Consider the following 41,629-nt stretch of genomic DNA (forward strand, 5'->3'; position numbering starts at 1 on the left):
CGACATCAAGTCGCAGGTCGGCGCCACCATCACCCACCGCGTCATGGCCAAGCTGTTCGAGGACCGCGGCGTCGCGCTGGACCGCACCTACCAGCTCAACGTCGGCGGCAACATGGACTTCAAGAACATGCTCGAGCGCGAGCGCCTGGAGTCCAAGAAGGTCAGCAAGACCCAGGCCGTCACCTCCAACCTGCACGGCTCGCTGGCGGGCAAGACCGACGACCGCAACGTCCACATCGGGCCCTCGGACTACGTCGCGTGGCTGGACGACCGCAAGTGGGCCTACGTGCGCCTGGAGGGCCGTGCGTTCGGCGACGTGCCGCTCAACCTGGAGTACAAGCTCGAGGTCTGGGACTCCCCCAACTCCGCCGGCATCATCATCGACGCCATCCGCGCCGCCAAGATCGCCCTCGACAGGGGGATCGGGGGACCGCTGCTGTCGCCGGCGGCCTACCTGATGAAGTCGCCGCCCGAGCAGCGTCCCGATGACGAGGGGCGGGAGAAGCTCGAGGCCTTCATCGCCGGGTCCGAGCCGCGCTGACGACAGGGCCCGCGTGGCGCTGCCGGAGAGATCGCGGAGACCTGGGCACCGAGGACGGTGCCCAGGTTTCCGCGATCACGGTGCCCAGGTTTCCGCAGCGTCCTGTGGCGGTGGTCTCGTTGACCGCGTGGCACCGGCGCGAGGGGTCGCGCGGGCGCCAGCTGGGGTCTACGGTCGAGCCATGCAGCTGGCCGAGGAACTCCTGCTCCTGCTCACCGACGACGAGACGGGCCGGATGAGCGTGCCCGAGCGCGTGCTGGACCTGGCCGTGGCCGGGGGCGCTCTCAGCGAGCTGGGGGCGATCGAGCGCGTGCGGGTCGTCGACGAGGACGAGCACGTGGTCGGGTCGCTGGGCGAGCCGATCCAGGCGGGCCGCCTCGTCATCGACGACGAGATGACCCACGACGCCGATCCCGTGCTGGACGGGGCGCTCGAGACCTTCCGCGGGATGCAGGGGCGCAAGCTCAGCAACGTCCTGCCGATCATGGGTCGCTCGCTCTATCCGGTGCTGCACCGTGACCTCGAGGCCAAGGGCGTGCTGCGGCGCGAGGCACCCACCCGGCAGTCGATGATCCCCAGCACGACCTGGGTGGCGGTCGACAGCAGCCACGAGGACTCCGTGCGCACGCACCTGGCGGACGTGCTGCTGCACGACGCCGAGCCCGACGACCGCGCGCGGCACCTCATCGGTCTGCTCCACGCGATCGGCGCCCTGACCGTGGCCATGCCCGAGCTCGAGGACGACCGCGAGCGCGCGCTGCAGACGGCGCTGGAGGTGCGGTCGCTGACGGACGTGCACGGGCCGTGCGGTCGCGTCCTCGCCGCTATCGACGAGCTGACGAAAGGGCGCGCGTGACGACGGAGTCGGCACGCGACCATGAGGAAGCTCGTCCACCAGCACAGCGCTGACACGAGAGGGCGCGCGTGACGACGGAGTCGGCACGCGACCATGAGGAAGCTCGTCCACACGCACAGCGCTGACACGAGAGGGCGCGCGCGACGACGGAGTCGGCACGCGACCTTGAGGGCGGAGCTAGTCGGACGAGCCTGACTCGGGCTGGGTGGCCCACCACTCCTTGAGGCGCATCGCCGCCTCCTCGCGCCCGATCATCCCCTCGTCGAGGCGGACGGCGAGCAGGTGCTTGTAGGCCCGTCCGAGCACGGGTCCGGGCCGGATCCTCAGCACCTCGGCGATCTCGTTGCCGTCGAGCTCGGGGCGGACAGCGGCGAGCTCCTCCTGCTCCTGCAGCCGCTCGATGCGCTGCTCGAGGCTGTCATAGCTGCGTCGCAGCCGGGCGGCCTTGCGGACGTTGCGCGTCGTGCAGTCGGCGCGCGTGAGCAGGTGCAGGCGCGAGAGCAGCGGCCCGGCGTCGGTGACATAGCGTCGCACCGCCGAGTCGGTCCACTCGCCGTCGCCGTACCCGTGGAAGCGCAGGTGCAGCTCGATCAGCCGTGACACGGCCTTGGTCGTGTCCTTGTCGAAGCGCAGTGCCTTGAGCCGCTTGGTCGCCATACGGGCGCCCACGAGCTCGTGGTGGTGGAAGGACACGCCCCCGTCCGGCTCGAACCGGCGCGTGGCGGGCTTGCCGATGTCGTGCAGCAGCGCTGCGAGTCGCAGGACCAGGTCGGGCCGTATGACGGGCCCGCCGTCGGCCGGGGCCGCCGACCCCGGCTGCTCCGACGTCTCGCTCGCCGACGCCTCGCTCGGCGACGACTCGTCCCCAGCCGACGGCAGCGGCCGCGAGGGGAGCTCGAGGTCGATGGCCTGCGCCAGCACGGTCAGCGAGTGCTCGTAGACGTCCTTGTGCCGGTTGTGCTCGTCGACCGTGAGCCGCATCCCGGACAGCTCGGGCAGCATCACGTCGGCGAGGCCGGTGTCGGTGAGCACCTCGAGACCGGGGCGGGGGTCGGGGGTGAGGATCAGCTTGACCAGCTCGTCCCGGATCCGCTCGGCCGAGATCATCTCGAGCGACCCGGCCCGCTCGCGCAGGGCGGCCTCGACCGCGGGGTCGAGGGTCAGGCCCAGCTGGGACACGAAGCGCGCCGACCGCATCATCCGCAGCGGGTCGTCGCCGAAGGACTCGGCCGGCGTTCCCGGCGTGCGCAGCAGGCCACGCGCGAGGTCGCCGAGGCCGTCGTGCGGGTCGACGAATGTCAGGTCGGGCAGCCGCAGCGCCATCGCGTTGACGGTGAAGTCGCGACGGACGAGGTCGTCCTCGAGCCGGTCGCCGTAGGACACCTCGGGCTTGCGGCTGGTGCGGTCGTAGGCGTCCTTGCGGTAGGTCGTGATCTCGACCTGCCAGCCGTCCTTGCGCGCCCCGATGGTGCCGAATGCCCGCCCGACGTCCCACAGCGCGTCGCCCCAGCCCCGGAGCAGCCGCTCGGTCTCCTCGGGGCGGGCGTCGGTCGTGAGGTCGAGGTCCACGGAGTCGCGGCCGAGGAGCGCGTCACGAACCGGGCCGCCGACGAGGGCCAGCTCGTGCCCGGCGCCCCCGAACCTCTCGCCCAGCTCGGTCAGGAGGCCGGTGACGGGCGCGAGCCGACGCGCCGCGGCGGCGAGCAGCTCGTCGGTGGTGGGGTGGGTGGTTCCAGGCACAGTTCCCCACCTTAGAAGACCGAGGGGGCCGACGTGGCACCGCGACCGACTGCAGCAGGTCTCGTTAGAGTGCTCAGGTGACCACTCCCCATCCGACCAGCCCGGCAGCGCGCTTCCCGCGTCGACTGCCTGCGGTGGAGGAGGTCTCGGCGGGTGGTGTGATCGTGCGGGTCGAGCGGGGTCTGGCGGAGCTGGCGATCATCGCGCGCCGCAACCGGGCCGGCCGCGTCGAGTGGTGCCTGCCCAAGGGCCACATCGAGGGCACCGAGACGCTCGAGGAGACCGCGGTCCGCGAGGTGGCGGAGGAGACCGGCATCGAGGGGCGGGTCATCGCCTCCCTGGGGTCCATCGACTACTGGTTCACCACCTCGGCCTCCCGCGTCCACAAGGTCGTCCACCACTACCTCCTCGAGGCGCTCGGTGGGCACCTGACGATCGAGAACGACCCCGACGCCGAGGCGATCGACGTCGCCTGGGTGCGCCTGGGCGACAACACGACCGAGCTGACCTTTCCCAACGAGAGGCGCATCGCCGCGGCAGCCTGGCAGCGCCTCGCGGGGGACCGGTGACCGGTCGGCTGGCTCGCGCCGGCGCGGCGGCTGTCGCCGCCTTCTCCCTGCTCGGCGGTATGCCGGGGGCGGCCGCCGCAACGCCGGATCGCTCCGTCGCCGCAGCCCCCGCACCCGCACCCGCAGCCCGCCCCGGCGCGGCGGTGCCCGGGCTCACGGTCCGGCTCGAGGAGCTCTCCCCGGCGGTCGTCCGCCCCGACCAGGACGTCACGGTCCGGGTGACGGTGACGTCCACGAGCTCTGGGGCGAGCGGGCCGCTGTCCGCCCGCGTGCTGCTGGGCGGCACGCCCTTCTCCCAACGACAGGCGCTGTCCGCGTGGCTGCACGACGCCCAGCCCCGCTCCCTGGCCACGCGCGAGGTGGTGAGCCAACCCATCGCCGCAGGGGTCCCCGCCCAGGGCACGACGTCGGTCACGCTGACCGTGCCCCGCGCAGCCCTGCGACGCGGCACGCCGTTCGGGACCTACCCGCTCGCCGTCGAGGTGCGCAGCGGCAGCGACCGCGTGGCCCTGGCCCGATCCGTGCTGCCCTGGGTCGGCGCCAACCAGGAGTACGAGCCCCTCCGCCTCGCCTGGATCGCTCCCCTCACCCTCCCGGCCCGGCGCGACCTGTTCGCCGGCAGCGTCGACGAGGTGGGGCAGGCCTGGTCGCAGACCGTCGGCACGGGTGGCCTCCTGCGGCAGCGCCTGGACGCCGCGGTCGGCACACCCGTGACCTGGATGGTCGACCCGGCCGTCCTGACGCCCCCGAGCGCCACCGGTGGCCCCGTGACCGCGACCCCGCAGACGCCTGCGGCCACGACCTCCCCGAGCACGTCCCCCACGGTCTCGGGCGCCGCGTCAGCAGCCACGACCCCTGCTACCACGACCCCTGCTGGGGGAGGCTCGACCTCCCCCGCGAGCCCGCCCACCGGCAGCTCCACGGCGTCGGCGGGGTCGTCGGCGTCGTCGGCATCACCGTCGTCCACGCCCGCGACCCCTTCCGCCCCCGCGCAGACGCCCACCTCGCCGAGCGATCCGTTGGCCGCCGCCAGGACCGACGCGGACGCGCTCACCGCCCGCCTCGAGGCGCTCGGGGACGACCAGCCCGTCTGGTCGCTGCCCGTCGGGGACCCCGACACCGCCGCGCTGCTCCGCGCCGGGCCCGATCCGTCGCTCAGTGCCGTCGTGTGGCCCGCGGGCACCAATCCCCTCACCAGGGCCGTCGGGCGCTCCGTCACCGACTCGATCGCCTGGCCGGCCGACGGCTCCTGGGCCGAGGGACGGACCACCGCGTGGACCCGCACCACCGGTGGCTCGGCCCCCACGGCCGCCGTGGTGTCCACCGACGCGGTGGCCCCGCAGCGTCAGACCACGCCGGGAGCCGCGCAGCGCAGCCCGGACGGCACGCCGCTGCTCGCCTACGACGAGCGCCTCAGCGAGGTCACCGCGGGCGACCCCTCGTCCTCGGACACCCAGATGGTGCAGGAGTTCCTCGGCCAGTCGCTCACGCTGCTCGGCGAGCTCCCCGGCACGCGCCGCACGGCGCTGGTGGCCGTCCCGCGCCGCACCGCCCTGTCCGGACCGGCGCTGCGGCGGCTCTGGTCGGCCACGGCCTCGGCGCCGTGGCTGCGGCAGGTCGACGTGAGCAGCATCCTGGGGCAGGGCGCTCAGGCCAGGCAGGGGATCCAGGGCAGCCAGAGTGTCGCCACGACCACCGAGCCCTCGCGCCCCGCCTCTCCGCTGGACGGCCCGGCGGTGGACGAGCTCGAGTCGGACCTCGCGACGGTCAACGGGTTGCGCCGCATCCTGCCGGCCGACGCCCCCGGCGCCCGGGCCTGGACCGCCGCGATCCAGCAGCTGACCTCGGCCCGGTGGCGGGGTGGTTCCCAGGCCTGGACGCAGCTGCGAGGGGCGGTCGACGGATCCATCGACGCCGCGGCCCACGGGGTGCAGGTGCGCCCGAGCACGATCAACTTCCTGGCGGACTCCGGCACCATCCAGATCACCGTCAACAACACCCTCCCGTATGCCGTCCACGACGTCCGTCTCGAGCTGGTCCCCGGCAGTCCCAAGCTGCGGGTCACGCAGAGCACCAAGACGCTCACCATCGCCGCGGGCAGCCGCACGACCATCCAGGTCGAGGTCACGGCGCTCGGCGCCGGCACCGTCCCCCTGGAGGCGCGCCTGTCCACACCGGACGGCGTGGCCCTGGGCTCGGCGACCACCGTGGACATGAACGTCCGCCCGACCAGCGTGTGGGTGTTCGCCCTCGTCGCCGGTATCGTCGGCCTGATCCTCGTGCTCGGCCTCGCCCGCTCCCTGCGTCGTGGCCCCACCCGCGCCGAGCGCGAGCTCGGCGACCACGAGGCGGTGGCCGACGCCGTGCTCGGCGCCACCCGCCCTGCCGGGGGCGACCGACCTGGCGGCGCTGACCGACCCGACAGCAGCGACAAGGACTCCTGATGAGCAGCACACGGCACGGCGCACCCCCACCCGGGGACGGCGTGGTCCAGGAGCAGAGCGTCCGTCGGGCCAGCGCCCTCATGGCCGCGGGCTCGATCGTCTCGCGCCCCCTCGGCCTCGTCCGGCAGCTCATGCTGGTGGCCTGCCTGGGCGTGACCGGCGCGACGGCCGACGCGTTCAACACCGCCAACCAGCTGCCCAACATCATCTACATGCTGCTGTCCGGCGGCCTGCTCACCGCGGTGCTCATCCCCCAGATCACCAAGGCGATGAAGCGGGAGGACGGCGGCCAGGAGGTCATCGACCGCCTGCTGACCATCTGCATCGGCGCCATCCTGGTCGTGACGGTGCTGGCGACGCTGCTCGCCTCCCCGCTCGTCACGATCTACCGCATCTCTCCCGCCACGCGCGAGCTCGCGACGGCGTTCGCGATCATCTGCCTGCCGCAGATCTTCTTCTACGGCCTGTATGCCGTCCTCGGCCAGGTCCTCAACGCGCGGGGGCGCTACGCGTCGTTCATGTGGACGCCCGTGCTCGCCAACCTCGTGCAGATCGCGGGCATGGCCGTCTTCCTCCAGCGCTACGCGCACGCGGCACCCCCGGACGCGTGGACCCCCGAGATGGTCTGGCTGCTGGCGGGCACGAGCACCGCCGGCATCGCGCTGCAGGCCCTCGCGCTGGTCCCCGACCTGCGCGCGAGCGGCTTCCGCTGGCGTCCCCGCTGGGGCTTCCGCGGCTACGGCTTCCGGTCGGCCTCCACGATGGCGGGCTGGGCGTTCGCCGCCCTCGTCGTGGCACAGCTGGGCGGCTACGCCTGCGCCGCCGTCATGAACACCGTCGCCGGCTGGGCCCAGCACGACGGCCGGCAGGTCGCGGGCATCACCGTCTACCAGCTCGCCTTCCTCGTCTTCATGCTCCCGCACGGGATCATCACCACGTCGATCCTGACGGCCATCTACCCGAGGATGTCGCGCGCGGCCCACGACAGTGCGACCGGCGACCTGCGCCGCCTGCTGACCCGTGGTCTGACCCTGCCGTCCGTGGCCCTCGTCCCCATCACGGCCGCGGCGATCCCGCTGGCGGTCCCGGGCATGGCGATGGTGCCCCGGGTCAGCGGGGACGCCCTCAGCGAGACGGCCCTCGTCTTCGCGATCATGATCCTGGGCCTGATCCCGTTCGGCTGGACCACCCTGCAGCAGCGCTTCTTCTTCGCCCTCGAGGACGGTCGCACCAACCTGCACCTCCAGATCCTGCTCACCTCGATCCAGATCACGCTCGCGCTGCTGGCGCTCGTCGGACCCCGTGACCACGTCGTCGCCCTGATCGCGGCCGGCCAGACCCTGGGCAACCTCGCGGCAGCGGTGGCCTTCGTGGTCATCGCCCAGCGCCGCGTCGGCGGCCTGCCCCTGCGGCACGTGCTGCGCCTGCACGTCCGACTGGTGCTCGTCTCCGCCCTCGCCGCCCTCGCGACGTGGGGTGCGGTGGTCGGGCTGTCCGAGCTGCTCGGCACCTCCCGCATCGACCACCTCGTGCAGCTGCTCGTCGGCGGCGGCCTGTTCGTCCTGGCCTTCCTCGGCCTCGCCCGCGTCTTTCACATCCGCGAGGTGGACGACCTGCTCGGACCGGTCGCCGCGCGGCTGCGTCGCCGGACCGGAGCCGCCCCCAGCGCCTAGGATGCGATGAGCACGACCGGCCAGCCCCAGGGGGACGCGATGCGGGTCACGCAGGACGACGAGAGGGAGTGACGGATGCCGGCAGTCGGACCGGGCACGTCGATCGGGGGGCGCTACCACCTGCGGCAGCGTCTCGAGCGCACGGACCGCGTGGAGCGGTGGGAGGCCGACGACACGACCTTCGGTCGCCGCGTCGTCGTGACCGTGCTCGACGCCGACGACCCAGCCGCCGAGGCCGCTCTGGACGCCGCCCGCCGCGCGTCCGCGCTCACCGACCCCCGCCTCCTGCCGATCCTCGACGCCGGTCGCGAGGGCGACCTGGTCCACGTCGTCGAGGCGGAGGTTGAGGGCAGCACCCTCACCGAGCTGCTGCGGGACGGCGGCCTCCCGGCCCCCGAGGCGCGTCGGATCGTGCTCGAGGTGGCCGAGGTCCTCGACCGGGCCCGCGGCCGGGGCCTGCACCACCTCGCCCTGACCCCCGACGACGTTCTCCGCGGCCGCGACGGCAGCGTCCGGCTGCGGGGGCTGGCCGTCCAGGCCGCGCTCCTCGGGCGCGACGGCGACAGCGACCAGGCCGCGTCCCGCACCGACGCGCTCGGCCTCGCGGCCCTCCTGCACGCGGCGACCACCGCCACCTGGCCCGGCAAGGACGCGACCTCGCTGCAGGCGACCCCCGTCGTGGCCGGCGCACCGGCCCCGCCGTCCGAGCTCGTCGCCGCCGTCCCGCACGACATCGAGGACCTGGTCCGGCGCGCCCTCGGCCGCGCTCGCGGGACTGACGGCCGGCCGCAGGACCCCGGTGCCGTCGCCGATGCGCTGCGCCCGGCCACGCTCCTCGCGCCGTCACCCGGCCCCACCGACACCTCCGACCGCTTTCCCGCGGATCCACCCACCTCGGACCCGTCCGCCGGCGACCGCTCCGGCCCGGTCACCGCAGCCACGAGCGACACCTCAGGCACCACGAGCCCCGCCGACGCCGCGAGCAGCTCAGGGGTCGCGAGCACGGCCGGGGTGATGGGCGGTGCTGGAGGCGCAGGGGCGGCAACCGGCAGCACGCCCCACCGCCTCGCGGACGACCTGCGCAAGGACGTCGAGCACGTGCCCTCCCGCGCCGAGGCCGCCGCGATCGCCGCCGCCGGGGCCACCGCGGCCGGGGCCAAGGCGGCTGCCCGGCGGGTCGGCGACCTGGTCGACGGCGCCTCCCGGCGGGCCGAGGACCGTCGCCGCGAGCGTGAGACGCGGCGCCTCGAGACCCAGCCCGCCCGCGTGCCCCTGTCGACGCTGGCGGACGAGCGCCCCCGCCGCGCCGAGCCCGTCGCCCCGATCTTCGTCAACGACGTGCCCACCGGCACCCCCTCGCGACGTCAGGCCAACTTCGTCCTGGCGCTGCTCGCCGCCCTCGTGGTGCTGGGCCTGGTGCTCGGCGTCGTCGGCGTCATGTCCATGGTCAACAACATCCAGCGCCAGCTCGACGCGCCTCCGGTCGGCCGCACCTACACCGTGACGGCGCCGGCGGTCACCATCACCCAGGGCGCCGACGGCACCGTGACGACCAAGCCGGCGGCCCCCACCCGAGCACCGGGAGCCCCGATCGCCGTGGTGGGCGTGACGGCATACGACCCCGAGGGCCAGGACCACGCGGAGAACAACGACACGGTCGGCAACGTCCACGACGGGGACACGGCGACCTACTGGCGCAGCCAGCGCTACAAGACCGACACGTTCGGCAACCTCAAGTCGGGGGTCGGCCTCGCCGTCTACCTCGGGGACGCCCACTCGGACGTGTCCCAGATCAAGCTCACGCTGCCCAACTCGGCCGGCGAGGACCTCACCGTCTACGGCAGCGACACCCCGACCAAGGACGGCGCAGCCGTGCTGGGCACCGCCAAGGGCGCCAAGGGCGAGGTCACGATCACGGTGCCGGCGGGCCAGGGCAAGCGCCCCTACATCGTCGTGTGGTTCACCAACAGCCCGAGGATGTTCGGCGGCAACTACGCCGCGCTCTCCGAGATCAGCCTGTCCTGAGATGAGCGCCGTCCTCGACCTCGCCGCGGCCGACGACCGCGCGCTCATGGCGGCGCACAACGACGGGGACCCCCACGCCTTCGGCGAGCTCTACCGCCGGCACCGCGACCGCATGTGGGCCGTGGCCATGCGCACCTGCTCCGACCGGGAGCTGGCAGCCGACGCCGTGCAGGACGCCTTCATCGCCGCGTTCCGTCGGTCGGCGTCCTACCGCGGCGAGGCCGCCGTCACCACCTGGCTGCACCGCATCGTGGTCAACGCCTGCCTCGACCGGCTGCGACGCGTCCGGCCGACCTCCGAGCTGCCGGAGTACGACCTCGCGGACGGCCGCGACGAGCATGCCTCGCTCGAGGTCCAGCTCGACGTCCGGCAGGCCCTCGCCAAGCTCCCCGAGGGACAACGACTGGCGCTGGTCCTGGTCGACATGCAGGGCCTCAGCGTCGCCGAGGCCGCCCAGGTCCTCGACGTCGCGGAGGGCACCATCAAGTCCCGGTGCGCCCGTGGCCGGGCCGCGATGGCCGAGATCCTCGGGCTGCGACGAGCGGGCACATGAGCGCCCCCACGTCAGCGGTCCGCCTCCGCGACCGCCGGGAACCAACGCCGCCCACGGCACGTCCTACACATGGTGCAGGTACGCCCAGGTTCCTGAGGGTCCACGCGTCCCTGCGCCCGCACCAGGTCGTGGCACCCGACGAGTCGGACCACGACGCAGCCCCCTCGACCGCCCCGGGAGGTGTCCGGAGATGACCGCGACCCGATCGTCGCACGCATCCGGTGACGGCGACCACGACCCCACGGGTGTGCGCGACCTGCTCGGCTCCCTGCCCGACCCCGGTCCCATGCCCGGCGACCTCGTGGCCCGCATCACCGCCTCGCTCGAGGCCGAGTCGCGCGCCCGTCTGACGGCCTCCGGGCACGACCCCGCTCCCATCCCGCGTGCCGACGAGCACGGCCCGATCGCGGTCGTCGTCCCGCTGCACCCGGCCACCCGGCGGCCCTCCGGCCGGCGGATGTTCGGCCTCGTCGCCTCTGCTGCCGCGGCCGTCACCGTGTTCGGGATCGCGGCGACCTCCTTCATCCAGGCCTCCGGGGGTGACCTGAGCACCGCCGTCGCCAACCTCGGCTCGGGGCCCAACAGCTCCGCCTCCAGCGCCGTGGGCAGCGCGAGCGCGGCGTCGTCCGCCCCCGGCCAGCAGGGCGAGCAGCAGGGGCAGCAGCAGAGCGGTCAGGGCACCGGTGACGTCACTGACCCGGACGTCCAGATCCGGCTCGCCGCCGGTCCCCTCGCGGTCGGTGGGGCCGGGCTGGCGGCATACGGCCAGGACCTCCTCCGGCAGCGCTGGAGCCCGGCCACCCCGCACACCGTCGAGCAGCCCACGGTCGGCCCCATCGGCACCCCCGCCGGGGTCCGCGAGTGCCTCGGCGCCCTCGGCGGCACCACCACCGGCCGGGTCGCGGCCGAGATCACCACGTATGACGGCCGCCCGGCCGTCGTGATCGCCGCCCAGCAGGGCGCTGACCGGCGTCAGGTCGGGGTCTACGTCGCGGCGATGCCCTGCGGCCCGACGGGCGCGACGCTCCTCACCCAGGCCATCACCCCCTGAGCGCCGCACGTTCCACGTGAAACGTCCACGTGACGGGCGGGTGGAATGAACACGCCGCCCGCACGGTTTCCGCCCGTGCGCCCTGCGATGGGACAGTGGGTCTCGCACCCACCGCGTCTCGTCGCCCGGGCGCCGAGTCGGCTCGGCCGACGTCCACACCACCCAGGGATGAAGGACCTCATGACCAGCGACGTCCGCAACGTCATCATCGTCGGCTCCGGCCCGGCGGGCTACACCGCCGCCGTCTACGCAGCCCGCGCCAACCTCGAGCCGCTCGTCTTCGAGGGCTCGGTCACCGCCGGCGGCGCCCTGATGAACACCACCGACGTCGAGAACTTCCCCGGGTTCCGCGACGGCATCATGGGCCCGGACCTCATGGACAACATGCGGGCGCAGGCCGAGCGCTTCGGCGCCGAGCTGGTCCGCGACGACGTCACCGCCGTGGACCTGACCGGCGACATCAAGGTCGTCACGGACGGCGAGGGCAACGAGCACCGCGCCCACGCCGTCATCCTGGCGATGGGATCGGCCTACCGCGAGCTGGGCCTCCCGGACGAGAAGCGGCTGTCCGGCCGCGGCGTCTCGTGGTGCGCCACCTGCGACGGCGCGTTCTTCCGCAACAAGCCGATCGTGGTCGTCGGTGGCGGCGACTCGGCCATCGAGGAGGCGACCTTCCTCACGCGGTTCGGCGAGAGCGTCACGATCGTGCACCGCCGCGACGAGCTGCGTGCCTCCAAGATCATGGCCGACCGCGCCATGGCCAACGACAAGATCAGCTTCGCCTGGAACTCCGGTGTCGCCTCCATCAACGGCGACACCAAGGTCGAGTCCGTGACCCTGCGCGACACCGTCACCGGCGAGGAGCGCGTGCTCGAGACCTCGGCCGTGTTCGTGGCGATCGGCCACGAGCCGCGCAACGAGCTCGTCAAGGGTGTCGTCGACCTGGACGACGAGGGCTATGTCCTCACCCAGGCGGGCACGGCCACCAACCTGCCCGGCGTCTTCGCCTGCGGCGACCTCGTCGACCACACCTACCGCCAGGCGATCACCGCCGCCGGCTCCGGGTGCGCCGCGGCCCTCGACGCCGAACGCTACCTCGCGGCCCGCGACGAGGCCGGCGCACCGGCGACCGACGCGTCGCTGACCGCCGAGCCGCAGGCCACCGCGATGGCCCGCTGACCCGCCTGCTCGTCTGCACACCTGCTCGTCTGCTTGCCTGCACCACCACCACCTCGACCATCCCGACCAAGGAGGAGCCCTCATGGGTGCCAACACCAAGGACACGACCGACGCGACGTTCGACCAGGACGTCCTGCAGAACCCCAAGCCCGTCCTCGTGGACTTCTGGGCGTCCTGGTGCGGTCCGTGCCGCCAGATCTCGCCGGTCCTCGACGAGATCGCCGGCACCTATGCCGACAAGATCGACGTCGTCAAGCTCAACGCCGACGAGAACCCCCAGACCACCGCGAAGTACGGCGTGACCGGTCTGCCGACCATCAACGTCTACGTCGGTGGCGAGGTCGTGAAGTCGATCGTCGGCGCGCAGCCGAAGCCCCGCATCCTCAAGGAGCTCGCGGACTACATCGGCTGAGCCGACACCCGCACGCCCGCTGGAGCCGCACGCCAGCCACCAGCACCCCCCGACGCCCGCCCGACCTCAGGTCGTGGCGGGCGTCGTCGTGCACGGCCGCCTCACGTCGCGGCCGGGGCCGTCGTGCACGGCCGCCTCACGTCGCGGCCGGGGCCGTGGCGCGGTCCGACAACCACGACCGCACTGCAGCGGTGACGTCCTCGCGGACCGTGGCTGCGGAGCGCAGGTCGAGGCGGAGCCGGGGGCACGTCGGGTGCTCGCGCACGACCGTGAAGCCCACACCGGTCAGCAGCGTGGTCGGCACCCGGCACACGTCCGGCGGCGGCCACGGCAGGTCGCTCCGGGTCACCGCCGCTGGTGACAGGCACCCCGGGACCACGGCGGGCCCGCCATACGCCTCGACGGCCCGGACCCGGCGCCGGAGGAGCTCCCGGCCGAGCGACTGGACGGCGACCTTGGTGAACGCTCGGCTGCTCGACGACAGGGACAGAAGGAGCACGGCGTCCTCCGAGACGGGGGCCGTCGCCGGCAGGGCCGCGCGCGGCACCAGCGACGGGGGCGCCACGACGACGTGCGCGACGGTGCGCCCGTCCTGGCGCACGAGCAGACCGGGCGGACCCCACTCACGGGTCACCGCCTCGGCCCACGACCGCAGCCTCGGGCCCGAGTGCCGCGGCGAGTCCTCGTGCGCCTCGACCGGGTCGCGCAGCCAGCGCACGCAGCCGCGACAGGACGGACGCAGCAGGTCCGTGGTCGCGGCCGTCAGCGGGACCACCTGACGACCGGTCATGGCACAGATCCTCCCTGCTCGGGGCCCGGCGCGCCCGGACACTACGACGCCGCCTCGGGTGGTCGTGCGAGGATGCAGACCTCACCCTGGTCCCAGGCTACGGGCCGATGCCGCTCGCCGTGCCCGGCCCACGACGAAGGAGCGCGCATGACCGACCAGCATCCCGTTGGCTCACGGCTGGATCCCTGGATCGAGTCCTATGCCGCACGCACCGCCGGGATGAAGGTCTCCGAGATCCGCGCCCTGTTCGCCGTCGCCTCCCGCCCGGAGGTGGTCTCCCTGGCCGGGGGTATGCCGAACATCGGCGCCCTGCCCATGGACCTGGTCGGGGACACGGTGCAGCGGCTGCTGCACGACCAGGGGCTCACGGCGCTGCAGTACTCCTCGGGCCAGGGCGACGAGCGGCTGCGCGACCAGCTGCTGGAGGTCATGGCGCTCGAGGGGATCGACGCCCACCCCGACGACATCGTCATGACGACCGGGTCCCAGCAGGCGCTCGACCTCGTGGCCCGCGTGTTCCTCGACCCGCGCGACGTCGTGATCGCCGAGTCCCCTTCCTACGTCGGCGCTCTCGGGGTCTTCGCGGCCTACGAGGCGGACGTGGTGCACGTGCCCTGCGACGCCGACGGTCTCGTCCCCGAGGCGCTCGAGGAGCACATCACCCGGCTCGAGACCGAGGGCCGCCGGATCAAGTTCCTCTACACCGTCCCGACCTTCCAGAACCCCGCCGGCACGGCGCTGTCCGACGAGCGTCGACCGCGGGTGCTCGAGATCTGTCGCCGTCACGGCATCCTCGTGGTCGAGGACAACCCCTACGGCCTGCTCGGGTTCGAGGGGCGGACCTACCCGGCGCTGAAGTCCATGGACGAGGACGGCGTGATCTATCTCGGGACCTTCTCCAAGATCTTTGCCGCGGGTCTGCGCGTCGGCTGGGCCGTGGCTCCGCACGCCGTCCGCGAGAAGCTCGTCCTCGCCAACGAGGCCGCGATCCTGTGCCCGAGCGCGTTCACCCAGGCGGTGGCGTCGCGCTACCTGTCCGAGATCGACTGGCAGGCCCAGACCGCGAGCTATCGCGCGCTCTACCAGGAGCGTCGCGACGCGATGGCGGACGCGCTGAGATCGCTGCTGCCGCAGGCCCGCTGGAACCTCCCCCGGGGCGGCCTCTTCTTCTGGATCGAGCTGCCCGAGGGCCTCGACACCAAGGCCATGCTGCCGCTGGCGGTCAAGGAGCTCGTCGCATACGCACCGGGGACCGGCTTCTACGCCGACGGGACGGGACGCCGCAACGCCCGCCTCAACTTCTCCTACCCCACCTCCGAGCGGATCCACGAGGGCGTGCGCCGCTTCGCGACCGTCGTCGAGCGCGAGCAGGAGCTGCTCGACACCTTCGGGCCGTATGACGATTCCACCCGCTCCGGGGCTCGCCGAGTCCTCCTCCCCTCACCGGATGTGTCATGACCTCTGTCCTCGTCCTCGCAGGTGGCCTCTCGCACGAGCGTGAGGTGTCCGTCCGATCGGGCCGCCGGCTCGCGGAAGCGTTGCGCTCCAAGGGTTTCCAGGTCACCATCGCCGATCTCGATCGAAACCTGCTGGGCACCATCGACTCTCTGCAGCCCGACCTCGTGTGGCCGACGCTCCACGGATCACCCGGTGAGAACGGGTCGTTGCGAGATGTGCTGCAGCACCTGGGTCTTGCCTTCGTCGGGCCGCGGGGTCCGTCCTCGCGCATGGCGTGGGACAAGCCCATCGCCAAGGGTCTGGTGGCGCGGGCCGGCGTCGCGACCCCCGCGCACGTGGCGGTCGCCCACAGCACCTTCCGCCAGATCGGCGCCGGGGCCGTCCTCGAGCGTCTCGCCCGCGACCTGGGCCTCCCGCTCGCGGTCAAGCCCGCTCGTGGTGGCTCGGCCCTCGGGTTCCACGTGGCCCGGACGGCGACGGACCTGGGCGCGGCCCTGGTGGACGCCTATGCCTATGACGACCTCGCGCTCGTCGAGCACGTCGTCGAGGGGACGGAGGTGTCGGTGACGGTCATCGAGCAGGCGGACGGCGAGCTGCGGGCCCTGCCGCCGGTCGAGATCTGCCCGGTCGACGGGGTCTTCGACTACGACCACATGTACAACGCGGGCGAGACGGAGTACTTCACCCCCGCGCGGCTCTCCCCGGAGGCCACCGAGGCGTCGCTGCAGGCGGCCCTCACCGCGCACCGGGTCCTCGACCACCGCCACCTGTCCCGCACCGACCTCATCGTCGACGCCGAGGGCACCCCGTGGTTCCTCGAGTGCAGCGTCTCTCCCGGCCTCACCGAGACCAGCCAGGTCCCGTTGGCCATCGCGGGAGCCGGCCTGGAGGCCGCCGACGTGTATGCCGACCTCGCGGAACGCGTCATCGCGGAGCATCGCGCGGCCCGCGACGACGCTTAGAATCGCTCTCACAGAATCCTAGACATGCATAGATCCGCCTAGCGCCTGCTAGCCCCGACTAGAGCGCCCGCCGTCTCGCACCTGGTGCGAGGCGGCGGGCGTTCGGCCTCCCCGCGCTCATGCGTCCCCTCGACGAGGCCGGGTGGCCGGGGTGGCTGCCGTCGGATCAGACCCCGGACGAGTCCAGGCCGCCTTCTTGACCCATCAGGGCGAGGATCCGCTGGAGGTCGTCGACCGACGCGAACTCGACCGTGAGCTTGCCCTTGCGGCGGCCCATGGTGACCTGGACCCGGGTGTCGAAGCGGTCGGACAGGGACGTGGCGACCTCGTCGAGCTCCGGCTGCGGCTCGTGGTTGCGTGGTGCCCGCGCCGTGGGCTCGGACGATCCGTCGCCGCCGAGCGAGACGATCTCCTCGACCGAGCGGACCGACAGCCCCTCGGCGACGATGCGCTGGGCCAGCCGCTCCATGGCAGCGGCGTCGTCGAGGCCCAGCAGCGCCCGTGCGTGACCGGCGCTGAGGACGCCCGCGGCGACACGGCGCGCGACCAGGGGCGGGAGCCGGAGCAGGCGGATCGTGTTGGAGATCTGGGGACGCGAACGCCCCAGCTTGCCCGCCAGCTCGTCGTGCGTGCAGCCGAAGTCCTCGAGCAGCTGCTGGTAGGCGGCGGCCTCCTCGAGGGGGTTGAGCTCGGAGCGGTGGAGGTTCTCCAACAGGGCGTGCCGGAGCATCTCGTCGTCGTCGGTGTTGCGAACGATCGCAGGCACGGTGGCGAGCCCCGCCCGCTGCGTCGCCCGCCAGCGACGCTCGCCCATGATCAGCTCGTACTCGGCCCGCGGGTGGTCGGCCGAGGGTGCCCCGCGCAGGGGACGCACGACGATGGGCTGCAGGACGCCCAGCTCGGTGACGCTGTACACCAGCTCGGCCATGTCGTCCTCGTCGAAGACGGTGCGCGGCTGCTTGGCGTTGGGTTGGATCGCGTCGACCGGCACCTCGGCGTAGGTCGCGCCGGGGACCTGCTGGAGCCCGCCCTCGGACGCCATCGCACCCTCGGAGGTGACCGAGGCGATGAGCCCCGCGTCGAGCGGTCGTCGACCGTAGCCGAGGCCGCGCAGGTCGTCGCCGAGGGGGCTGGGGGGCTGCTGCTCCGGCGTCACCGAGTCGGCGGTGGCCACGTCCGTGGCGGGCTTCGCCGGCTCGGCGTCCCGGAAGAAGACGTCGATCGGGCGGTCCCCGGCAGGAGCCTGCGGGATCAGCGCCCCGAGTCCGCGTCCGAGGCCGCGTCGCTTCTCACTCATCGGATACCTCCCTCGCCGGCACCCTGCCGTGCGATCTCGACCGCCGCGGCGGCATAGGACAGAGCACCACTGCTCGTCGGGTCGTAGGTCATGACGGTCTGCCCGTGGCTGGGTGCCTCCGAGATCCGCACCGAGCGCGGGACCGTCGACCGGATGACCTGCTGCCCGAAGTGGCGGCGCACCTCGTCGGCGACCTGCGCCGAGAGCCGGGTGCGCCCGTCATACATCGTCAGCAGGATCGTCGAGACGTGCAGCGACGGGTTGAGGTGCGCCTTGATCAGCTCGATGTTCTTGAGCAGCTGCGACAGCCCCTCGAGCGCGTAGTACTCGCACTGGATCGGGATGAAGACTTCCTCGGCCGCCACGAAGGCGTTGATCGTGAGGAGCCCGAGGCTGGGCGGGCAGTCGATGAGCACGTAGTCGATCCGCTCGTCGCGGTCCTCCTGGTCGCGCAGGTAGGCGGTCAGCGCACGACCCAGGCGCATCTCGCGCGCGACGAGGGAGACGAGCTCGATCTCGGCGCCGGCGAGGTCGATCGTGGCGGGAGCGCACAGCAGGTTGGGCACGTCGGGGCAGGACTGGACGACGTCGCGCATCGGCGCACCGTCGACGAGGACGTCGTAGACGCTGGGCACCTCGGCGTGGTGCGGGATACCGAGCGCGGTCGAGGCGTTGCCCTGGGGGTCCAGGTCCAGGACCAGCACGCGCAGGCCGGCCTTGGCGAGGGCTGCCGCGACGTTGACCGTGGTCGTCGTCTTGCCGACGCCACCCTTCTGGTTGGCCACCGTCATGACGCGGGTGCGCCGTGGTGCCGGGAGGGCCTCACCCTCGGTCTGCGCGCGGCCGGCGGGCGTTGTCGCCGCGGCCGGCGCGCTCGCCCGTGCGGAAGTGGTCTCGGGGTACGCGGTCGGCGGGGTAGTGACGGGTGCCGGTGCGGCGGCGGCTGCCGTCGTGGGCGTGGTCTGGAGGTCGGTCATGGCGTCCTGGTCCTTGTCTTCCTGCTGACGGAAGGTCTCCACGACGTCGACATCGCCGCTCTCGTTGCCCGTTCCACGTGAAACAGGGTCGTCGCTCGTGACAGCAGCAGCCACCTCGGCGAGCTCGTCCCGAGCAGCCTCAGCCGTGTTGCCGAACAGGGCAGCATCCGCCACCTGCCGGTTCGCCGGCTCCTCCCACGCGGATGCCAGGCGACTCTTGCGGTCGTCATGGGGGGCGGCCCCCAAGAAGCGGCTCTGCACGTCGGCGTTCGCGGCGGCCTCGGCGCCCCTCGCGCGGCTGGCGCGAAGGCGCTGCTCGGGCTGATAGTCCTTGCCCGGCAGGTCCTGGCTCCAGGACTGGGCGACCGACCCCAGTCCGTCACCCACCCCCTCACCGACCCCCTCACCAGCCACGGAGGTGGGGCTCGCGGCCACCGGTGCCGACGCCTGGGCCCGCTGCGCCCCAGGATCGACGGCCTCGGTCACGTCCACACCAGCCCCGGAGCACTCGACGCCTCGGGCGCGAGCATCCTCGGTGGCCTCCATCGCACCGAGCGCCTCCCCGGCATCCGTCGAGCGGTCAGAGCCAGCGGGTACGAGCGACGGCTCGACCAGAGCACCCTCAGCGGTGTCGTCGCGCTCAAGCCCATCGTCAACGCCATCGCCATCGCCAACGGCGTCGGGCCCGGCATCGGCGTCAGTTCCGGCAGCCGGATCTGCACCCTCGTTGCCCGGCCCCGAGGAGCACACTCCCTCGGTCGCCTCGCGCAGCTCGGCGCCGCTGACCTCAGCGCTGACGAGCTCACTACTGGCGGGCTCAGCACCGGCGGGCTCAGCGCTGACGAGCTCACTGTCGGCGAGCTCAGCACCGACGGCCTCAACACCGGCGGGCTCAGCATCGGGGACCCCAGAACCCAGGCCGTCAGCCGGGCCGTCATCAGACCCGGCTTCAGCCTCGGGGACCTCTCCGGCCGCGTTGATGTCTGTGACGTCGGTGCCGTCATCCCCCACCATGGCCATCTCGTGGATCTCGACGTTCGCGCGGCCGCGCGACTCGACGCGAGCCGTTTCACGTGAAACAGGTGACGGCCAACCCAACCCCGAACCACCACCTGCCAACAGGTGCAGGTCGGGCCAACCCAACCCGGTCGTGACGCTCACACCTACTCCTCGTGCCGCTCGATGATGCCAAGCGCCCACTCTAGACGCCCCGTCGGACGAGCCTCGTCACGTGTCGCCGCGCGGCGTCGGACGCTTTGTCCCGGATCGGTGAGGGACACGTTCCACGTGAAACAAGACTGCGAATCTCACCCAGTCCTCTATCGCTCCGTCAGCTCCCAGTCGACGTCCAAGCCCGTTCCCACGTGGCCGACATCTGTTTCACGTGAAACGTGCTCTGGGCCAGCCACCGACCCCACTGGATTCCAGCCTCGGCCTCACAGATGAATGGCCCGCCTGGTGTAGCAGTGACGCTCTGGGCCGCCATGCCCCGTCAGGGGCTGCAGCTCAAGACGGGGAACGAACAACGAGACCCGGACGGACGACGAGACCGGGCCCGGGACCGGACGACGAGTCCGGGGGGACGAACCACCCAGGTGCGAGGCCGGCGCCGACGCCGCGGCGGCCGTTCGTGACCGACGGACCGAGACCGGGCTAGGAGCTGGACGCCCGGCGGCGTCCCTTGCCGGCTCGCCCACGCCGGGGGCCGGAGCCCTCGGGCACGATCGCGATCCCCGGCACGTGGTCGTCCGCCAGGTAGAGGCGAGCGACGGTCGTGGGTGTCTCCAGGATCTCGGCACCGCAGCTCAAGACCTCGTGGTCGACCACGTGCGCCGCTCGCAGCGCCGCAGAGTCCTCCTCCAGCTCGGTGACCACGCTCGCGCCCTTCAGCGCCAGGAGGGTCCCTCCGGCAGACGTGAGTGGGGCGCACCACTGCGCCAGCTGGCCGATGCGCGTCACCGCGCGAGCCGTCGCAACCGGGGCGACGACGGTGCCGACCACGTCCTGGGCCCGACCCTGGTGGACGATGACGTTGTCGAGCCCGAGGGCGGAGGCGGTGGCCGTGAGCCAGTCAGTCGCCCGGCGCCGGGGCTCGACGAGGTGCACCTCGCTCGCCGGGCAGGCGATCGCCAGGGCGAGCCCCGGCAGTCCGGCACCCGACCCCACGTCGACGATCGCGGCGCCCCGGGGGACGAGCTCGGCCACGACAGCGCAGTTGAGCACGTGCCGCTCCCACAGGCGGGGGATCTCGCGGGGGCCGATGAGGCCGCGGGCCACACCGGTGGTGGCCAAGGCCTCGACGAACACCTGCGCCAGGGGGAGGCGGTCGCCGAAGACGACCTCGGCCGCGGCCGGCACACGCGGCAGCGCCGCCCCCAGGTCGGGAGCGGCGCCGTCGTGGTCAGTCTGGTCGTGCTGGTCGCGCTGGGGCGTCATCAGGCCGGGAGGACCACGACGTGACGCCGGGGCTCCGTGCCCTCGGACTCCGAGCTCAGCCCGGCCGCGAGGACCTCGTCGTGGACGACCTTGCGCTCGAACGCGGTCATCGGCTCCAGGGCCTTCTCCTCGCCGGACTCCTTGACCTCGCGCACGGCGTCACGGGCGAGCTCGACGAGCTCGTCACGACGCGAGGCGCGGTGCCCCGCCACGTCCAGCATGAGGCGGCTGCGCTCGCCCGTCTCGGCCTGCACCGCGAGGCGCGTGAGCTCCTGCAGTGCCTCGAGGACCTTGCCCTGGTCGCCGACCAGGCGGCGCGGGACACGGCCCTCGTCGGAGTCCACGATCGCCACGGACGCACGGTCGCCGTCCACGTCGACGTCGATGTCGCCGTCCAGGTCAGCGATGTCCAGCAGCGTCTCGAGGAAGTCGGCTGCGACCTCGCCCTCGCGCTCCAGCAGGGCCACCCGTCCCCCGGACCGGCGCCCAGGCTCGCGGCCCTGGTCCTCGGTCCGGTCCGCGTCCTGGTCCTGGTCCTCGGTCCGGTCCTGGTCCTGGTCCTGGCCATGCTCCTGGTCCTGGCCATGCTCCCGCTGCTCGGCCTGCGCGGCCTGCTCGATCCGGGTGTCAGAGACAGCCTGGGACGTCTGGTCAGGGGCGCCGTCCGTCTGCGGCTCGACGCCCTCGGTGGTGCTCGTGTTCATTGCGGTCAGCCTTTCTCGTCGTGGCCGGCGGTAGGACGAGGGTCGTCCCGGAGGCGCCGGTCGGTGCTGGTCGGTGCTGGTCGGTGCGCTGCTGGGGTCGGTGACCTCGCGGTCAGTCCGTGCCCTCCGAGGTGGCCCGGGAGGCTCCCCCCGCGGCCCCACCTGCAGGACCGGTGCCCTTGCGTCCCTTGCGCTTGGGCTGCACGCGCTGCCCGCTCGGTCGGGGAGAGGTGACCTCGCCGTCCACGGTGTCGGTGGCGGCGGCGCTGGTGCCTCGGGTCACGCTGCTGGCGCCCGGCATGGGCTTGCCCTGGGCCTTGCGCTTGGCCTCGAGACGCTCGTAGGCCGGGGAGCCGGGGGTCGGCATACGACCGATGGTGTAGAACTGCTGGCCCATCGACCACAGGTTGGTGACCAGCCAGTAGATGAGGACACCGATGGGGAAGTTGATGCCCGAGACGGCGAAGACGACCGGCATGACGTAGAGCAGGATCTTCTGCTGCTTGAACATCGGGTTGTCCATGGCGGACGCCGGCATGTTCTTGGTCATGGCCTGGTGCTGCGACGTGAACTGCGTGATCGACATCAGGACGATCAGGGCCACCGTGATGGCCTTGGCCGCCAGGTCCTCGCTGCCGATGAACTTGTCCGAGAGCTGCACCCCGGCGAAGGTCGACAGCTCGGCCTGCCTGGCGACGGCCGCCGTGATGGGTCCCACACCGTCACGAGCCCCGCTCGCGATCGACCCGAGACCGTTGAGCACGTTGAACAGCGCGAAGAAGATCGGCATCTGCAGCAGGATCGGCAGGCAGGACGAGAACGGGTTGGTGCCGGAGTCCTTGTAGAGGGCCATCGTCTCTTCCGTCATCTTCTGACGGGAGTCGGGGTCGGTCTTGCCCTTGTACTTCGCCTGGATCTTCTGCAGCTCCGGCTGGATCAGCGTCATCTTGCGCGAGGCGTGCAGCTGCTTGATGAACAGCGGCGTGATCAGGATCCGGATCACCACCACGAGACCGACGATGGACAGGCCCCAGGTGAGACCGCCCTCAGGGTCCATGCCGATGGTCGTGAACAGCTGGTGGAAGCCGTACATGATCCACGCGACGGCGATCTCGATCGGCCGCAGCAAGGTGCTGAAGAAGTCCATCTCGTCCTCTGTGCTCAGGCGGTCGTCCGCCATGGGTGGTGCAGGTCTGGGTCCAGTCTGCCCTGTCGTGGGCCGGCCGCGGTCACCCGCGAGGCGACGTCAGAGGGTCCGTGGAGGGGGGTCCTTCTCGGGAACGTGGTCGACCCCGCCGGGGTTCCACGGATGGCATCGCCCGAGACGACGCGCAGCGAGCCAGGTGCCCTTGACCGGCCCGAACCGCTGGACCGCGGTCATGGCGTAGGCGGAGCAGCTGGGATAGAACCGGCACGACGGCGGGGTCAGCGGCGAGATCCACAGCTGGTAGAAGCGGATCAGACCGAGGGCCAGGGCCTTGACCGGGCGCCGCCGCCACTCGGCGTGCCATGCCGGGGCCATCAGGGACGCACCTTGGTCAGGCAGCGGGTGAGAAGCCGGTCGAGCTCGGCGACCAGCCGAGCGTGGTCCGCCTCGGCAGCCGGGGGGTTGGCCCGGACGACCACGTCCAGGCCGCGGGGCAGGGTCTCCACCCGGTCACGCATCGCGTGCCGCAGCCGACGCTTGGTTCGGTTGCGCACGACCGCTCCACCGACGGCCTTAGACACGACGAGACCGACCCGCGGCGGCTGGGCCGCACGCGAGTCGGTCAGGTTGGTGTGCACCACGAGCAGCGGGCTGCCCGAGCGGACGGACGTCCGTCCGCCCACCGTCGAGGCGAAGTCCGCGCTGTCGCGCAGGCGGTGCTGCGCCGACAGCACGGGAGGTCGGCTCTCAGGCGGACAGCTCGGAGCGGCCCTTGCGACGGCGGGCGGCCAGGATGGCGCGGCCGGCGCGGGTGCGCATGCGGAGGCGGAAGCCGTGCGTCTTGGCGCGACGACGGTTGTTCGGCTGGAAGGTGCGCTTGCTCACGGGACAACTCCGTTGACGGTGTCGGGCGGTCCACTCGTGGTGGACCCGTTGGGCGGGTGGTCTGCACGCCTGACGGGTCGCGGCCCCGCGATGACGAGACGGACGAGCGGGTGCCAACCGGCATGCAAAACGGGTCGGCGCGAACCGACCGTCCTCCAAGGTACGTCAGCCGGTCGAGAGCGGTCAAACCGTCGCAGCTGCGCGGACGCCGTCTCCTGCGACATCGGGTCCGACGAGGGCACACGACGTCTCCAGCATCGGCGATGGCCTGGGGCGGGATCCGACGACACGCCGACCGGGGCGGTCGGCGTTCACCCGCCCGGCGCTCCGCTCCCTTTGTGACGAGACACGGGGGTTGTTAGCGTGGTGGCTTCCGGTCGGCGCGGCCCCGCCTGTTTATGCTCTTGTCCACAGCCTGTGGACAAAGGTGTGGACCACGGCGCCACCAGCGTCGATCCAGCGTCATCCACAGCCAGGACGCCCCGTCGTCCCCAGGTCGTGCCAGCAGGCACGCAGCCGAGCAGCAGACCGTGAAACGAGGCACTTCGTGACCGACGCGCAGGTGGACGTCCCCCGCGTATGGCGAGACACGCTGCGCGCCCTCGAGTCGGGCGGCATCTCTGCCCAGCACCGTGGTTTCCTGCGGCTCAGCCGGCTCGTCGGTCTGCTCGAGGGGACCGCGCTCATCGCCGTCCCCAACGACTACACCCGCGACATCGTCGAGAAGCGCATCCGCACCGAGCTGGTCGCGGCGCTGCAGGAGCAGCTCGGTCGCGACGTGCGCCTCGCGGTCACCGTCGACAGCTCGCTGGAGCTGTCCGAGGCGGAGGACCGCGACGACAGCACGCAGCGTCCCGGCTCGCCCGGCGAGGTCCCGCACGTCGTGACGTCCTCCGACGCGGTGCGCCACGACGGCGACCGCCGCCAGTCGGACCCGCGCTCGACCGACGGGCCCCGCCTCGTGCGCGACGAGCGCGTGCCGCGCCCCGTGTCCACCGACGCCTCGTTCGGAGGGGAGCGGCCGTATGCCGAGGCAGCCCGGCACGACGGCGGTCCTGGCCACGCCCCCGGCATACGGTGGGCTCAGGACGACGACGCGGACGACGACCGCGAGCTGCTCGCCGAGGGCGACGGGATCCGTGAGATGTTCCGCAAGCCGTTCGTGCCGGAGGACGGCCGCGACGCCAAGCTCAACCCCAAGTACACCTTCGACACCTTCGTCATCGGGTCCAGCAACCGGTTCGCCCACGCCGCCGCCATCGCGGTCGCCGAGGCGCCGGCCAAGGCCTACAACCCGCTGTTCATCTATGGCGGCTCGGGACTGGGCAAGACGCACCTGCTCCACGCGATCGGGCACTACGCCCAGCAGATCTATCCGAACGTCCGCGTGAAGTACGTGAACTCGGAGGAGTTCACCAACGACTTCATCAACTCGATCGGCGCCAACAAGGCCAGCGACTTCCAGCGGCGCTACCGCGACATCGACTTCCTGATGATCGACGACATCCAGTTCCTGCAGGGCAAGGTGCAGACGCAGGAGGAGTTCTTCCACACCTTCAACACGCTGCACAACGCCAACAAGCAGGTCGTGATCACCAGCGACGTGGCGCCCAAGCTGCTCTCCGGCTTCGAGGAGCGGATGCGCAGCAGGTTCGAGTGGGGCCTGCTGACCGACGTGCAGCCCCCGGACCTCGAGACCCGGATCGCGATCCTGCGCAAGAAGGCCGCCCAGGAGCGCATGACCGCGCCGGACGACGTGCTGGAGTTCATCGCGAGCAAGATCTCGACCAACATCCGCGAGCTCGAGGGCGCCCTGATCCGCGTCACCGCCTTCGCGAGCCTCAACCACCAGGGCGTCGACATGACCCTGGCCGAGGTCGTCCTCAAGGACCTGATCCCCGCGGACCAGACCAACCAGATCACGCCCGCGACGATCATGGCGCAGACCGCGTCCTACTTCGGTCTGACGGTCGACGACCTGTGCGGCACCTCCCGGTCGCGGGTGCTCGTGACCGCACGCCAGATCGCGATGTACCTCTGCCGCGAGCTGACCGACCTGTCGCTGCCCAAGATCGGCCAGCAGTTCGGTGGGCGCGACCACACGACCGTGATGCACGCCGACCGCAAGATCCGAGAGCTCATGAGCGAGCGTCGGGCGATCTACAACCAGGTCACCGAGCTGACCAACCGGATCAAGTCCAACCCCAGCTGACACGGGCGTCCCGCCCGACGCCCTCTGCCCGCGAGGATCCCGCGGAGCTGGCTGTCCACAGGGTTGTCCACAGACCTGTGCATCGTGACGCATATAGCGACAAGTGTTACTCAGCGTCAATCCCCCGGTCCCAGAAGATCACTCGCTCGGCCTATCCCCAGCTGTGGAAAACCCTGTGGATGATCGCTGGCCGTGTTGACCCGGGTGATGTCGGGCAGGTCCGGACGCCCTGTGGGCCGTCGGTGGATAACTCGGGCATAACCCCCCACTCCACCTGGGGACGAGCGGGCATCGTCGGTGGACGGGATGTGGACAACCCGCCGTCGTCCCCAGGCAACGTTGTGTGTCCACCGATCGCTCCACACGGAGTACACAGGCCCGTCCGGCCCCTGACGTGCGGAGACGAGAGTTGTCCACAACGTCCACAGGCCCTATGACAACGATGAGACCTATTCACCTGGATCGATCCGCCCCGCGTACATCTGGGGACGAGGGCATGAACGAGCCTCCACGGATCACGGACAACCCACGGGCCGGGACGGCACGAGAACGGCTGGGGAGAACTACACGTCGCGGCGGTCGTTGCACTACTGTCGTGCGGGACTGGACGCGTGTGCGGTCCGAGTGGAGAGCAGGAGCAAGCGATGAGGAGTGACCGACGGTGAAGTTCCGACTGGAGCGTGAGGTCCTCACCGAGGCGGTCACCTGGGTGGCCCGCGCGCTGCCCAACCGCCCGCCGACCCCGGTGCTCGCCGGCGTCCTGATCGAGGCCAAGGACGACGACACCGTCACGCTGTCGGCCTTCGACTACGAGATCTCCGCTCGGCTCACCATCGCCGCCGAGGTCACCGAGGCCGGGTCCGCGCTCGTCAACGGCCGCCTGCTCGCCGACATCTGCCGCAACCTGCCCGCCAAGCCGGCCGAGCTCGCCACCGACGGCTCCAAGGTCCAGCTCACCTGCGGGTCCAGCCGCTTCGCGCTGCTGCAGATGCCGGTCAGCGACTACCCCACGCTCCCCAGCAGCCCCGAGCCCAGCGGCTCCATCGACGGCACGACCTTCACCCAGGCCGTGGCCCAGGTGCACGTGGCGGCCGACCGCGGTGACACCCTCCCGATCCTCACCGGCGTCCGCGTCGAGATCGATGGCGACAAGATGACGCTGCTGGCCACGGACCGCTACCGCCTGGCGATGCGCGAGCTCACCTGGAGCCCCTCCGCACCCGGCACCGCCCACGTCGCGCTGATCCCGGCCCGCCTGCTCTCCGACACCGCGAAGTCGCTCGGTGCCTCCGGCTCGGTCGAGATCGCCCTGGGCGACGCGGCCGGCGGTAACGGCCTGGTCGGCTTCGAGGCGGGCACCCGCCGCACGACGACCCGCCTGCTCGACGGCGAGTACCCCAAGGTCACGTCGATCTTTCCGTCCTCGGTCGACAGCGAGGCCGTCGTCGAGACGGCGGCGCTGGTCGAGGCCGTCAAGCGCGTCGCCCTGGTCGCCGAGCGCAACACCCCGGTGCGGCTGCGCTTCACCGACGGACAGCTGGCCATCGAGGCCGGTGCCGGCGACGACGCGCAGGCCAGCGAGGCGGTGCCGTGCACGATGACCGGCCCGGAGCTCGAGATCGGCTTCAACCCGCACTTCCTGCTCGACGGCCTCGGCGCCCTCGGCACGTCGCACTGCCGCCTGCAGTTCACCCAGCCCAGCCGCCCGGCCGTGCTCGTCGGCCAGGCCGACGCCGACGCCGAGCCGGACATGAGTTATCGCTACGTCCTGATGCCGGTGCGCTTCCCCGCCTGACCCGCCACCGCTGCCCGACCACCACCGCACCCACCCCCCGGAACCCACTAGCCCCGACCTCCTCGTCGGCGCCCACCGCGCCAGGAAAGGTTCACCCATGCAGCTCGGACTCATCGGCCTCGGCAAGATGGGCGGCAACATGCGCGACCGCATCCGTGCGGCCGGGCACGAGGTCGTCGGCTACGACCGCAACCCCGACGTCAGCGACGCCACCTCCCTCGAGGACCTGGTGAGCAGGCTCGAGGCACCGCGCACCGTGTGGGTCATGGTCCCGGCCGGAGACCCCACCCGCGAGACGATCCAGCAGCTGTCCGAGGTCCTCGACGAGGGCGACCTCGTGATCGACGGCGGCAACAGCAAGTTCACCGACGACGCCGTCAACGCCGAGCTGCTGGCCGGCCAGGGCATCGGCTACCTCGACTGCGGCGTCTCCGGCGGCATCTGGGGCAAGGACAACGGCTACGGCCTGATGTGCGGCGGCGGCGACGAGCTCGTCGAGCGCGCGATGCCGATCTTCGACGCGCTGCGCCCCGAGGGTCCGCGCGAGGAGGGTTTCGTCCACGCGGGCAAGGTCGGCGCCGGCCACTACGCCAAGATGGTGCACAACGGCATCGAGTACGGCCTGATGCACGCGTACGCCGAGGGCTTCGAGCTGCTCATGGCCAAGGACATCGTCGAGGACGTCGAGGGCTGCTTCAAGGCGTGGACCCGCGGCACCGTCGTGCGGTCCTGGCTGCTCGACCTCATGGTCAAGGCGCTGGAGGAGACCCCCGACCTCGAGGGCATCAGCGAGTTCACGACGGACTCCGGCGAGGGTCGCTGGACCCTCGAGGAGGCCATCGAGCTCGCCGTCCCCATGCCGGTGCTCGCAGCCTCGCTGTTCGCGCGCTTCCAGTCGCGCCAGGAGAACTCCCCCGCCATGCAGGCCGTCGCCGCCCTGCGCGGCCAGTTCGGCGGCCACGCCGTGCAGATGCTCGAGGGCACGCCCAAGTCCGACGTCCACCGCGGCGCCGAGGAGAAGAGCGACGACACGGGCGCGAAGGCCGAGGGCCGTCAGGGTGGCGGGGACGAGTCCGGCACCCAGGACCTGCAGCAGCACTGAGGTGTACGTCCGGCACCTGTCCCTCGGCAGCTTCCGCAGCTACGAGACCGCGGAGCTGCCGCTGGGACCGGGTGTCACGACCTTCGAGGGCCTCAACGGCCAGGGCAAGACCAACCTGGTCGAGGCCATCGGCTACCTCGCGACGCTCGGCTCGCACCGGGTCGCGCAGGATGCGCCCCTCGTGCGTCATGGCGCCGAGCAGGCGATCGTGCGCGGCGTGGTCGTGCGGGACGGCCGCGAGACGCTGATCGAGCTCGAGATCACCCCCGGCCGGGCCAACCGGGCCAAGCTCAACCGCTCCCCCGTGACCCGCACCCGGGAGGTGCTGGGGTCGCTGCGGACGGTGCTCTTCGCCCCCGAGGACCTCGCCCTGGTCAAGGGGGACCCCTCCGAGCGCCGGCGCTTCCTCGACGACCTGCTCGTCCAGCGCCAACCCCGCTGGGCCGGGGTCCGCGCCGACTACGACAAGGTCGTCAAGCAGCGCAACGCCCTGCTCAAGTCCGCCGCACCGGTCCTGCGCAAGGGCTCGCGCCGGGGGTCGGCATACGACCAAGGACCGGTGGAGGACTCCCGGGCGAGCGCGCTGCACACCCTGGACGTGTGGGACCAGCACCTCGCGCAGGTCGGGTCGAGCCTGCTCTATGCCCGGCTGCGCCTGCTGCGCGACCTCGGCCCCTATCTGGCGCAGGCCTATGACGAGGTGAGCGCGGGACAGTCCGACGCACGGGTCACCTATCGCTCGTCCCTGCACGAGGAGGCGGCCGCTCGCCTCGCCGAGGGCGAGGTGCCCGAGATCCCCGAGCTCGCCGAGCTGATCGTGGACTCGCTGGCCCGGGTCCGGGACCAGGAGGTCGAGCGCGGGATCACGCTGGTCGGGCCGCACCGCGACGACCTCGTCCTGGGGCTCGGAGACCTGCCGGCCAAGGGCTACGCCTCCCACGGCGAGTCCTGGTCCTTCGCGCTCGGGCTGAGGCTCGCGGCCTTCCAGCTGCTCCGCACGGACCTGCGCGAGGACCCGGTCCTGATCCTCGACGACGTCTTCGCCGAGCTCGACGCCGGACGACGCTCGCGGCTCGCCGGTCTCGTGGCGGACTGCGAGCAGGTGCTCATCACGGCGGCAGTCGGTGACGACATCCCGTCCGAGCTCGGCGAGAGTGCGCGGTTCCACGTGAAACGCGGGGAGGTGAACCCCGTTGAGCAGCCAGCCTCCTGACCAGCCGTATGACGGGGCCCCGCCCGACGACGCCGCGGGCCGTGCGGCCGAGCGGGACGATCACGCCGACGAGCCGGACCCCCGCCTGGACCCGGACGCGGCCAGGACGGCAGCGTCCGCCGCGCTGCTGCGGGCCCGGACGGTGGCCAAGGGCAAGGGCCTGCGCCCCGGCTCGATGGCCAAGCGACGTCGCCGTCCGTCGGAGGTGATGCTGAGCGGCTCGGCCGCCGAGGTCGACGGACGAGACCCGCTCCTGCTCGGGGACACCCTCGAGCGCCTGGTGACCGGCCGGGGCTGGCAGTCGGACGTCAAGGTCGGGTCGGTGATGGGGCGCTGGCCGCAGGTCGTGGGGTCCGACGTGGCGGAGCACAGCGAGCCGGTGACCTTCGACGAGGGGGTGCTGACGGTGCGGGCGTCGTCGACGGCGTGGGCCACCCAGCTGCGGCTCATGGCGTCGACGATCCTCGGGCGGTTGTCGGCCGAGGTGGGCGAGGGGGTCGTGGAGGAGCTGCGGGTCGTCGGGCCGAGCGCCCCGCGGTGGGGGCACGGGCGCCGACGCGCCACGGACGGGCGCGGCCCGCGGGACACCTACGGCTGAGCCACTGACCTCAGGGGGCGGTCGAGTAGGTCGCGACGACGACGTCCATGACCTTCTTGACCGTGGCGGCGTCGGCCGCGCCGATCGCGATCACGTCCTGCTGGCCCTGGCTGGTGACCGCGAGCTGGGAGCCGTGCAGGACGGTGCCGTCGACGGTGGCGTGGTAGTCGCCGCGCACGCCCGGCCCCACCGCGGTCTGCGGCTTGCTCTGGGCGTCGAGGGTGCCGGTCTCGCCGCGGGTGCCGGAGGTGAGCTGGTCGCCGTCCTCGAAGGTTCCCCCGCCGATGGCGCGGATCAGCAGGTTGGGCGCCGTCTCCCCGGTGTTGGGCCCCACCGCGATCGCGAACGCCCCGGACGACACGAGACTCGTGAGCTCCGTCTCGGTGTAGCCGAGGTCCGCCGCGGCCTTGGCGTAGGCAGGCGTCCCCTTCTGGTCGCGCAGGGTGGCGACGTCCAGGGCCTTCCAGGTCGTGGGGATGGCGAGGCGGGTGCCGAGCGCGGGCACCGTCAACCACTGGTGACCCTTGGGGAGGGCGACGGCTGCGGCGGGGGTGCTGGCGGTGCTGGCGGTGCTCGTCGCGCCGCTCGACGTCCCTGACCCCGACGCCGAGGCGGATGCGGAACTGGGAGAGGCGGTGGTGGAGGCGGTGGTGGAGGTCGTCGCGGCGCCGGAGCCGCCCGAGCAGGCGGTCACCAGGGCGATCGAGGAGGCGAGGGCTGCGAGGGCGAGACGACGATCCATGCCTTCACGGTAGACGACCAGTCAGACGACAGGACAGACGACAGGGTGCGTCACCCGTGCTTGCGCACGTGCTCCGACCCCGCGACGAGCAGGCCCTGCAGCGGCAGCCGGCCGTAGGCGATGGCCTGCAGCTTGGCCGGCTTGCGCCGCCAGTTCCACGCCATCTGCACGTTGGCCGGGAACACCGCGACGAACAGCGCCGTCGCTGCCGCGCCACCCAGCCGGCGGGTCTGCGGCACCGCCAGCAGCGCCGCGGTGGCGAGCTCCGCCACGCCGGAGCCGTAGGTGTACCACCGAGCCGGCCCGGGCAGCGCCGGCGGCACGATCGAGTCGAAGGGGCGCGGCTTGCGGAAGTGCTGGACCCCCGCGACGGTCAGCAGGCCGACCAGGGCGAGCGTCGTGCGGGGGGCGTGGGAGGCGGCGTCGGGCGTCATACGGCAGACCCTAGGTCCTCGCCCGAGGTCTCAGGAGCCCTGGGCGGGGGCAAGTGACGAGAATGACCTTCCTCGACACTCTCGGCGTCACCGGCAGCGACCCCTCGGCCACGGACCGTCCCGGTGACGACGCCGGGCTGCGCGTCACGCCCACCGACGAGCACAGCAACGTCAACGGCGGCGTGCACGGCGGGCTGCTCGGCACCCTCCTCGACTCCGTCATGGGCGACGCCGTTCGCTCCGACCTGCCCGACGGCAAGAGCGCCGTGACCGTCTCGCTCACCGTGACCTTCCTCTCCGGGGCCAAGGTCGGCGAGGAGCTGCTCGCCAGCGCCGAGGTCCGCAAGCAGGGAGGATCGCTGGTCATGGTGGAGGGCGACGTGGTCCGCGCCGAGGACGACAAGGCCATCGCCCACGGCGTCGCCACGTTCTCGGTGATCGACGTGACCGACGGGGACTGACGCGCGGGATGATGGTGGCGATGAGCTCTCCCAGCCTGCGCCGCCACACGCGCACGATTCTGCGCCTCAACCCCTCACCGCCGCGATGGCCGGTCGCGGTCAAGGCCGCCGTGGCCATGGCGGTGCCCCTGTCCGTCGGGCAGCTGGCCGGGCACCTGTCCCTCGGTCTCGTGGCGAGCCTCGGGGTCTTCACCATCCTGTATGGCGCCACCGCGCCCGGCCGCTTCCGGGCCCGGGTCATGGCGCTGGCCGCCCTCGGCCTGACCGGGGCGGTGGCGCTGGGGGCGATGACGGCGGGCCACCCCGTCGTGACGGTCGCGGTGCTCGTGGTGGTGGCGATGGTCGCGGCGTTCGTGTGCGTGGCGCTCAAGGTCGGGCCACCCGGCTCCTACTTCTTCGTCCTGGTGCTGGGCGTGGGCAATCTCGCGGTCACCCACGGCGCGGCTCCCTGGAGCGTGGTGGCGCTGACCTTCGCCGGAGCGGTGTCGGCGTGGGTGATCGGCATGGCGGACCTGCTCGTGGCGCCGCACCGGGCCGAGCAGCGGGCGACCGAGGCGGCGGAGGGCGCCATACGGGCGTTTGCCGCCGGTGTCCCCCAGGACCCGACCCCAGAGCCTGGCAGGGACGACGACGGCGACCTCGAGGCGCTGCGAGCGAGCGCCTCGGGCGCGCTGCACCGGGCCTGGACCGCCGTCACCGACGGTGGTCGGCCCCCACGGCTGGTGGAGCGCCTGGAGCGCGCCCAGCTCACCTATGCCGCCGCGAGCGCACGCCTGGCCGGGGCCCGGCTGGGCGTCGAGCCCCGACCGTGGGGATCGGTGGACGACGAGGCCGCCGATCACGACGTCCGGGGCGGCGAGCAGGAGCCACTCGTCGATGCGGCCGTCGACGCCGAGCAGCTGCGCGACACCGCCCTCGGTCGACCCGGTGCGGGCTACCTGCTGCGGGAGGCGGCGCGATGGCCGTCAGAGGTGCTGCTCATGGTGCTGCGCGTGGGTCTGGCCACCACGTTCGCCGGTCTGGTCGCGCACGTCCTGCACCAGGGCCACGTCTACTGGGCCGTCTGCTTCGCCGCGCTGGTCCTGCACCAGGGCGGCACCCGCGAGGTCCAGACCGTCCGCGGCGTGCACCGCACCCTCGGGACGCTGGTCGGGCTCCTGATCTTTGCGGGGCTGCTGGCGCTGGACCCGCAGGGCTGGTGGCTGGTGGTCGTCGTGGCCGGCATGCAGCTGGTCGTGGAGCTGCTCGTCACGCGCAACTACGCGCTCGCCGTGGTCGTGATCACCCCGCTCGCCCTCACCATCGGTATGGCGTCCGCCCCGGGCGAGTCCGTGTCCTCGGTGGTGGCGGACCGGCTGGTCGACACGCTCGTCGGCGTGGCCTGCGCGCTGCTCGTGCTCTGGGCGACGGGTCGACGGGCGCCGGAGATCGTGCTGCGAGCGCACGCCCGGCGGGTCGTCGTCGCGACCGAGCGCGTCATGGTGGACCTCGCCGCCGGCGCCCTCGAGACGCGGGACGCGCTGGACCACAGACGCAACCTCTACTACGAGCTGCTCGAGTCCGACGTCGTCGCCCGACGAGCGCTGGCGGACAGCCGCGACACCGTCGGTCCCTATCACCGCATGGAGCGCTCGCTCGCCGCCCTCGGCTATCTCGTGCTCGGGGCGTGCTGGCACCCGGACATCCGCCGGGCGCACGAGGCCTTCGACCGGGCGCGGGGCCCGCTGGAGCGGATCATGGCCGACCCCGTCACCACGCCTCGCCCCGCCGAGGCCATCGAGCGCGACGTGCGTGAGGTCGAGGAGCTCGTGCTGAGCCTCCGCTGACGCCCCATGGCGGGGCGGATGGCGGCCCACAGGGGCCTCTCGCGACCCCGTCCGTGAGGGGGACCATGCAGATGGCGGAAATTTTCCGCCGACATGGCTCCCAGGGGCCTCAGGAGGCGTGTTTTACCTCCCGCGACCGATAGACTGACGGACGGTCAGCCAAGGTGGCGACCGGTGTCCGGCCTCATCACGGCACGCGCATGACGCGGCCGAGGGCGCGACCCCTGCCCGCATCACGGGCCAGGGTCGTGCGGGAGGTTTCCGGCATACGCGCGATCGTTTGTGAGGAGCACTGTGGCCGACGTCGAGGAGCCCACCGGTCCCGAGGCCGTCGAGAAGCTCGCCGAGGACCTCGCCCAGCAGGCGCCGGCCCCCAGCGGCGACTACGACGCCAGCTCGATCCAGGTGCTGGAGGGGCTCGAGGCCGTCCGCAAGCGCCCGGGCATGTACATCGGGTCCACCGGTGAGCGCGGTCTGCACCACCTCGTGTGGGAGATCGTGGACAACGCCGTGGACGAGGCGATGGCGGGGTTCGCCGACCGCGTCGACGTGACCCTGCTCGCCGACGGAGGGGTGCGCGTCGCCGACAACGGGCGTGGCATCCCCACAGGCAGGAACGAGCAGTACGGCATGAGCACCGTCGAGCTCGTCCTCACCCAGCTGCACGCCGGCGGCAAGTTCGGCGGCGGTGGCTACAAGGTGTCCGGCGGTCTGCACGGCGTGGGCTCGTCGGTGGTCAACGCCCTGTCCACCCGGCTGGTCGCCGAGGTCCACCAGCTCGGCCACGCCTGGCGCGTCGAGTTCGACCACGGCGAGGCCGTCGCCCCCCTGGCCAAGGAGGAGGCGTCGGACCGCAACGGCACGACCATCACCTTCTGGGCCGACGACAAGATCTTCGAGACGACGACCTACGACTTCGAGACGATCCGCGCCCGCTTCCAGCAGATGGCCTTCCTCAACAAGGGCCTGACCATCGTCCTCACCGACGAGCGTCCCCAGGCGCAGGCCGACGCCGACGCGGACCTCGAGGCCGAGGAGATGGGCGCGGTCGACAGCGTCGAGACCGAGGCCGGCGAGGGCGCCGACGAGGGCGCGCAGGAGGAGGTCGCCAAGGACCGGGCCGGCAAGGCCAAGGGCCGCTCGGTGACCTACCGCTACGACAACGGCCTGCTCGACTACGTCAAGCACCTCAACACGTCCAAGCGGGCCGACGTCGTGCACGACGACATCATCGACTTCGAGCTCGAGGACCAGGGCAAGTCCCTGTCCGTCGAGGTCGCGATGCAGTGGACCAATGCCTACTCCGAGTCGGTCCACACCTACGCCAACACCATCAACACCCACGAGGGCGGCACCCACGAGGAGGGCTTCCGCGCCGCGCTGACCCGCCTGGTCAACGACTTCGCGCGCAAGCAGAACCTCCTCAAGGACAAGGACGAGAACCTCACCGGCGACGATATTCGCGAGGGCCTCACCGCCGTCATCTCGGTCAAGCTCGGCGAGCCGCAGTTCGAGGGCCAGACCAAGACCAAGCTCGGCAACTCCGAGGTCAAGGGCTTCGTGCAGGGCGCGATGACCGACCGGTTCGGCGACTGGCTGGAGCGGCACCCCACCGAGGGTCGCGAGATCGTCCGCAAGGCCGTCCAGGCGTCCGCGGCGCGCATCGCCGCCCGCAAGGCCCGCGAGGCGACCCGCCGCAAGGGGCTCATGGAGTCCGGCGGCCTGCCCGGCAAGCTCAAGGACTGCCAGTCCAAGGACCCCTCGGTCTCCGAGGTCTACATCGTCGAGGGTGACTCCGCCGGCGGCTCCGCCGTCCAGGGCCGCAACCCCTTCAACCAGGCGATCCTCCCGATCCGCGGCAAGATCCTGAATGTCGAGAAGGCCCGCATCGACAAGGTCCTCGCCAACCAGGAGGTCCAGGCCCTCATCTCCGGCTTCGGCACCGGCGTCGGTGAGGACTTCGACATCACCCGGGCGCGCTACCACAAGATCGTGCTCATGGCCGACGCCGACGTCGACGGCATGCACATCCGCACGCTGCTGCTGACGCTGCTGTTCCGCTTCATGCGCCCGCTGATCGAGGCCGGCTACGTCTACCTCGCCCAGCCCCCGCTCTACCGCCTCAAGTGGTCCAACCGCGAGCACGAGTTCGCGTTCAGCGACCGCCAGCGCGACGAGATGGTCGCCGCCGGTCAGGCCAACGGTGGCCGGCTCCCCAAGGACGCCCCCATCCAGCGCTACAAGGGCCTCGGCGAGATGAACTACCAGGAGCTGTGGGAGACCACGATGGACCCCGACCACCGGGTGCTCCTGCAGGTCACCCTCGACGACGCGGCCGCCGCGGACGAGATCTTCTCCGTGCTGATGGGCGAGGACGTCGAGTCGCGGCGGTCGTTCATCCAGCGCAACGCGCGGGACGTGCGGTTCCTCGATGCGTGATCTCGCGCATGTCGACGGTGGAGCTTCACGGCTGGGCGGCGGGCCTACCATCCGCCGCTCGTTCCTCGCGGCTCCCGCCAAGCCCTCCACGGCCCGCCGCCCAGCCGTTCCGCTCGGGACCGGTCTCCCTGCGGCTCGTGGCCACCAGCACCCTTCTTGCACCTTCGCCCGACGAGAGGCCGTTGACGCATGAGTGAGCAGACTCCTCCTACTGTTGATCGGGTCGAGCCGGTCGACCTGAACTCCGAGATGCAGCGCAGCTACATCGAGTACGCCATGAGCGTCATCGTCAGCCGCGCGCTCCCGGACGTGCGGGACGGGCTCAAGCCCGTGCACCGTCGCATCGTCTACGGCATGTATGACGGGGGCTACCGCCCCGACCGGGGCTACAACAAGTGCTCCCGCGTCGTCGGTGACGTCATGGGTCACTACCACCCGCACGGCGACTCGGCGATCTACGACGCCATCGTGCGGCTGGTGCAGCCGTGGTCGCTGCGCTACCCGCTGATCGACGGGCAGGGCAACTTCGGGTCGCCGGGCAACGACGGCGCGGCCGCGCCGCGATACACCGAGTGCCGCATGATGCCGCTCGCCATGGAGATGGTGCGCGACATCCACGAGGAGACCGTCGACTTCAAGGACAACTACGACGGCAAGACCCGCGAGCCCGAGGTCCTGCCGGCGCGGTTCCCCAACCTGCTGGTCAACGGCTCGTCGGGCATCGCGGTCGGCATGGCCACCCAGATCCCGCCGCACAACCTGCGCGAGGTCGCGAGCGCGGTGGAGTGGCTGCTCGAGCACCCCGAGGCGTCTCGCGAGGACCTGCTCGAGGCGTGCATGCAGCGCATCAAGGGCCCGGACTTCCCCACGGGCGCGCTGATCCTGGGCCGTCGCGGCATCGAGGACGCCTACCGCACGGGTCGCGGGTCGGTCGTCATGCGGGCGGTCGTCAACGTCGAGGAGATCCAGGGCCGGCAGTGCCTGGTCGTCACGGAGCTCCCGTACCAGGTCAACCCGGACGCGCTGGCGCTCAAGATCGCCGAGCTCGCCAAGGAGGGCCGCCTGCAGGGCATCGCCGACATCCGTGACGAGACGTCCGGCCGCACCGGCCAGCGCCTCGTGATCGTGCTCAAGCGCGACGCCGTGGCCAAGGTCGTGCTCAACAACCTCTACAAGCACACGCAGCTGCAGCAGTCCTTCGGCGCCAACATGCTGGCGCTGGTCGACGGGGTGCCGCGCACGCTGCCGGTCGGCGCGTTCATCCGCTACTGGGTGGAGCACCAGGTCGAGGTCATCGTGCGCCGCACGAAGTACCGCCTGCGCAAGGCCGAGGAGCGCATCCACATCCTGCGCGGCCTGCTCAAGGCCCTCGACGCCCTCGACGAGGTCATCGCCCTGATCCGCGCCTCGCGCACGGTCGAGGTGGCGCGTGACGGGCTGATCGACCTGCTGGAGATCGACGAGATCCAGGCGATGGCGATCCTGGACATGCAGCTGCGTCGCCTCGCCGCCCTCGAGCGGCAGAAGATCATCGACGAGCACAATGAGCTCCAGGCCAAGATCGACGACTTCAACGACATCCTGGCCAAGCCGGAGCGGCAGCGGCAGATCATCAAGGACGAGCTCGGCGAGCTGGTCGACAAGTATGGCGACGCCCGCCGCACCGAGATCGTCCCCTACGACGGCGACATGTCCATGGAGGACCTGATCCCTGAGGAGGACGTGGTCGTCACCATCACGCGTGGTGGTTACGCCAAGCGCACCGTCACCCGTGAGTACCGCTCGCAGCACCGCGGTGGCAAGGGTGTGCGTGGCGCCTCGCTGCGTGGCGACGACATCGTGGAGCACTTCTTCACGACGACGACGCACCACTGGTTGCTCTTCTTCACCAACCTCGGTCGCGTCTACCGCGCCAAGGCCTACGAGCTGCCGGAGGGCTCGCGCGAGTCCAAGGGCCAGCACGTCGCCAACCTCATGGCCTTCCAGCCGGGGGAGAAGATCGCGCAGGTGCTGGCGATCCAGGACTACATCAACGTCCCCTACCTCGTCCTCGCCACCCGCAACGGCCTGGTCAAGAAGTCCCGTCTGGACGACTACGACTCCAACCGCTCCGGCGGCCTCATCGCGATCAACCTGCGCGACGGGGACGAGCTTGTGGGCGCCTCGCTGGCGTCGGCGGCTGACGACCTGCTGCTCGTGTCGGTCAAGGGTCAGTCGGTGCGGTTCACGGCGACCGACGACACGCTGCGGCCGATGGGTCGCTCGACCTCGGGCGTGACGGGCATGAAGTTCCGCGACGGCGACTCGTTGCTGGCGATGAACGTCATCGAGGACGGCACCGACCCGGACGTCTTCGTGGTGTTCGAGAACGGCCTGGCCAAGCGGACGCTCTCGTCGGAGTACCCCGTCAAGGGCCGCGCGACGCTCGGTGTGCTCGTGGCCAAGGCCTCGGACCGTGGCGGCGACCTCGTCGGTGCGCTGGTCGTGTCCCCCGAGGACGAGGTCATGCTGGTCATGGAGAAGGGCCGGATCGTGCGCTCCCGCGTCGACGAGGTCCGCTACACCGGCCGCAACACCCAGGGCGTGACCTTCGCCAACCCGGGCAAGAACGACGCGATCGTGGCCGTGGCCCGCAACGTCGAGCGCGCCGCGGAGGAGGAGCTCGAGGAGGCGGGCGCGCTCGCCCCCGAGGGTGACGACGACGCCGGTATGCCGGGCGACGGCCCCTCGGACACCGCCGACACGGGCGCCGGTGACGGCGCTGCGAGCACGACGGAGTCGGCCGCAGGCACTAGCGTGGCCGGGGAGAGCGACGAGACGGCCGTGTCCGACGACGCGACCACAGCCGAGGACCCGCAGGAGGACGACCAGTGAGCAGCTCGAGCAGCTCGGCATCCGACCGCACCCAGTCGATGGACGCCGTGAACGACACGGCGGTGCGCGAGCCCGTCCGCACCACGTCGGGCGGTTCCGTCCCGGCGGCGGGCTCGGGCACGGGCAGCGGCCGGCAGGCCAAGCTCCGCGTGCAGCGGGTCGACCCTTTGTCGGTGCTCAAGCTGGCGTTCCTGCTGTCGGTGGCTGCGGGCATCGCGGGGGTCGTGCTGATCGCCGTGCTGTGGATGATCCTCAACGGGATGGGCGTGTTCTCGTCGATCAACGAGATGGTGCTCGGGCTCCTGCCGCAGGGCAAGGAGTTCGACCTCATGGACTACGTCGGCTTCAGCCGCGTGCTGTCCCTGTCGATCGTGATCTCGTTCATCAACATCCTGCTGCTGACGGCGCTGGCCACCCTGGCGGCGTTCCTCTACAACATCTGCGCCGGCCTGGTCGGCGGCGTGCGTCAGACGCTGACCGACGACTGACGAGCCGCGAGCCTGGCAGACGGCCGCCCGTTTTGGCCGCAGCACCGGGCATGCGGTAGCGTTACTCCTCGCGTCGAGCACCTTGTCAAGGGGTCCTCGAGGCGGGTGCGGGCCTATAGCTCAGACGGTTAGAGCGCTTCCCTGATAAGGAAGAGGTCACAGGTTCAAGTCCTGTTAGGCCCACCACGTGAGGAGCCACCAGTCCCCGAGACGGTGGCTCCTTTCGTCGTCCGAGCATGATCGCCAGGCACCGCCGCCGGCCCGCCCCGCCTGTCCGCCGCCCCGGATCGTCACGGTGGCTAGGCTGGAGCCCCCGACCCAGGAGGTAGTCATGCGCAAGATCATCGCCGGTCTGCTCGCCGTCGGCGCCGCCGTCGCCCTCACCGAGCGCGAGCGTCGCCGTCGGGCCGAGGACGAGCTGTGGGCCGAGGCCACCAAGCCGGTATAGTCGGCCGAGCGCCTCGCGGCGCATCCGGGGCCTTGGCGCAATTGGTAGCGCACCTGCTTTGCAAGCAGGGGGTTAGGGGTTCGAGTCCCCTAGGCTCCACCCCACGCACAAGGCTCGAACCCTTGCCAACGGAAACGTTGGTGGAGGTTCGGGCCTTGTGTGCGTCTGCGGCCCAGGTCAGAGCGTTGGCGTTGACCTGCGGATCGAGGAGCATTTCGAAGGGCCGGTTGTGCTCGACGCGCAGCTCGTTGTCCTCGTCGATGTAGACCTTCGTGAAGAACGCCTGGTTGCATAGCCGCCGGTTGGTGTCGTCGCAGCGGGCGTGGATGTCGGCGCAGTTGGCGAGCAGTCCGAGGGCGTCGTCGAGGTGGGCGCGGGCGTCGGCGTAGTCGCCGAAGTGGGCGTCGATACGTCGGGTCACCTTGTCGAGTTCGGCGACGATTCGGTCCTGCTCGCGCTTGAGCACGGTCAGCGGGATCGCGTCGGCGTAGTGCGCCTGCATGAGCCGGTCCTGCTCGCTTTCGAGCCGGTCGCGGCTGGTGGTGAGGCGTTCCAATTCCTCGGTTTCGGCGGCCATGAGCCGGTCGAACTCGTGGTGGAGCATCCCCGCGAGTGCGTCCTGCTGAGCCGGCGTGATCTGCACGCGAGAGTAGTAGTCCTCGACGAGCTTCTCGACATCCTCGATGAGCATCGCCTGGCGCGTGCAGTCGGTCCGCTTGGAGTGTCGGCCGGAGCAGACGAAGTAGCAGTACACGTTGCCGTGGCGGTTCTTCGCGTTGGAGACGATGAGCCGCGAACCGCACTGGCCGCAGTGGATAGTGCCTTTGAGGTAGTGGCCGTGGACTTGGGTCGCCTCGACGGCGCACTGGTGCGCGGTGAGCACGGACTGGACCTGGTACCAGACCTCGGCAGGCACGAGCGCCGGGTGGTTGCCCTTGTATCGGGTGCCTCGGTAGATGACATCGCCCTTGTAGTACGGGTTGATCAGGAGGCGATGGATGGTGGACACGGCCAAGGGCTTCGCCGGCCTCTTCGGCGTGGGCAGGCTGCGCAGTCCGCGCGAGGTGAGTTCGTCGTGGAGCTGGCTGACGCTCCAGTTCCCGGATGCGTATGCCTTGAATGCCCACTCAATCATCGGTGCTCGCTCGGGATCGAGTTCGATGGTGCGGAGCTCGCGCCCCAACTCGTCGCGCTTGCGGACGTTGAGGTAACCGATGGGTGCTCGTCCGTTCGTGCCGCCACCGATGGCCTTCTGGGTCATGCCCTTGGTGACTTCGGTGTGAACCGCCCCGGGTTCA

34 protein-coding genes, 2 tRNA genes and 2 pseudogenes are annotated in these 41,629 nt (G+C 71.6%); 25 read left to right on the plus strand and 13 right to left on the minus strand.

The genetic code is table 11. The features are described from left to right. Positions 1 to 541: pseudogene (locus B2P18_RS02900) on the plus strand (inositol-3-phosphate synthase); the annotation flags it as partial. A gap of 181 nt (positions 542 to 722) precedes the next feature. Beyond that, positions 723 to 1,397, plus strand: coding sequence for a GOLPH3/VPS74 family protein (locus B2P18_RS02905; protein WP_239264333.1), 675 nt, complete (start codon positions 723 to 725; stop codon positions 1,395 to 1,397). A 177-nt stretch (positions 1,398 to 1,574) separates the two neighbouring features. On the opposite strand, the gene B2P18_RS02910 is transcribed toward B2P18_RS02905, so the two are convergent. Further along, positions 1,575 to 3,137 (minus strand): HDIG domain-containing metalloprotein, encoded by a 1,563-nt coding sequence (locus tag B2P18_RS02910; RefSeq protein ID WP_286955777.1) that lies wholly within the window; start codon positions 3,135 to 3,137, stop codon positions 1,575 to 1,577. Positions 3,138 to 3,214: 77 nt separating this feature from the next. Here B2P18_RS02910 and B2P18_RS02915 point away from each other — a divergent pair, with 77 nt between their 5' ends. The 8 genes from B2P18_RS02915 (at position 3,215) to trxA (ending at position 13,043) form a co-directional block, all read left to right on the plus strand. Then, a complete protein-coding gene (locus tag B2P18_RS02915) occupies positions 3,215 to 3,706 on the plus strand; it encodes an NUDIX hydrolase (RefSeq protein ID WP_034253333.1) in 492 nt (163 codons plus the stop codon). Continuing rightward, positions 3,703 to 6,150: a DUF6049 family protein gene (locus tag B2P18_RS02920; RefSeq protein ID WP_286955778.1), complete on the plus strand. Its 2,448-nt coding sequence runs from the start codon at positions 3,703 to 3,705 to the stop codon at positions 6,148 to 6,150. The genes B2P18_RS02915 and B2P18_RS02920 overlap by 4 nt, the downstream gene beginning before the upstream one ends. Beyond that, complete coding sequence (gene murJ / locus B2P18_RS02925) at positions 6,150 to 7,823, plus strand: murein biosynthesis integral membrane protein MurJ (protein WP_019286006.1); 1,674 nt, start codon at positions 6,150 to 6,152, stop codon at positions 7,821 to 7,823. The genes B2P18_RS02920 and murJ overlap by 1 nt, the downstream gene beginning before the upstream one ends. A 75-nt stretch (positions 7,824 to 7,898) precedes the next feature. Then, positions 7,899 to 9,848 carry a hypothetical protein gene (locus B2P18_RS02930; RefSeq protein ID WP_286955779.1) on the plus strand — a complete coding sequence of 650 codons (1,950 nt, stop codon included), beginning with the start codon at positions 7,899 to 7,901 and terminating at the stop codon, positions 9,846 to 9,848. 1 nt (position 9,849) lies between these two features. Further along, positions 9,850 to 10,401 (plus strand): RNA polymerase sigma factor SigM, encoded by a 552-nt coding sequence (sigM, locus tag B2P18_RS02935; protein WP_019286004.1) that lies wholly within the window; start codon positions 9,850 to 9,852, stop codon positions 10,399 to 10,401. Between the two features lie 190 nt (positions 10,402 to 10,591). Next, on the plus strand, positions 10,592 to 11,452 hold the full coding sequence (locus B2P18_RS02940) for a hypothetical protein (RefSeq protein WP_019286003.1): 861 nt from the start codon (positions 10,592 to 10,594) through the stop codon (positions 11,450 to 11,452). A gap of 168 nt (positions 11,453 to 11,620) precedes the next feature. Further along, positions 11,621 to 12,631 carry a thioredoxin-disulfide reductase gene (gene trxB, locus B2P18_RS02945; protein ID WP_019286002.1) on the plus strand — a complete coding sequence of 337 codons (1,011 nt, stop codon included), beginning with the start codon at positions 11,621 to 11,623 and terminating at the stop codon, positions 12,629 to 12,631. 82 nt (positions 12,632 to 12,713) lie between these two features. After that, positions 12,714 to 13,043: a thioredoxin gene (gene trxA, locus B2P18_RS02950; protein WP_019286001.1), complete on the plus strand. Its 330-nt coding sequence runs from the start codon at positions 12,714 to 12,716 to the stop codon at positions 13,041 to 13,043. 136 nt (positions 13,044 to 13,179) lie between these two features. Here the strand turns inward: trxA and B2P18_RS02955 are convergent, their stop codons facing one another. Beyond that, entirely contained in the window at positions 13,180 to 13,833 is a 654-nt protein-coding gene (locus tag B2P18_RS02955; protein WP_239262000.1) for a hypothetical protein, read from the minus strand. Positions 13,834 to 13,980: 147 nt separating this feature from the next. Here B2P18_RS02955 and B2P18_RS02960 point away from each other — a divergent pair, with 147 nt between their 5' ends. Together B2P18_RS02960 and B2P18_RS02965 are read left to right on the plus strand one after the other, a co-directional pair. After that, complete coding sequence (locus tag B2P18_RS02960) at positions 13,981 to 15,291, plus strand: PLP-dependent aminotransferase family protein (protein WP_239262002.1); 1,311 nt, start codon at positions 13,981 to 13,983, stop codon at positions 15,289 to 15,291. Next, the gene (locus B2P18_RS02965) at positions 15,288 to 16,253 is read left to right on the plus strand and encodes a D-alanine--D-alanine ligase family protein (RefSeq protein ID WP_286955780.1); all 966 of its coding nucleotides are present in this window, start codon (positions 15,288 to 15,290) and stop codon (positions 16,251 to 16,253) included. Before B2P18_RS02960 ends, B2P18_RS02965 begins: the two co-directional genes overlap by 4 nt. A 166-nt stretch (positions 16,254 to 16,419) precedes the next feature. Here the strand turns inward: B2P18_RS02965 and B2P18_RS02970 are convergent, their stop codons facing one another. The 8 genes from B2P18_RS02970 to rpmH form a co-directional block, all read right to left on the minus strand. Then, positions 16,420 to 17,550 (minus strand): ParB/RepB/Spo0J family partition protein, encoded by a 1,131-nt coding sequence (locus B2P18_RS02970; protein ID WP_286955781.1) that lies wholly within the window; start codon positions 17,548 to 17,550, stop codon positions 16,420 to 16,422. Further along, on the minus strand, positions 17,547 to 18,527 hold the full coding sequence (locus tag B2P18_RS18745; RefSeq protein WP_414630883.1) for a ParA family protein: 981 nt from the start codon (positions 18,525 to 18,527) through the stop codon (positions 17,547 to 17,549). The genes B2P18_RS02970 and B2P18_RS18745 overlap by 4 nt, the downstream gene beginning before the upstream one ends. Positions 18,528 to 20,180: 1,653 nt before the next feature. Then, positions 20,181 to 20,963 carry a 16S rRNA (guanine(527)-N(7))-methyltransferase RsmG gene (gene rsmG / locus B2P18_RS02980; protein ID WP_286955782.1) on the minus strand — a complete coding sequence of 261 codons (783 nt, stop codon included), beginning with the start codon at positions 20,961 to 20,963 and terminating at the stop codon, positions 20,181 to 20,183. Further along, positions 20,963 to 21,667, minus strand: a complete 705-nt coding sequence (locus B2P18_RS02985; protein WP_286955783.1) for a protein jag — start codon at positions 21,665 to 21,667, stop codon at positions 20,963 to 20,965. The genes rsmG and B2P18_RS02985 overlap by 1 nt, the downstream gene beginning before the upstream one ends. 112 nt (positions 21,668 to 21,779) lie before the next feature. Continuing rightward, entirely contained in the window at positions 21,780 to 22,847 is a 1,068-nt protein-coding gene (gene yidC, locus B2P18_RS02990; RefSeq protein WP_286955784.1) for a membrane protein insertase YidC, read from the minus strand. Between the two features lie 66 nt (positions 22,848 to 22,913). Continuing rightward, positions 22,914 to 23,189 carry a membrane protein insertion efficiency factor YidD gene (gene yidD, locus B2P18_RS02995; RefSeq protein WP_286955785.1) on the minus strand — a complete coding sequence of 92 codons (276 nt, stop codon included), beginning with the start codon at positions 23,187 to 23,189 and terminating at the stop codon, positions 22,914 to 22,916. Further along, complete coding sequence (rnpA, locus tag B2P18_RS03000) at positions 23,189 to 23,548, minus strand: ribonuclease P protein component (protein ID WP_286955786.1); 360 nt, start codon at positions 23,546 to 23,548, stop codon at positions 23,189 to 23,191. Before rnpA ends, yidD begins: the two co-directional genes overlap by 1 nt. 13 nt (positions 23,549 to 23,561) lie before the next feature. Beyond that, the gene (gene rpmH, locus B2P18_RS03005; RefSeq protein ID WP_013885212.1) at positions 23,562 to 23,699 is read right to left on the minus strand and encodes a 50S ribosomal protein L34; all 138 of its coding nucleotides are present in this window, start codon (positions 23,697 to 23,699) and stop codon (positions 23,562 to 23,564) included. A 547-nt stretch (positions 23,700 to 24,246) separates the two neighbouring features. Between rpmH and dnaA the strand changes: the two genes are divergently transcribed. From dnaA to B2P18_RS03030, 5 genes are all read left to right on the plus strand, one after another. Continuing rightward, positions 24,247 to 25,911 carry a chromosomal replication initiator protein DnaA gene (gene dnaA, locus B2P18_RS03010; protein WP_286955787.1) on the plus strand — a complete coding sequence of 555 codons (1,665 nt, stop codon included), beginning with the start codon at positions 24,247 to 24,249 and terminating at the stop codon, positions 25,909 to 25,911. A 661-nt stretch (positions 25,912 to 26,572) separates the two neighbouring features. Further along, on the plus strand, positions 26,573 to 27,706 hold the full coding sequence (gene dnaN, locus B2P18_RS03015; protein ID WP_239262021.1) for a DNA polymerase III subunit beta: 1,134 nt from the start codon (positions 26,573 to 26,575) through the stop codon (positions 27,704 to 27,706). Between the two features lie 97 nt (positions 27,707 to 27,803). After that, entirely contained in the window at positions 27,804 to 28,808 is a 1,005-nt protein-coding gene (gene gnd, locus B2P18_RS03020) for a phosphogluconate dehydrogenase (NAD(+)-dependent, decarboxylating) (RefSeq protein WP_286955788.1), read from the plus strand. Position 28,809: 1 nt separating this feature from the next. Then, complete coding sequence (recF, locus tag B2P18_RS03025) at positions 28,810 to 30,021, plus strand: DNA replication/repair protein RecF (protein ID WP_286955789.1); 1,212 nt, start codon at positions 28,810 to 28,812, stop codon at positions 30,019 to 30,021. Continuing rightward, positions 30,002 to 30,619: a DUF721 domain-containing protein gene (locus tag B2P18_RS03030; RefSeq protein ID WP_286955790.1), complete on the plus strand. Its 618-nt coding sequence runs from the start codon at positions 30,002 to 30,004 to the stop codon at positions 30,617 to 30,619. The genes recF and B2P18_RS03030 overlap by 20 nt, the downstream gene beginning before the upstream one ends. 10 nt (positions 30,620 to 30,629) lie before the next feature. Here the strand turns inward: B2P18_RS03030 and B2P18_RS03035 are convergent, their stop codons facing one another. Together B2P18_RS03035 and B2P18_RS03040 are read right to left on the minus strand one after the other, a co-directional pair. Next, entirely contained in the window at positions 30,630 to 31,361 is a 732-nt protein-coding gene (locus B2P18_RS03035; protein ID WP_029212194.1) for a hypothetical protein, read from the minus strand. 50 nt (positions 31,362 to 31,411) lie between these two features. Continuing rightward, on the minus strand, positions 31,412 to 31,795 hold the full coding sequence (locus B2P18_RS03040; RefSeq protein ID WP_029212195.1) for a DoxX family protein: 384 nt from the start codon (positions 31,793 to 31,795) through the stop codon (positions 31,412 to 31,414). Positions 31,796 to 31,857: 62 nt separating this feature from the next. Between B2P18_RS03040 and B2P18_RS03045 the strand changes: the two genes are divergently transcribed. The 8 genes from B2P18_RS03045 (at position 31,858) to B2P18_RS03075 (ending at position 40,430) form a co-directional block, all read left to right on the plus strand. Further along, a complete protein-coding gene (locus tag B2P18_RS03045) occupies positions 31,858 to 32,256 on the plus strand; it encodes a PaaI family thioesterase (RefSeq protein ID WP_019285983.1) in 399 nt (132 codons plus the stop codon). Positions 32,257 to 32,276: 20 nt separating this feature from the next. Beyond that, positions 32,277 to 34,082, plus strand: coding sequence for an FUSC family protein (locus tag B2P18_RS03050; RefSeq protein WP_286955791.1), 1,806 nt, complete (start codon positions 32,277 to 32,279; stop codon positions 34,080 to 34,082). A 294-nt stretch (positions 34,083 to 34,376) separates the two neighbouring features. Beyond that, positions 34,377 to 36,521 carry a DNA topoisomerase (ATP-hydrolyzing) subunit B gene (gene gyrB / locus B2P18_RS03055; RefSeq protein ID WP_286955792.1) on the plus strand — a complete coding sequence of 715 codons (2,145 nt, stop codon included), beginning with the start codon at positions 34,377 to 34,379 and terminating at the stop codon, positions 36,519 to 36,521. Between the two features lie 189 nt (positions 36,522 to 36,710). After that, a complete protein-coding gene (gene gyrA, locus B2P18_RS03060; protein WP_286955793.1) occupies positions 36,711 to 39,395 on the plus strand; it encodes a DNA gyrase subunit A in 2,685 nt (894 codons plus the stop codon). Next, entirely contained in the window at positions 39,392 to 39,883 is a 492-nt protein-coding gene (locus B2P18_RS03065; protein WP_239262039.1) for a DUF3566 domain-containing protein, read from the plus strand. Before gyrA ends, B2P18_RS03065 begins: the two co-directional genes overlap by 4 nt. Before the next feature lie 109 nt (positions 39,884 to 39,992). After that, positions 39,993 to 40,069: transfer RNA gene (locus B2P18_RS03070), tRNA-Ile, on the plus strand. 145 nt (positions 40,070 to 40,214) lie between these two features. Further along, complete coding sequence (locus B2P18_RS18835) at positions 40,215 to 40,331, plus strand: DLW-39 family protein (RefSeq protein ID WP_230082589.1); 117 nt, start codon at positions 40,215 to 40,217, stop codon at positions 40,329 to 40,331. Positions 40,332 to 40,357: 26 nt separating this feature from the next. Beyond that, a tRNA-Ala gene (locus tag B2P18_RS03075) sits at positions 40,358 to 40,430 on the plus strand. Positions 40,431 to 40,992: 562 nt separating this feature from the next. Here B2P18_RS03075 and B2P18_RS18840 read toward each other — a convergent pair. Next, positions 40,993 to 41,592, minus strand: a pseudogene (locus B2P18_RS18840) (recombinase family protein); the annotation flags it as partial. Positions 41,593 to 41,629 lie beyond the last annotated feature (37 nt).

It is taken from the genome of Arsenicicoccus sp. UBA2120 (genome assembly GCF_002330965.1).
In the GTDB taxonomy this organism is placed as follows: Bacteria; Actinomycetota; Actinomycetes; order Actinomycetales; family Dermatophilaceae; genus Arsenicicoccus; species Arsenicicoccus bolidensis.

Bases quoted from the DNA above. Each gene is read 5' to 3' on its own strand.
- B2P18_RS02955 (WP_239262000.1), bottom strand. From the start codon at position 13,833: ATGACCGGTCGTCAGGTGGTCCCGCTGACGGCCGCGACCACGGACCTG.
- B2P18_RS03050 (WP_286955791.1), top strand. From the start codon at position 32,277: ATGAGCTCTCCCAGCCTGCGCCGCCACACGCGCACGATTCTGCGCCTC.
- trxA (WP_019286001.1), top strand. From the start codon at position 12,714: ATGGGTGCCAACACCAAGGACACGACCGACGCGACGTTCGACCAGGAC.
- sigM (WP_019286004.1), top strand. From the start codon at position 9,850: ATGAGCGCCGTCCTCGACCTCGCCGCGGCCGACGACCGCGCGCTCATG.
- B2P18_RS03035 (WP_029212194.1), bottom strand. From the start codon at position 31,361: ATGGATCGTCGTCTCGCCCTCGCAGCCCTCGCCTCCTCGATCGCCCTG.
- B2P18_RS18745 (WP_414630883.1), bottom strand. From the start codon at position 18,527: ATGACCGACCTCCAGACCACGCCCACGACGGCAGCCGCCGCCGCACCG.
- B2P18_RS03040 (WP_029212195.1), bottom strand. From the start codon at position 31,795: ATGACGCCCGACGCCGCCTCCCACGCCCCCCGCACGACGCTCGCCCTG.
- B2P18_RS02965 (WP_286955780.1), top strand. From the start codon at position 15,288: ATGACCTCTGTCCTCGTCCTCGCAGGTGGCCTCTCGCACGAGCGTGAG.
- B2P18_RS02940 (WP_019286003.1), top strand. From the start codon at position 10,592: ATGACCGCGACCCGATCGTCGCACGCATCCGGTGACGGCGACCACGAC.
- yidD (WP_286955785.1), bottom strand. From the start codon at position 23,189: ATGGCCCCGGCATGGCACGCCGAGTGGCGGCGGCGCCCGGTCAAGGCC.
- B2P18_RS02985 (WP_286955783.1), bottom strand. From the start codon at position 21,667: ATGAACACGAGCACCACCGAGGGCGTCGAGCCGCAGACGGACGGCGCC.
- B2P18_RS02970 (WP_286955781.1), bottom strand. From the start codon at position 17,550: ATGAGTGAGAAGCGACGCGGCCTCGGACGCGGACTCGGGGCGCTGATC.
- B2P18_RS18835 (WP_230082589.1), top strand. From the start codon at position 40,215: ATGCGCAAGATCATCGCCGGTCTGCTCGCCGTCGGCGCCGCCGTCGCC.
- murJ (WP_019286006.1), top strand. From the start codon at position 6,150: ATGAGCAGCACACGGCACGGCGCACCCCCACCCGGGGACGGCGTGGTC.
- gnd (WP_286955788.1), top strand. From the start codon at position 27,804: ATGCAGCTCGGACTCATCGGCCTCGGCAAGATGGGCGGCAACATGCGC.
- B2P18_RS02960 (WP_239262002.1), top strand. From the start codon at position 13,981: ATGACCGACCAGCATCCCGTTGGCTCACGGCTGGATCCCTGGATCGAG.
- trxB (WP_019286002.1), top strand. From the start codon at position 11,621: ATGAAGGACCTCATGACCAGCGACGTCCGCAACGTCATCATCGTCGGC.
- yidC (WP_286955784.1), bottom strand. From the start codon at position 22,847: ATGGCGGACGACCGCCTGAGCACAGAGGACGAGATGGACTTCTTCAGC.
- B2P18_RS02930 (WP_286955779.1), top strand. From the start codon at position 7,899: ATGCCGGCAGTCGGACCGGGCACGTCGATCGGGGGGCGCTACCACCTG.
- B2P18_RS03045 (WP_019285983.1), top strand. From the start codon at position 31,858: ATGACCTTCCTCGACACTCTCGGCGTCACCGGCAGCGACCCCTCGGCC.
- gyrA (WP_286955793.1), top strand. From the start codon at position 36,711: ATGAGTGAGCAGACTCCTCCTACTGTTGATCGGGTCGAGCCGGTCGAC.
- rsmG (WP_286955782.1), bottom strand. From the start codon at position 20,963: ATGACGCCCCAGCGCGACCAGCACGACCAGACTGACCACGACGGCGCC.
- B2P18_RS02905 (WP_239264333.1), top strand. From the start codon at position 723: ATGCAGCTGGCCGAGGAACTCCTGCTCCTGCTCACCGACGACGAGACG.